Origin of the sequence: Acinetobacter sp. ANC 4648 (assembly GCF_002135345.1) — a bacterium.
Lineage (GTDB): Bacteria > Pseudomonadota > Gammaproteobacteria > Pseudomonadales > Moraxellaceae > Acinetobacter.
The window spans coordinates 57,672-115,342 of sequence record NZ_NEGI01000005.1 but is presented as its reverse complement, the minus strand read 5'-3'; the positions used below and the strand labels follow the sequence as shown (position 1 = coordinate 115,342).

At 37.4% G+C, this 57,671-nt stretch carries 60 protein-coding genes and 1 tRNA gene (2 of these 61 cut by a window edge); 33 read left to right on the top strand and 28 right to left on the bottom strand.

Annotated features, from left to right (window positions below; translation table 11 throughout):
* A protein-coding gene (locus B9T27_RS10090; protein ID WP_086206703.1) for a M16 family metallopeptidase crosses the window boundary here: on the top strand, window positions 1-1,699 show its 3' portion. 1,067 nt of this gene lie to the left of the window's left edge; 1,699 of the gene's 2,766 nt are visible here — the last part of the coding sequence; the start codon falls outside the window, past its left edge; its stop codon occupies window positions 1,697-1,699.
* A gap of 158 nt (window positions 1,700-1,857) precedes the next feature.
* Here B9T27_RS10090 and B9T27_RS10085 read toward each other — a convergent pair whose 3' ends face one another.
* The gene (locus B9T27_RS10085) at window positions 1,858-2,259 is read right to left on the bottom strand and encodes a DUF3144 domain-containing protein (protein ID WP_086206702.1); all 402 of its coding nucleotides are present in this window, start codon (window positions 2,257-2,259) and stop codon (window positions 1,858-1,860) included.
* A 108-nt stretch (window positions 2,260-2,367) separates the two neighbouring features.
* Between B9T27_RS10085 and B9T27_RS10080 the strand changes: the two genes are divergently transcribed.
* A complete protein-coding gene (locus tag B9T27_RS10080; RefSeq protein ID WP_086206701.1) occupies window positions 2,368-3,000 on the top strand; it encodes a hypothetical protein in 633 nt (210 codons plus the stop codon).
* Window positions 3,001-3,027: 27 nt separating this feature from the next.
* On the opposite strand, the gene B9T27_RS10075 is transcribed toward B9T27_RS10080, so the two are convergent.
* Together B9T27_RS10075 and B9T27_RS10070 are read right to left on the bottom strand one after the other, a co-directional pair.
* Window positions 3,028-4,485: a CHAD domain-containing protein gene (locus B9T27_RS10075; protein WP_086206700.1), complete on the bottom strand. Its 1,458-nt coding sequence runs from the start codon at window positions 4,483-4,485 to the stop codon at window positions 3,028-3,030.
* Window positions 4,486-4,658: 173 nt separating this feature from the next.
* Window positions 4,659-6,152 carry an inorganic triphosphatase gene (locus B9T27_RS10070; RefSeq protein WP_086206699.1) on the bottom strand — a complete coding sequence of 498 codons (1,494 nt, stop codon included), beginning with the start codon at window positions 6,150-6,152 and terminating at the stop codon, window positions 4,659-4,661.
* Window positions 6,153-6,416: 264 nt separating this feature from the next.
* On the opposite strand from B9T27_RS10070, the gene B9T27_RS10065 reads away from it, so the two are divergent.
* The 3 genes from B9T27_RS10065 to B9T27_RS15140 all read left to right on the top strand — a co-directional run bounded on the left by B9T27_RS10065 (window position 6,417) and on the right by B9T27_RS15140 (window position 11,344).
* Window positions 6,417-6,800 (top strand): DUF962 domain-containing protein, encoded by a 384-nt coding sequence (locus tag B9T27_RS10065; protein WP_086206698.1) that lies wholly within the window; start codon window positions 6,417-6,419, stop codon window positions 6,798-6,800.
* 405 nt (window positions 6,801-7,205) lie between these two features.
* The gene (purL, locus tag B9T27_RS10060; RefSeq protein ID WP_086206697.1) at window positions 7,206-11,039 is read left to right on the top strand and encodes a phosphoribosylformylglycinamidine synthase; all 3,834 of its coding nucleotides are present in this window, start codon (window positions 7,206-7,208) and stop codon (window positions 11,037-11,039) included.
* A 176-nt stretch (window positions 11,040-11,215) separates the two neighbouring features.
* On the top strand, window positions 11,216-11,344 hold the full coding sequence (locus tag B9T27_RS15140) for a KGW motif small protein (RefSeq protein WP_265733422.1): 129 nt from the start codon (window positions 11,216-11,218) through the stop codon (window positions 11,342-11,344).
* A 30-nt stretch (window positions 11,345-11,374) separates the two neighbouring features.
* Here B9T27_RS15140 and B9T27_RS10055 read toward each other — a convergent pair whose 3' ends face one another.
* Entirely contained in the window at window positions 11,375-11,968 is a 594-nt protein-coding gene (locus B9T27_RS10055; protein WP_086206696.1) for a hypothetical protein, read from the bottom strand.
* Between the two features lie 74 nt (window positions 11,969-12,042).
* Here B9T27_RS10055 and B9T27_RS10050 point away from each other — a divergent pair, with 74 nt between their 5' ends.
* Entirely contained in the window at window positions 12,043-12,357 is a 315-nt protein-coding gene (locus tag B9T27_RS10050; protein ID WP_086206695.1) for an NGG1p interacting factor NIF3, read from the top strand.
* A gap of 16 nt (window positions 12,358-12,373) precedes the next feature.
* On the opposite strand, the gene B9T27_RS10045 is transcribed toward B9T27_RS10050, so the two are convergent.
* Both B9T27_RS10045 and B9T27_RS10040 read right to left on the bottom strand, forming a co-directional pair.
* Window positions 12,374-13,135: a nitroreductase family protein gene (locus B9T27_RS10045; protein WP_086206694.1), complete on the bottom strand. Its 762-nt coding sequence runs from the start codon at window positions 13,133-13,135 to the stop codon at window positions 12,374-12,376.
* 107 nt (window positions 13,136-13,242) lie between these two features.
* On the bottom strand, window positions 13,243-14,043 hold the full coding sequence (locus tag B9T27_RS10040; protein ID WP_086206693.1) for an enoyl-CoA hydratase-related protein: 801 nt from the start codon (window positions 14,041-14,043) through the stop codon (window positions 13,243-13,245).
* Window positions 14,044-14,142: 99 nt separating this feature from the next.
* Here B9T27_RS10040 and B9T27_RS10035 point away from each other — a divergent pair, with 99 nt between their 5' ends.
* Window positions 14,143-14,709 (top strand): nicotinate-nicotinamide nucleotide adenylyltransferase, encoded by a 567-nt coding sequence (locus tag B9T27_RS10035; RefSeq protein WP_086206872.1) that lies wholly within the window; start codon window positions 14,143-14,145, stop codon window positions 14,707-14,709.
* Here B9T27_RS10035 and B9T27_RS10030 read toward each other — a convergent pair.
* Window positions 14,706-15,596, bottom strand: coding sequence for a LysR family transcriptional regulator ArgP (locus B9T27_RS10030; RefSeq protein ID WP_086206692.1), 891 nt, complete (start codon window positions 15,594-15,596; stop codon window positions 14,706-14,708). The two genes, B9T27_RS10035 and B9T27_RS10030, sit on opposite strands and share 4 nt — an antisense overlap.
* Window positions 15,597-15,734: 138 nt before the next feature.
* On the opposite strand from B9T27_RS10030, the gene B9T27_RS10025 reads away from it, so the two are divergent.
* Window positions 15,735-16,334, top strand: coding sequence for a LysE/ArgO family amino acid transporter (locus B9T27_RS10025; protein WP_086206691.1), 600 nt, complete (start codon window positions 15,735-15,737; stop codon window positions 16,332-16,334).
* Between the two features lie 62 nt (window positions 16,335-16,396).
* Here B9T27_RS10025 and B9T27_RS10020 read toward each other — a convergent pair whose 3' ends face one another.
* The 6 genes from B9T27_RS10020 to dapD all read right to left on the bottom strand — a co-directional run bounded on the left by B9T27_RS10020 (window position 16,397) and on the right by dapD (window position 20,365).
* The gene (locus B9T27_RS10020; RefSeq protein WP_086206690.1) at window positions 16,397-16,858 is read right to left on the bottom strand and encodes a peroxiredoxin; all 462 of its coding nucleotides are present in this window, start codon (window positions 16,856-16,858) and stop codon (window positions 16,397-16,399) included.
* 14 nt (window positions 16,859-16,872) lie between these two features.
* The gene (locus tag B9T27_RS10015) at window positions 16,873-17,565 is read right to left on the bottom strand and encodes a diphthine--ammonia ligase (RefSeq protein WP_086206689.1); all 693 of its coding nucleotides are present in this window, start codon (window positions 17,563-17,565) and stop codon (window positions 16,873-16,875) included.
* 63 nt (window positions 17,566-17,628) lie between these two features.
* Window positions 17,629-18,039 (bottom strand): hypothetical protein, encoded by a 411-nt coding sequence (locus B9T27_RS10010; RefSeq protein WP_086206688.1) that lies wholly within the window; start codon window positions 18,037-18,039, stop codon window positions 17,629-17,631.
* A 12-nt stretch (window positions 18,040-18,051) separates the two neighbouring features.
* Complete coding sequence (gene queC, locus B9T27_RS10005; RefSeq protein WP_086206687.1) at window positions 18,052-18,723, bottom strand: 7-cyano-7-deazaguanine synthase QueC; 672 nt, start codon at window positions 18,721-18,723, stop codon at window positions 18,052-18,054.
* Between the two features lie 32 nt (window positions 18,724-18,755).
* Window positions 18,756-19,466: a 7-carboxy-7-deazaguanine synthase QueE gene (queE, locus tag B9T27_RS10000; protein ID WP_086206686.1), complete on the bottom strand. Its 711-nt coding sequence runs from the start codon at window positions 19,464-19,466 to the stop codon at window positions 18,756-18,758.
* A gap of 77 nt (window positions 19,467-19,543) precedes the next feature.
* Entirely contained in the window at window positions 19,544-20,365 is an 822-nt protein-coding gene (gene dapD / locus B9T27_RS09995; protein WP_086206685.1) for a 2,3,4,5-tetrahydropyridine-2,6-dicarboxylate N-succinyltransferase, read from the bottom strand.
* Window positions 20,366-20,668: 303 nt separating this feature from the next.
* Between dapD and carO the strand changes: the two genes are divergently transcribed.
* Window positions 20,669-21,418, top strand: coding sequence for an ornithine uptake porin CarO (carO, locus tag B9T27_RS09990; RefSeq protein WP_086206684.1), 750 nt, complete (start codon window positions 20,669-20,671; stop codon window positions 21,416-21,418).
* Window positions 21,419-21,472: 54 nt separating this feature from the next.
* Here the strand turns inward: carO and B9T27_RS09985 are convergent, their stop codons facing one another.
* From B9T27_RS09985 to B9T27_RS09955, 7 genes are all read right to left on the bottom strand, one after another.
* Complete coding sequence (locus B9T27_RS09985; RefSeq protein ID WP_086206683.1) at window positions 21,473-22,690, bottom strand: outer membrane protein transport protein; 1,218 nt, start codon at window positions 22,688-22,690, stop codon at window positions 21,473-21,475.
* Window positions 22,691-22,876: 186 nt separating this feature from the next.
* Window positions 22,877-23,806 (bottom strand): CysB family HTH-type transcriptional regulator, encoded by a 930-nt coding sequence (locus B9T27_RS09980; RefSeq protein ID WP_086206682.1) that lies wholly within the window; start codon window positions 23,804-23,806, stop codon window positions 22,877-22,879.
* A 54-nt stretch (window positions 23,807-23,860) separates the two neighbouring features.
* A complete protein-coding gene (locus B9T27_RS09975; RefSeq protein ID WP_086206681.1) occupies window positions 23,861-24,922 on the bottom strand; it encodes a sulfate/molybdate ABC transporter ATP-binding protein in 1,062 nt (353 codons plus the stop codon).
* Window positions 24,923-24,933: 11 nt separating this feature from the next.
* On the bottom strand, window positions 24,934-25,824 hold the full coding sequence (gene cysW, locus B9T27_RS09970) for a sulfate ABC transporter permease subunit CysW (RefSeq protein ID WP_086206680.1): 891 nt from the start codon (window positions 25,822-25,824) through the stop codon (window positions 24,934-24,936).
* Entirely contained in the window at window positions 25,821-26,654 is an 834-nt protein-coding gene (gene cysT, locus B9T27_RS09965) for a sulfate ABC transporter permease subunit CysT (protein WP_086206679.1), read from the bottom strand. Before cysT ends, cysW begins: the two co-directional genes overlap by 4 nt.
* A gap of 81 nt (window positions 26,655-26,735) precedes the next feature.
* The gene (locus B9T27_RS09960) at window positions 26,736-27,341 is read right to left on the bottom strand and encodes an alpha/beta hydrolase (RefSeq protein ID WP_086206678.1); all 606 of its coding nucleotides are present in this window, start codon (window positions 27,339-27,341) and stop codon (window positions 26,736-26,738) included.
* A 23-nt stretch (window positions 27,342-27,364) separates the two neighbouring features.
* Complete coding sequence (locus B9T27_RS09955) at window positions 27,365-28,372, bottom strand: sulfate ABC transporter substrate-binding protein (protein WP_086206677.1); 1,008 nt, start codon at window positions 28,370-28,372, stop codon at window positions 27,365-27,367.
* Window positions 28,373-28,537: 165 nt separating this feature from the next.
* Between B9T27_RS09955 and pabC the strand changes: the two genes are divergently transcribed.
* The 4 genes from pabC (at window position 28,538) to B9T27_RS09935 (ending at window position 31,524) form a co-directional block, all read left to right on the top strand.
* Entirely contained in the window at window positions 28,538-29,359 is an 822-nt protein-coding gene (gene pabC, locus B9T27_RS09950) for an aminodeoxychorismate lyase (RefSeq protein ID WP_086206676.1), read from the top strand.
* Complete coding sequence (mltG, locus tag B9T27_RS09945) at window positions 29,352-30,407, top strand: endolytic transglycosylase MltG (protein WP_086206675.1); 1,056 nt, start codon at window positions 29,352-29,354, stop codon at window positions 30,405-30,407. Before pabC ends, mltG begins: the two co-directional genes overlap by 8 nt.
* Before the next feature lie 9 nt (window positions 30,408-30,416).
* Window positions 30,417-31,016 carry a dTMP kinase gene (gene tmk, locus B9T27_RS09940; protein WP_086206674.1) on the top strand — a complete coding sequence of 200 codons (600 nt, stop codon included), beginning with the start codon at window positions 30,417-30,419 and terminating at the stop codon, window positions 31,014-31,016.
* An 88-nt stretch (window positions 31,017-31,104) separates the two neighbouring features.
* On the top strand, window positions 31,105-31,524 hold the full coding sequence (locus B9T27_RS09935) for a PaaI family thioesterase (protein WP_086206673.1): 420 nt from the start codon (window positions 31,105-31,107) through the stop codon (window positions 31,522-31,524).
* Window positions 31,525-31,590: 66 nt separating this feature from the next.
* Here B9T27_RS09935 and nadB read toward each other — a convergent pair whose 3' ends face one another.
* Entirely contained in the window at window positions 31,591-33,234 is a 1,644-nt protein-coding gene (gene nadB / locus B9T27_RS09930) for an L-aspartate oxidase (protein WP_086206672.1), read from the bottom strand.
* A gap of 226 nt (window positions 33,235-33,460) precedes the next feature.
* Between nadB and B9T27_RS09925 the strand changes: the two genes are divergently transcribed.
* The 11 genes from B9T27_RS09925 to B9T27_RS09875 all read left to right on the top strand — a co-directional run bounded on the left by B9T27_RS09925 (window position 33,461) and on the right by B9T27_RS09875 (window position 42,896).
* Complete coding sequence (locus tag B9T27_RS09925; RefSeq protein WP_086206671.1) at window positions 33,461-34,852, top strand: Do family serine endopeptidase; 1,392 nt, start codon at window positions 33,461-33,463, stop codon at window positions 34,850-34,852.
* 136 nt (window positions 34,853-34,988) lie between these two features.
* The gene (locus tag B9T27_RS09920) at window positions 34,989-35,444 is read left to right on the top strand and encodes an acyl-CoA thioesterase (protein ID WP_086206670.1); all 456 of its coding nucleotides are present in this window, start codon (window positions 34,989-34,991) and stop codon (window positions 35,442-35,444) included.
* A gap of 257 nt (window positions 35,445-35,701) precedes the next feature.
* On the top strand, window positions 35,702-37,519 hold the full coding sequence (lepA, locus tag B9T27_RS09915) for a translation elongation factor 4 (protein WP_086206669.1): 1,818 nt from the start codon (window positions 35,702-35,704) through the stop codon (window positions 37,517-37,519).
* 22 nt (window positions 37,520-37,541) lie between these two features.
* Window positions 37,542-38,396 carry a signal peptidase I gene (gene lepB, locus B9T27_RS09910; protein WP_086206668.1) on the top strand — a complete coding sequence of 285 codons (855 nt, stop codon included), beginning with the start codon at window positions 37,542-37,544 and terminating at the stop codon, window positions 38,394-38,396.
* Window positions 38,397-38,420: 24 nt separating this feature from the next.
* Complete coding sequence (locus B9T27_RS09905) at window positions 38,421-38,795, top strand: DUF4845 domain-containing protein (protein WP_086206667.1); 375 nt, start codon at window positions 38,421-38,423, stop codon at window positions 38,793-38,795.
* Window positions 38,767-39,459 (top strand): ribonuclease III, encoded by a 693-nt coding sequence (gene rnc / locus B9T27_RS09900; RefSeq protein ID WP_086206666.1) that lies wholly within the window; start codon window positions 38,767-38,769, stop codon window positions 39,457-39,459. Before B9T27_RS09905 ends, rnc begins: the two co-directional genes overlap by 29 nt.
* A 5-nt stretch (window positions 39,460-39,464) precedes the next feature.
* Window positions 39,465-40,493 (top strand): GTPase Era, encoded by a 1,029-nt coding sequence (gene era / locus B9T27_RS09895; protein WP_086206665.1) that lies wholly within the window; start codon window positions 39,465-39,467, stop codon window positions 40,491-40,493.
* A 28-nt stretch (window positions 40,494-40,521) separates the two neighbouring features.
* The gene (locus tag B9T27_RS09890; RefSeq protein WP_086206664.1) at window positions 40,522-40,719 is read left to right on the top strand and encodes an NF038104 family lipoprotein; all 198 of its coding nucleotides are present in this window, start codon (window positions 40,522-40,524) and stop codon (window positions 40,717-40,719) included.
* A gap of 11 nt (window positions 40,720-40,730) precedes the next feature.
* Window positions 40,731-41,450, top strand: a complete 720-nt coding sequence (recO, locus tag B9T27_RS09885; protein ID WP_086206663.1) for a DNA repair protein RecO — start codon at window positions 40,731-40,733, stop codon at window positions 41,448-41,450.
* A 32-nt stretch (window positions 41,451-41,482) separates the two neighbouring features.
* Window positions 41,483-42,208 carry a pyridoxine 5'-phosphate synthase gene (pdxJ, locus tag B9T27_RS09880; RefSeq protein WP_086206662.1) on the top strand — a complete coding sequence of 242 codons (726 nt, stop codon included), beginning with the start codon at window positions 41,483-41,485 and terminating at the stop codon, window positions 42,206-42,208.
* Window positions 42,209-42,251: 43 nt separating this feature from the next.
* Complete coding sequence (locus B9T27_RS09875) at window positions 42,252-42,896, top strand: tRNA-(ms[2]io[6]A)-hydroxylase (protein ID WP_086206661.1); 645 nt, start codon at window positions 42,252-42,254, stop codon at window positions 42,894-42,896.
* A 137-nt stretch (window positions 42,897-43,033) separates the two neighbouring features.
* On the opposite strand, the gene B9T27_RS09870 is transcribed toward B9T27_RS09875, so the two are convergent.
* Window positions 43,034-43,109: transfer RNA gene (locus B9T27_RS09870), tRNA-Asn, on the bottom strand.
* Window positions 43,110-43,356: 247 nt separating this feature from the next.
* On the opposite strand from B9T27_RS09870, the gene B9T27_RS09865 reads away from it, so the two are divergent.
* On the top strand, window positions 43,357-43,815 hold the full coding sequence (locus B9T27_RS09865) for a hypothetical protein (protein WP_086206660.1): 459 nt from the start codon (window positions 43,357-43,359) through the stop codon (window positions 43,813-43,815).
* Between the two features lie 78 nt (window positions 43,816-43,893).
* On the opposite strand, the gene B9T27_RS09860 is transcribed toward B9T27_RS09865, so the two are convergent.
* Both B9T27_RS09860 and B9T27_RS09855 read right to left on the bottom strand, forming a co-directional pair.
* The gene (locus tag B9T27_RS09860; protein WP_086206659.1) at window positions 43,894-44,331 is read right to left on the bottom strand and encodes a PaaI family thioesterase; all 438 of its coding nucleotides are present in this window, start codon (window positions 44,329-44,331) and stop codon (window positions 43,894-43,896) included.
* A gap of 82 nt (window positions 44,332-44,413) precedes the next feature.
* Window positions 44,414-44,659, bottom strand: a complete 246-nt coding sequence (locus tag B9T27_RS09855) for a hypothetical protein (RefSeq protein WP_086206658.1) — start codon at window positions 44,657-44,659, stop codon at window positions 44,414-44,416.
* Between the two features lie 216 nt (window positions 44,660-44,875).
* Here B9T27_RS09855 and B9T27_RS09850 point away from each other — a divergent pair, with 216 nt between their 5' ends.
* On the top strand, window positions 44,876-45,289 hold the full coding sequence (locus B9T27_RS09850; protein WP_086206657.1) for a GFA family protein: 414 nt from the start codon (window positions 44,876-44,878) through the stop codon (window positions 45,287-45,289).
* Window positions 45,290-45,381: 92 nt separating this feature from the next.
* A complete protein-coding gene (locus B9T27_RS09845; RefSeq protein ID WP_086206656.1) occupies window positions 45,382-46,248 on the top strand; it encodes a DMT family transporter in 867 nt (288 codons plus the stop codon).
* Between the two features lie 69 nt (window positions 46,249-46,317).
* On the opposite strand, the gene B9T27_RS09840 is transcribed toward B9T27_RS09845, so the two are convergent.
* A complete protein-coding gene (locus B9T27_RS09840) occupies window positions 46,318-47,544 on the bottom strand; it encodes a pyridoxal phosphate-dependent aminotransferase (RefSeq protein WP_086206655.1) in 1,227 nt (408 codons plus the stop codon).
* Between the two features lie 225 nt (window positions 47,545-47,769).
* Between B9T27_RS09840 and B9T27_RS09835 the strand changes: the two genes are divergently transcribed.
* A complete protein-coding gene (locus B9T27_RS09835) occupies window positions 47,770-47,952 on the top strand; it encodes a hypothetical protein (protein WP_086206654.1) in 183 nt (60 codons plus the stop codon).
* 62 nt (window positions 47,953-48,014) lie between these two features.
* On the opposite strand, the gene B9T27_RS09830 is transcribed toward B9T27_RS09835, so the two are convergent.
* The gene (locus B9T27_RS09830; protein ID WP_086206653.1) at window positions 48,015-49,454 is read right to left on the bottom strand and encodes a sensor domain-containing diguanylate cyclase; all 1,440 of its coding nucleotides are present in this window, start codon (window positions 49,452-49,454) and stop codon (window positions 48,015-48,017) included.
* Between the two features lie 259 nt (window positions 49,455-49,713).
* A complete protein-coding gene (locus B9T27_RS09825; protein WP_086206652.1) occupies window positions 49,714-50,493 on the bottom strand; it encodes a hypothetical protein in 780 nt (259 codons plus the stop codon).
* A gap of 264 nt (window positions 50,494-50,757) precedes the next feature.
* Here B9T27_RS09825 and uvrB point away from each other — a divergent pair, with 264 nt between their 5' ends.
* From uvrB to B9T27_RS09805, 4 genes are all read left to right on the top strand, one after another.
* Window positions 50,758-52,779, top strand: coding sequence for an excinuclease ABC subunit UvrB (uvrB, locus tag B9T27_RS09820; protein ID WP_086206651.1), 2,022 nt, complete (start codon window positions 50,758-50,760; stop codon window positions 52,777-52,779).
* 156 nt (window positions 52,780-52,935) lie between these two features.
* Window positions 52,936-53,475: a lipocalin family protein gene (locus B9T27_RS09815; RefSeq protein ID WP_228146202.1), complete on the top strand. Its 540-nt coding sequence runs from the start codon at window positions 52,936-52,938 to the stop codon at window positions 53,473-53,475.
* A 282-nt stretch (window positions 53,476-53,757) separates the two neighbouring features.
* On the top strand, window positions 53,758-54,681 hold the full coding sequence (gene rarD / locus B9T27_RS09810) for an EamA family transporter RarD (RefSeq protein ID WP_086206649.1): 924 nt from the start codon (window positions 53,758-53,760) through the stop codon (window positions 54,679-54,681).
* A 231-nt stretch (window positions 54,682-54,912) separates the two neighbouring features.
* Window positions 54,913-56,370, top strand: coding sequence for a glyceraldehyde-3-phosphate dehydrogenase (locus tag B9T27_RS09805; protein ID WP_086206648.1), 1,458 nt, complete (start codon window positions 54,913-54,915; stop codon window positions 56,368-56,370).
* 138 nt (window positions 56,371-56,508) lie between these two features.
* On the opposite strand, the gene B9T27_RS09800 is transcribed toward B9T27_RS09805, so the two are convergent.
* Complete coding sequence (locus tag B9T27_RS09800; RefSeq protein WP_086206647.1) at window positions 56,509-57,366, bottom strand: SDR family oxidoreductase; 858 nt, start codon at window positions 57,364-57,366, stop codon at window positions 56,509-56,511.
* A gap of 116 nt (window positions 57,367-57,482) precedes the next feature.
* Between B9T27_RS09800 and B9T27_RS09795 the strand changes: the two genes are divergently transcribed.
* Window positions 57,483-57,671, top strand: partial view of a winged helix-turn-helix transcriptional regulator gene (locus tag B9T27_RS09795; RefSeq protein WP_086206646.1) — the 5' portion only. 186 nt of this gene lie beyond the right edge of the window; 189 of the gene's 375 nt are visible here — the first part of the coding sequence; the start codon lies at window positions 57,483-57,485; its stop codon lies off the right edge, out of view.

Genomic DNA, 57,671 nt, shown 5'->3' with positions numbered 1-57,671 from the left:
CGAAAAAGATCAAAATTTCGATGCAACTGAACTTAAACGCGTTAAAAATTTAGTTAAAAATGGTCAGGAAACATTATTAGCAAATGCTGTTTCTGTCGGCTCGATGTTAAGTGATTATGTGGTGTCTTCGCATGGTGATTGGTCGCAGTATTTTAAAGACCAACAAGCGATTCAAAATTTAAGCGTTGCACAAACCAATTCTACTTTAAATGCCTTTTTAATCCCACAGCATCGTATTTCAGGGGATATTCAACCGACACCAGAAGATCAGAAAAAAGCGTTAGTACAGAAAAATTCAGATAAATCAAAAATTTTGGATCAGCAAATACCGAAATCTGAACCTTTAAAGGATGCCAGCGTTTATAAAATAGAGGTTGCTGAATATCTGAAAAAATCAGAACAATATATTGCTAAGACAGAAAAGAAAATACAACGAGGGAAACTTAAAAATGGCATGCAATATGCCTTGTTCCCAACATCAACTCGTGATGATAAAACCTATGTCACCATTAATATTGACTTTGGAACAGCGGAATCATTATTTAATCAAGCTGAGATTTTAGATTTTACGGCTTATTTGTTATTACGTGCATCTGATCAATATAGTTTGCAAGACATTGCAGATAAATCGATTGAGTCAGGTGGTATGGCAATAGCATCAGCCGCTGGCAATGGTATGAGTATTCAAATTTCGGCAAAAAAAGAAAAATTTGATGAATTCTTTAAATATATTTTAGCGGTGATGAAAAACCCTAAATTTGAACAGTCACAGTTTGATTTAATTAAGTTGCAAAGTCTTGCTAGTTTGGATCGTCCTTATACTGAACCAGAAACAGTTGCGGCTTTGACCATTGCACGACTTATCGAAATTTATTCGCCTGGTGATTTGCGTTATCACTTTGAGCCTGAATTGGCGAAGAAGCAAATTCAAGCGGCAACGAATACACAAGTTAAAGATTTATATAAAAAATTCTTTGCAATGAATCATGCACAAATTGCCATTACTGGTCAGTATGATGCTAAGGCTATGCAAAAATTATTAAATGCTGAGTTTGCTCAGTGGAGCGGTCAGGAAAAATTCCAACGATTATCTTCAGAGTATGAACAGTATAAAGCCCAAAAAGTACATGCTTTATCTGAACAGCGAGAATTTGGAAGTTACCAAAGTATACTGACCATTCCTGTTGGTGCTTATCATGCAGATGCACCCGCTTTAATTGTACTTGATAATATACTGGGAAATTCACAGCTGTCTTCGCGTTTAGGTCAAGAACTACGTGAAAAAAATGCTTTAGTGTATGGATTTGGCAGCCAAGTACAGTTAGATGATTGGAGTGAATCTGGTGCGATTAGTATTGAAGCAAATTATACTGCGGGAAAATCCACTCAGGTCTCACAGGCTGTACATAAAGTCTTAATGGATTTATTGCAAAATGGTGTCACTGAGCAAGAATTGGAAGCTGCCAAAGCTGATATTATGAAAAAACGCGTCACGGCACTAGAAGATGAACGAGCTATTCATCGAATGTTGGTTCCTCAGTTAGAGCGCAATCGAGATTTTTCGACATGGAAAAAACGTAGTCAAGATTTTGCACAATTAACAAAAGCGGATGTAGATGCTGTGATTAAAAAATATATTAAGCTTGATCAATTGGTTGAAGTTATGGCAGATCAATATGGTCAATCAGTTAAGTCATAGAGTGATGTTATTCATTTGAATAATAATTTGACTGTAAAACCACACATTTATGTTTTTACAGTCGTTAGCGAGTAGACATAAATGTACGCTACGCAGTTTTTTAAACTCTTTTGATAATAAAAAAAGCCCTACGGGGCTTTTCTTATTGGTACATCAAATTAATGCTTGTGACTATCTTTTTTGTCATGCTTATGCGCATGAAAATCTTCGTTTTTGCGAAAACGTAGATAATTTTCAAACTGTTCACAATATTCGTCGTAATTATCTTCCAACATCATTTGGAATTGCTGCAAAACATAAGATGTCACTTGCTGCTTAGCTTCACGCATTTCTTCAGCTGTTTGAAAGGTATTTGCTGCAACCCAAGTATTGAAGCGAGCTGTCCCAAATAACATTGCAGCACTCACTTGCCCACGTAACTCGGCAGGATCTGTTTTTTTACCTTTGGGTGGGCGACAAAAATCATTTGCTTGTTTAATAAATTCATCGGCACGCTCAAAAAAAACAGCATTTAAAGCTTCTTCTTCGGTGACATCAGTTGCATCAATTTTTTGAGACATGACATTTTCCACTAATAAAATACCCCTACATTATAGGCAAAGCCTTGCAGAAACTGAACCATTGTCTTAATCTAAAATAGCCTAAGTACAATTAAATATGGAAATAGCATGCAAGATGCAATTGCAGTTCAAAGTTTAAAAAGTGATATTGCTTTGCTTCGTCAAAATATTTGGCCCGCTGTAGATTTACAGAATGTCGAAGGCTTACCTATTTATTATGGTTCGACACAACAAGTTGCTGAATATCATCAACAGTGGAGTAGTTTAATTGAGCGGGCACAAGAGTTATTCCAACCCTTTATGCAAGATGAGGCTTTAGATGCCATTCATTTACCGAGTCATCTAAATTTACCGCTATTTTTCTTTCATGTTGATCGTATTCGTATTAATAAAACCCGTGCCAAAGAATCTAAAACCTTCCGTGGAATTGCAAGTTTACTGGATAAGTGCGGTCAGTTTGAGCCAGATCAGATTGCAAAAATGGCAGTATGGTTAGAGAGTGATGATACGGCTGCATTAGTTGCCCACCGTGAGTTTATTGATTTGCGGACTTATGTTTTTCAGCATGGACAAAGCGAATATACTCGAACTCGGTTCTATGTAAATGGCATTGTTTTAAGTACCGAGCAGCATTTTGAACTGATTGATGCGCGTGATAAGCCACGTAAACAACGTAATGATAGTTATAGTGATGCATTGGCGGATAACGGCACTTGGAAAGTGTATGGAAAGAATCGCTAAAATTGCGTAATTTTGAGTGTGAGAGCGTTAATGCTGAATCCAAAAGGGGGGTGCTTTTGTAAAAGCTTGTAGATCATGTGCAGATTGTTGCAAGAGTTGCTGCTGATTTGCTGCAAGCCATCCCAATGCAAACCAAATTTTGGGATCAGAATGAACACGATTTTTTAAAATTGATTCTGCAACAATCAAATCATTATATTGCCCAAGCACGTCTTGTGTAGGCTTTAAAATTTTGAGATAGCATTTAACCTCGGTACTTTTATACAATGAGGCAATGAAATCAATACCATAGTACAGGCGTTTAAGGCGTTTTCGCGTACGATGCCGTGCATCGATATCGGACTCTAAAAATTTTTGTGCATCTATTTGAATGTGTCGATGCAGTTGATTTAACTTTTTAATACATGCTTTTTGAATATTTTTTTGTGATGTCTTTATAGTCGGCTGATGTATAAATTGGAATAAAGAGAGAATCAGGTTGCTAAAGTCCAATGACTGAAAACTTTGATCCAGAGCCACTGGATTTTCCAATCTAGATTGCGGTTGCTTAAATTCAGGTGCACCTGCCGCTAAAATTTTTGGCAATATTTGTTCTGAAAGAATATCCAAATCACGTGTAGCACCTAATTGTCTAAAAAAAATAGCCAATTGTTTTACCCAAGAGGGATCGATGTGTTCAGACCAAGCACTGAAAATACTGAATGCACTGCGTAAACGTCGGATAGCGACACGAGCTTGGTGCACATGTTGACTATTAAAGTGCCCTGATGCAATTGCTGTACTATTGGGTAAAAGATGGTCTAAACAATTCTGGATAATCTTCTTGAAAGTAACTGCTTTTGAATCGTTTTGATTTAATATTAATGGAGACTGCTTTTGTATTGGATATTCAGTTACACCTTGCGCGAGTAAGTATCCTTGTTGTGTTTTGCACTGTGCATCTACGCATAAATGATAACGTTTGATCCGTGGCAAAATGAAAGAAATGAAGTCTTGAACCGTACCTTGTTGGAGCTTAAATTTTATTTCAAAAATTGCTTTAAATTGAGATTTATATAAAATTTTGCCCCAATCTAAGCAGACTTGAATTTTACTATTTTGAAAGTTAAAGATGCTGACCCATCGTTGTGTCTGTATCTCAAATTGAAGTTTTAAGTCATTTTGCAGTGAATTAAGTAATTTTTTTATATTTTTATCTATATGTTTATCGTGTTTATAAACTTGCATATTTAACGTTGGATTATCTTGTTGCTCCGAATGGGTATTGAACTCGGAATGTTTATTCTGATTTTGTAGGCTTTGCAGCCAATTTTGATTTTGAAGCCGTTGTTTTAAAACAATGGCGCGCTGAAATAATTTAAAATCATCGCTATCATAATGTTTTGTGTGTAGCAGTATTTTTTGAGCATTTTTTCTTTGTAATGCTGTAGTCAGTAATTCGATTTGATCTTCAGGAATTTGAAATTTTAATTCTATTTTTGACATCGTGACATGTCCTAATTTTTTTATAGCTCGACTTCTATTGTTATTCTGTCGATATTAAATACAAGTCTTTTTTAAGAATGTTTTTGAGTTGTTTTTGTTCAGCATTTAATATGAAATCATTAGATCATTTCCAATTAATTAAAACGAAAGGAAATGATCTAATGAGATTATATTTACTTCAAAAACTTACGGCTGATTAAAAACTGTTCGGTTGCTTCTAGTAGTTTTTCTGCATAGGCTTCCTGCTTTGCTGTGAGCCAGCCTAAAGCAAACCAATCACTTGCTTCTAGATCAGTTTGCTGTAAGTAAGAAGAGGACGAGGTTAAAACTTGATATTGTTCAGAAGCTTGTTGAGCATCATTTAACGACTTACTATATTTTTGCAGATTTTTAACATCGTAAATACTGGTGAGAATAGGGAAGCTAAACTTTAATTCATTTAAGTGTGTAGCAAGCTCATCTAAACTTTCAAAATCGGTAAGATCTGCTTTAGTTAAACTATCTTGTAGCTGTTTATATTGTGTTTGTAAGGTGTTTTGCGCAAACCATTTTAAATCATGCGGTTGAGTTTTTTCTGAAGTACCTAAACTGAACATCAATAACTCTAAATAATGTTGGACATTTTGCGTCGATTTCACCAAATTGTTCAGTTTTTCTTGCGCATACAAAATATCTTTATCTAGACTTTCGGCAGTTTTGGGATTCTGTAATAAAGCACCTAAAGTACGTTGCATATGTTCAAAATGTTGTAAGTTTTCAAAATGGCTTTTAAATGCTGAAAGTTGATGTGCCCATTTATCGGTTTTGGTATCAGTCCAATCTTTAAATAAAGACAAGCTTAAATGTAAATGATGTAAAGCGGTCTGTGCTTGTTGAATATGTTCTGGCGTTGCAACTTGAGCAGATATGGCTGCAATGTTCGGTAATAGATGTTGCAGTTGGTTAGCGAGGAGTAGTCTGAGATTTTGATCCGCAGAGTCTTTTTTATTCAGTTGAATCTCTTTCGCTCGTTTTGCTGGACTCACTTTTTGATGAGTTACCAGTAAATTACCAAATTCAGCTTTACTGCGTACATCTAACCAGAGTTGATATTTTTTAACCCATTCAAAACTAAATGCCAATAGAGACTGCACGGAACCTGTTTTAAGTTCAAATTCAACTTCATGAATTTCTTGGCGCGCTGAATCTGTACGAACCTCCCCAATATCGAGACTAATTTCAATTTCAGCATCTTCAAATTGTATTACACGACAGATACGTTGGATGTCAGTTTCAAATTGTTGTTGAAGAGGGTGCTGAGTTTCACCTAAAGCATTTTTGAGAATAGTTTGTGCTTCGGAATTATGCCTATAAATTTCAAGATCAAGTATGGGCGACCATATTATTATATCTTCATCTATATCACTCTCATGAGGTGTGGGAGTGAGTACATGGTTGTCTTCAAAACGATGTAAATGACTTTTACCCGCAGCTTTTAGCGTTTGAACCCATTGTGTGCCTTCTAAGCGTTGACGTAAAGCGACGCCGTGCTGTGCCAGTTGGCGATCTTCGGTATCATAATATTTGGCTTGTAATTGAATAATTTCAGATTTTTTCGGGTCTATGGCTTTAAGTATTGCATTACGTCGCGCTTCGGGAATCTGAAATTTTAATTCAACTTCAACCATGATTAAGTCCTAAAAATTATATGCAGCTTATAAAAAATTATAATAAATAATAACAAAGGGATAAATGTTTTCTCTATCTCAGTCTTATCTGTGAGCTTTTGTATTGTAACGCAATTCACGCGATCAACTGCACATGAGCGATATGGAATTTGCTTGAACTTTGTTAACTTTCTAAGATGAGTATTATTAAATTGGCTTTTATTTAGCCGAAAACTGCATTATTGTGATCTTAATAAGTAATACAAACGAATCAGGAAGATCAAGATGAATGCACAAGTCGAACCAAAACAAGCTTTAGTTCCAGAGCGACAATTTCAGCTGCCTATTAAAAATTATTCAGAATTTTACCGTTTTTACCTCACCGAACATCGCAATATTATGAGCCGACGTTTGCATGCGGTTGGAAGTAGTGTTGGCATTTATTTTTTTAGCAAAGCTATTCGCCAGCGTCAGCCTAAGTATTTTATTTATGGATTAGTTTCAGGCTACGCTTGCGCATGGGTTGGACATTTTGTATTTGAAAAGAATAAGCCAGCAAGCTTTAAACAGCCTTTATATAGTTTTATTTCAGATTGGCGAATGCTCTCCGATATTGTGCGAGGTAATCTGAGTTTAAAAGATCGTCAATTCGATAAAATTGAAAGTTAATTAAACCGTTGTTTAAAGTCATTTGCATCATAGCGAGTGAATGATTTGGTGAACAATAGAGTTAAGTGGATTAAGTTGTATTCGTACCAACATCGATATTGAAAATAGTATATTGATGTTGATACTGTATTGCTTGTTGGTGAGAATTTATACTGATAAGTGATGTTTAGATTACAGAAAATCATCGTATAGATGAGTCGATTTTTTCATTTAAATAAAATATTTGTTAAAAATTACTTAAAAAATATGATATTTGATGTAAATAAAAAGGCTTCAAGCAATAAAAGTCATTTTTTTAAAGTGGATATGACTAGCTGAAAATATGCTTTCACAGTAGAATATGCGCTCTCTTCAAGTCACTTGCGGTATGGTTGTCCTAGACCTGCCCGTGGAGCTAAAATCAGCATGTTTATCGTGGCCGGTGCATCAGCACATTCTACCTTTAAGAAAACTCAACTATTATCACGTTTATCGTCAATTAGTTCGGTTCAATCTTGCGATAGCCAATGGGTTTATCTGTTTGACCAAGCGCTCAACGAGCAACAACAGCAATCAGCATTACAGCTTTTAAATGATGGTGAATCGTTTGAATTACGCCAAGTAGCAAGTGATGAAGTCCAGATTTTAGTGACACCACGTTTGGGAACTATTTCTCCGTGGTCATCAAAAGCGACTGATATTTTTGCCAACTGTAATACGCCGATACACCGCCTAGAACGCGGTGTTTTGTTTACTTTAAAAGGTGTTTCTGAAATCACCCATGAAGTAAAACAAGTCTTACATGATCGTATGACAGAAAGCGTTTTCAATCATATTGATGATGCTGCGGCATTGTTTTTAGAAACAGCACCCAAGCCTTTGAACTCAATTGATATTTTAGGTCAAGGTAAAGAGGCTTTAGTTAAGGCCAATAATGAATTCGGTTTTGCGTTATCAATGGAAGAAATTGATTACCTGACTGAAGCTTTTATAAAAATGGGTCGTAACCCAAATGACATCGAGTTGATGATGTTTGCGCAAGCAAACTCTGAGCATTGCCGTCATAAAATTTTTGGTTCAGAGTGGACCATTGATGGTAAAAAACAACCTTTATCATTGTTCCAAATGATTAAAAATACCTATAAAGAATCACCAACAGATGTATTGTCTGCTTATAAAGACAATGCTTCAGTCATTGTAGGTTTTGATACACAACGTTTTTATCCAAAAGCAGATGAAAATGGTCGTCACGTTTATAAATATAAGAGTCAAGCTGCTCATATCTTAATGAAAGTGGAAACACATAACCATCCAACCGCAATTGCACCATTTGCTGGTGCTGCTACGGGTTCCGGTGGTGAAATTCGTGATGAGGGTGCAACAGGTCGTGGTGGTAAACCTAAAGCAGGTTTAACGGCTTTTACCGTTTCAAACTTAAATATTCCTGGTTTTGAACAACCTTGGGAAGATAATTACGGTAAACCATCGCGTATGGCATCTCCACTTCAGATCATGATTGATGGTCCTTTAGGTGGTGCTGCATTTAATAACGAATTTGGTCGCCCTGCTTTAAATGGTTACTTCCGTACATTCGAACAAAACGTAAATGGTGATGTAAAAGGTTTCCATAAACCAATTATGATTGCTGGCGGTTACGGTAATATTCGTCCTGATCATGTCGAAAAAGATGCGATTCAACCAGGTGATTTACTCATTGTTTTGGGTGGCCCTGCAATGCTCATCGGTTTAGGCGGTGGGGCTGCATCTTCTGTAGACAGTGGCAAACTCGGTGAAAACCTCGATTTTGCTTCGGTACAACGTGAAAATCCAGAAATGGAACGCCGCTGCCAAGAAGTGATTGATACCTGCTGGCGTATGGAAGACTTTAACCCAATCGTGTCTGTACATGACGTGGGTGCGGGTGGTGTTTCCAATGCTATGCCTGAGCTGGTAAATGACCATGAACTCGGTGCAGTACTTGATCTTCGTAAGATTCCGTCATTAGAGCCAGGCATGTCTCCAATGGAAATCTGGTCGAATGAAGCTCAGGAACGTTATGTATTGGCGATTCGTCCAAGTTCTTTAGAATTATTTGAATCAATCTGTGCACGTGAACGCTGTCCGTTTGCAGTATTGGGTGAAGCAACTGAAGCACGTCATTTAACAGTTGAAGACCCATTATTTGGCAACAAAGCTGTTGATATGCCAATGCAAGTCATGTTGGGTGGTACACCTCGCATGCAACGTTCGTACGAAACAATTGATCGTCAAGGTGATGATTTTAATGCAGCTAAAGTTGTCGATTTAAAAGAGGCGATTTACCGTGTCTTGAAAAATCCAACAGTTGCATCTAAATCGTTCTTGATTACCATTGGTGACCGTTCGATTACGGGTATGGTTGCACGTGACCAAATGGTTGGCCCTTGGCAGGTTCCTGTTGCAGATGCAGCAGTAACGACCACAAGTTTACAAGGCTTCACCGGTGAAGCGATGGCAATGGGTGAACGTCCACCTGTGGCATTGTTAAATCCTGCAGCTTCTGCACGTTTAGCAGTGGCTGAGTCAATTTCAAACATTATGTGTTCTCGTATTGACCAGATTAGTGATATTAAATTATCGGCAAACTGGATGGCAGCAGCGGGGCAACAAGGTGAAGATCAAGCTTTATTTGAAGGTGTGAAAGCCATCGGTATGGAAATGTGTCCTGCGTTGGGTATTGCGATTCCCGTCGGTAAAGATTCACTTTCTATGCGTACCACTTGGAATGATGAAGGTGAAGATAAATCTGTAACTTCACCAATGACAGGGGTAATTACTGCATTTGCACCAGTACTTGATGTTCGTCAGACAATGACGCCTGAATTAAAAAATCTTGATTCAGTCCTTGTTCGTATCGATTTATCTAAAGGGCAATTCCGTTTAGGTGGTTCGATCCTTGCACAAGTCTATAAAGCAATTGGTTCAATCACGCCAGATGTTGATAGTTTTGATGACTTCAAAGCATTCTTTGCTTTAGTGCAAGATTGGAACAACCGTGGCTTAATCAAAGCTTACCATGACATTGGTGATGGCGGTTTGTTGGCAACAATTACTGAAATGATGTTTGCTTCACGCTTGGGTGTGGCACTTGAAGATCAAACAATTGAAAGCTTATTTGCTGAAGAAATTGGTGCAGTATTACAAATCACTGTAGCTGATTGGGTTGAACTTCAAGCTGAAGTTGCAGCTTCTACATTGAAAGATGCAATCACGGTTGTGGGCACAGTGAATACAACTGATGCTTTAACTGTAAATGGTTTGAATTTAGGCCGTACTGAATTGCAACAAGCGTGGACTGAAGTGTCGTATCAAATTCAGCGCTTACGTGACAATGTAGAGACTGCAGATCAAGAATATAGTTTGATTGCTAACAAAGAACATAAAGGTTTAATCGCACAACCGACATTTGATTTAAACGAAGAAATTGAAGCGCCATATATCAATTCACGTCGCCCGAACATGGTGATTTTACGTGAACAGGGTGTAAATGGTCATGTTGAAATGGCAGCGGCATTTGATAAAGTGGGTTTCACTACAGTTGATGTTCACATGAGTGATTTACTTGCAGGTCGTATCGATTTAGACGATTTTGAAGGTCTAGTGGCTTGTGGCGGTTTCTCTTACGGTGATGTCATGGGTGCTGGTGGTGGTTGGGCAAAATCAGTTCTGTTCAATCCGAAGCTTCGTGATCAATTTGAAAAATTCTTTAACCGTGATGAAACCTTCTCTTTAGGTATTTGTAACGGTTGTCAAATGTTGTCACAACTTGCACCGCTCATTCCGGGTGCGGATGCTTGGCCACGTTTCCACCGTAATACTTCGGAAATGTTTGAAGCACGTGCAGTGAATGTACGTGTTGAAAAATCGAATTCAGTCTTGTTGCAAGACATGGAAGGTTCGATTTTACCAATCGCAGTTGCGCATGGCGAAGGCCGTGTGGTTGCACCAGAAGCGAACATTGCTGCATTGAATGCAGGTAACCAAGTGATTTTACGTTATGTCGATAGCTTTGGTAATGCAACACAACAATACCCAATGAATCCGAATGGTTCACCAGATGCAATTTCAGGTGTGACGTCTAAAGATGGTCGTGCAACGATTATGATGCCGCACCCTGAACGTAACTTCCGCGCTCTTCAACATTCTTGGAAACCTGAAGAATGGACTGAAGATGGTGCATGGTTGCGTATGTTCCGTAATGCACGTAAATTTATTGGTTAATTGAAAGATTGCTTTGAAAAAGCTCCGTAAGGGGCTTTTTTTTGGTCTATATGTTGAGAATAAATAGTTACAGTTGAAAATTTGGTTTATTTTTTGCATCAGTTAAATTAGGGATATAAGGATAAATGTTTTGCTCCAAATATATTCAATGCTAAGTCAAAGAATGAGGTGACAAAATGATAAAAACAGTTAATTATTCAAGTATTGATAAAGTGGCACTTCGCCAAAAAGGTTGGATGTTGTTTAGTATGGTTGTTGGATTACAAGTGTTATTTGTGATCTTGGGGTATATGTTGAATATTTAATAGAAAAGCCACTGTGATGCGGTTTTTTTACTAATCGTTATCTTGTGGAGGTAACCAGTCCTTATACTTTTCTTTTAAATGCTGTTTTAAATATTTATCTTGGATAATAAAATCTATACCGCCATCATATGGTGCAACAATGATATTTTTCTCAAAGGAAATAAATAAAGCCGAAGTTTTGTCATCTGCTATTTTTGTGAGTAAATCGTTATGAATATTGGGTTGCCAAATAGTTTTAACATAGAAAGGCATTATAAATAGATCTTTATCTGATGCATCGTTGTAATAATCGGGTACGGCTAAGTGTAAATTGATTGCAAGAGTTGGGATTAGATTGTATTGAAGAGACTTTTGAATATTAAATAGAGGGTGTCCATTTATATGATAAAAATGTTTAGTAGTCACTATAAAAATGGATGTATCCATTCCAAAGCAATCAGTAATGATTTGATTTTGTCTTGTTAATAACAAATTATATTCTTTTACTGACTCAGCATATCTTTTCGATTGTGGCAGGCTATGGAAACGAATGAAAGATTTTTTAAAATAATGATAAATTAAATTTCTTGCAGGCACTTTATTTGGGAAATAAAAATGCCATAGTTGTTCAAATGTTTTAGCCATTGCTAATTTTTAGTTTATTTGTAATTGATTTAGTATAAATTAGTATTAGATGAATTTTACATATATTAAATCCAATGCTTAAACTTATCTATTACGTTCCCGAATCTCACATTGAATCCACCAAATTTGCTATCTTTGAAGCAGGGGCAGGCGGTATTGGCAATTATGAACATTGTGCATGGCAAGTGTTAGGAACAGGACAATTTAAACCTGTAAAAAGTGCAAATCCATTCATTGGTGAATTAGATACATTGGAACAAATTCCTGAATGGCGTGTCGAAACCATTGTGGCGGAAGATAAAGCTTCACAAGTTGCAGAAGCTTTAAAAGCAAGCCATCCTTATGAAGAGCCTGCTTTTGAGTTTATTCAAATTATTAAAATTGAATAACTATTTTCATGCAGTTTTATACTTTCTGAATAAATAAATCACGGTCAAAACGATATTGTGGAAAGAACACGCCATCTTTAGCTCGTTCACCCGCAGCAATCACCATCACCGGATATTCTTGATTACCCAAGTTTAAGATTTTACCGACCAAAGGTTCGTCAAAACCTTCCATCATGCAACTATCAAATCCATAAGCACGTAAAGCAAGTACAAAATTTTCACATGCTAATGCGGTGGTCTTGCTTGCCCAAAGCTTTGCATCTGCTGGATTAAAAGCAGTCACAGGTAATTGTTGATTAAATTGGCGTACTACTTTAAAAGCAACTTTCTTAAAGTTACCGAGTGCGTTTAAATATCCTGTTTTATAATTATATGGAATAAAACGATAATATTTTTGTACGGTTGCAGGTGCTTCTGGGAAAGGAAACTCACTAATATTCTTTTTCGCCATTTCATCAATCCGGTCTGTACGGGCTACGCATACAATTAACTCAGATGCTGTTTTTGCAGCCAACTGACTCAAACAAGCTTTAATCAGTTGTTTTTTCTTCCCTGCTGATTGCACGACATAAAAAGTCCAAGGTTGTAAATTAGAGGAGTTGGGTGCTAATAAAGCAAGATCTAAACAAGCATCTAAAATGTCAGCAGGAATGGCTTTGTTGGTAAATTTACGCACCGAACGACGGCTTTCAAGCACTTTTTTAAAGTTATCAACATCAATATCCTGCGGAGCAGGTTCGTAATAACGTTTTTTATCAGTTTGAGTTGGATTAGTCATATTTATTACTCAGATTTTAAACATTGCTTGTTTAAGCGTACTATAAAATATAAAACCACTCAGTAATTTTCATCACTCAGTGGTTTTTTATGCATAAGCAGAATAAATTAATTGAATTGTGCAAAATCAGGTTTACGTTTTTGCATAAAGGCTGAAAGTGCTTCAGCCATTTCTGGTGATTTCACTCGTTGCATAAAAATTTCAGCTTCATGATCAATACAATCTACAATTTCCTGAAGATTATGTTTCATGAGTGCTTTCGTTTGTTTTAATGATGCCAATGGTAAAGCTGCCATCGTTTGTGCTTGTTTTAAAGCATGCGCATAAACATCAGCTTCAATGCTATTAACTAAACCTGCATTCAAAGCTTTTTCACTGTTAAATTTCTGTGCGGTTAAGAGAAGTTCCGCAGCTTTATGATAGCCAGCTTGTTGGATCAGTAACTTGCTTGCAGCACCTTCAGGAGAAAGACCTAGGCTGACAAAAGGAATCTGGAATAGGGCAGTATTATCACTATAGACTAAATCTGCATGTAACAATACCGTCACGCCAATACCAATCGCCACACCGCGGACAGCACAAATTAACGGTTTAGAAAAACGCGCTGCCGATTTTAATAACACGAATGGAGGTGCATCACCGGCTTTACCTTGTTGTGGAGTTTGAATAAAAGCCATAAAGTCTTTCATGTCATTGCCTGCAGTGAAATCTGCATCAGCACCCCGTAAAATGGTGACACGCACGTCTTTATCCTGATCAGCTTCATCTAAGGCTTGAGCAATCCATAAATAAAGTTCACCATACAATGCATTCTTTGCTTCAGCACGCTGAATAGCTAAAGTCAGTACGCCATCTTCTAATTTTGCATCTAAATGTTGATGTGGTTGTTGAATACAACTGAGTGTCATCGTACTATCCTTTCTTTAAACCGAATACTATTTATGACCTTATTATGTCGCATATTTAATTTTCTGTTGCAACTGATGAGTTCATAAAAAATGGATTTTATGAAATATAACTTCGATTATCTTATCTATATTGGTCGTTTTCAGCCTTTTCATTTGGCCCACATGCAAACGATAAAAATCGCATTAGAACAAAGCTATAAGATTATTTTGGCTTTGGGTTCAGCTCAGGATGAGCGTAATACTAAAAATCCATTTACTGCTTTAGAGCGTGAACAGATGATTTTATCTAATTTTTCGGAAAGCGATCAAAAGCGAATTCAGTTTGTTCATCTTATTGATGTCTACAATGATGTGAAATGGATCAAACTGGTGAAAAATCAGGTTGCAGCGCGGGTGGAATTGGAAGATAAAATTGGTCTCATTGGACACTTTAAGGATGAGTCTTCTTATTATCTGCAATTATTTCCTGAGTGGGAAATGTTGAAATTAGAGAGTTTAAAGGGGTCTATTTCTGCAACACCATTACGCGAGGCGTATTACCGTGGCGAAATTGTTGAGTCAGCTTTTCCGTTAGGAACCAGTGATTTTTTACATCAATTTCAAACTACAGAGATATTTAAACAATTACAGCATAAATATCAAACCCAAGATAAATCTAATCTTTAATTTAGGATATGCTGAGCTTTTTGCAGAATATTAAAAGTTAACTGTTCTAATTGAGCGGATTGGCGTTTCCAATGATGCCAATATAAGATTATTTCGGTGGACGCTTCAGGAATAATTTCGATTAAAGCTCCTGTGATTAAGTGATTTCCAATTTGGAATTCTGGCAACATCCCAAAACCTAAACTGAGTTGAATAGCTTCAACAAAAGCTGTAGATGAGGGAATGTAATGGCATGGATAAGTATTTGGCTTTAGGCCATAGTGTTTTAACAGCATATCAGTATGAATATGATCTTTATGATTAAAAATAACCGCAGGTGCAGTTTTTAAACTTGCTCTATTGATCCCTTGCTGAAACCAAGTCTGGCAAAACGCGGGTGTTGCGACCATGCGATAAATCATCTTTCCTAAAGGTTGAGCTAAACAACCTTTCATTGGTTGATTTTCTGTTGAAATACAAGCATTAACCAAACCAGTTTCAAGTAGAGTATAAGTTTGAGTCTGATCTTCAATTTTTAATTCAAGCGCGATGCATTCTTGTAATAGGGTTTCTTGTAATGCAGGTAACAGCCATGTGGCAAGAGAATCAGCATTGCTGGCGATAGTCACTTTATAGAAATCTGAAGTGGCTGTTTTTCCCATTAATTGTTGCATTAAACTTTGTTGCATTAATCGGGTGTGTTGAAGGTATTGCAGTAAGTCTTGTCCTGCATGGGTCACACGGCAGGGGCGCTCGCGAATAATTAAAATATGGCCCAATGATTTTTCTAAGCTTTGGACACGTAAAGTTACTGCTGATGCGGTGATACAGAGTTTATCGGCTGCGAGCTCAAAACTTCCCATTTCGGCTACAGCTAAAAAAGCTTCACTTTGTTTACTATGTAGCATTGTAGAGCTATCCTTGGGAAATCTATGAAAGATATTAAAGCTAAAAATAACTTAGTTATACTGATATTTCTTTAATTATACTCATCTTAGGCTGAGAGCATAGATAATTGCAGCATCAATTTTATTCGACTTGCTGTTATGTTTAATCCGTATTTACAAGGGCTTCTGGTTGGATTTAGTCTTATTCTGGCAATAGGAGCACAAAATGCTTTTGTGCTTAAGCAAGGGCTGAATCGGCAGCATGTATTTTGGGTTTGTTTGGTGTGTGCATTTTCTGATTCAGTTCTTATTTTATTAGGCGTGTTTGGATTTTCTAAAATTATTCAGAGTTACCCTGTGATTGTGAGTATTGCCCAATATTTTGGGGCAGCTTTTTTATTCATTTATGGGGCTCAGCATTTTTATCACGCTTTTACAGTACAGCAAGGACTTATTCCTCGTAATTTAGAGGAGTCCAATCTTTGGAAAATGCTTTCAATTTGTCTGGTTTTGACATGGTTAAATCCGCATGTATATTTAGATACCGTGATTTTGCTGGGTTCCATTTCAACTCAATTTATTGGCTATGAAATTTATTTTGCACTCGGTGCAATTACATCTTCTTGGATATTTTTTTATAGTTTAGGTTATGGTGCACGCTTACTTTTACCATTATTTAATCAAGCAAAATCTTGGAAAATATTAGATTTTATTATTGGTATAATTATGTGGGTAATAGCTCTGTCTTTAATGAAATAAAAAAATAGCGACTTTGTAATATACTAAAAGTCGCTATAAATATGAGCGTGAAGTTTAGAAACTTAGCTTGCCTGTAAAGCTTTTAAATCTTCAAGTACTTGTTCAGCATGACCTGCTGCTTTTATCTTACGGTATTCTTTCACCAGTTGACCTTTGTAGAAGATAAAAGTAGATCGCTCAATGCCCATCACTTGTTTGCCGTACATATTTTTTTCTTTAATGACATCAAAGTGTTTACACAAAATCTCTTCTTTATCACTAATTAAATTAATAGTGAGTGATTGTTTTTCAGTGAAATTTTGATGAGCTTTCACCGAGTCGCGTGATACACCTATAATTGTTGTATCTAGGGCATCAAATTGATCTTTCAAGCATGAAAAACCCACGGCTTGAGTTGTACAGCCCGGAGTAGAGTCTTTAGGGTAAAAATAAAGAATTAACCAATCAGTGGATACTTCTGATAGATTTATTTCACCTGTAGTAGCTGGAAAAACTTGCTGTGGAAGTATGATGTGTTCAGTCATGCTCTCGTCCTTAATTAAAATGATTGCTGTTCTAATTCGAGTGGTAAAAAGGCATAATTTTCGTGATACAGAATATCACCTCTATTCACTGTAATTGCAGTTTTAAAAATTGGACCATCGATTACCGTGGTATGGAATTCACCACCTTCACCACACGGATCTATGCCACGCAGTTCTAATTCTTGAATGTATTCGTGGGTTAAGATTCTACCTAAATCTTCAATCTTCATGCCGAGGTTTAGATTTACAGTGACGATAATGGTCATGAAGCCCAATTGAATAAATTCATTAATGACATCAAGGTGTGGGCGTTGCCAAAGTGGCATACTGAGTTTAAGTCCAGCTTGTGTTGTGACTTTATCATGCCAACATCCATGTTCAGGTATGTCTAAATCTCCAGTGACGAGAACTTCAGCGCCTTGATTTTTTGCTTGAGCCAATAAATCTAAGAATTGGGTTTCGTAATTACTCCAATTCGAAGGTGCCATTAAGATTGGCAAGCCTATAGCATTTGCTTGAGCATGAATAATTTCAAGTGACATAGCATGGGAGCGTGAGCGTTCCCCTTGTTCTTCAAGCATGACCAATAAGCCGAGCACTTCACCAGCTTGTAGGGCATGGTATAAAGCAAGGGTACTGTCTTTTCCACCACTATATGAAACAAAAAGTTTACGATGGTTGGCGTTAGTTTTCCATTGGTGTTGCATTGCTTTTCAACTTATAGATAGACAAAAAGCCTGCGAAAGCAGGCTTTTTGTAATACAGAAAAATTATTTCTTCGCTTGAGCAGCTTTAATTGCAGCTTCAGTTAAAGTCTGTAATTTGCTGGTTAACTGTGGGCCAAAACATGCTTGCAACGCTTTGTTTTGCTGTTGTACAAAAGTTAAGCTTGCAGGGCTTTTCTTTTGATTTATCGCGCTTTGAATTTCCCATTTTTGTGCATTGGTGAGTTTGCCATCAGACTCAACTGCACAAGTACAATACTTGCTGACTTCAGCAGCAGTTAATTTGCCACCTTTTGCTGTTTCTGTTTTACAGACATTAATTAAAGCAGCTTTAACATTGGTGCTTTTATAGGCATCTTGAATCGGGTTGGATTCAGCAGCTTGTGTCGCTGTTCCAAATAAAGCAGCCACAGAAAATATTGTAGAGAGAATAACACCTGATTTGAAATTTTTCATAACTTTACCTGATTATTGAGGTATATAGCGTGTTGGATCTGCAACACCTGCATCTAAGAAACCTTGTTTACGAAGACGACAGCTATCACATTTACCACATGCACGTCCTTGGTTATCTGCTTGATAGCATGAAACTGTTTGGCTATAGTCTACGCCATGTTCTATGCCTAAGCGTATTATATTCGCTTTGGATAAATGTAACAGAGGTGTTTCAAATTTTAGCGGTTTGCCTTCAACCCCAACTTTTGTGGCTAAGCGTGCCATCGTGGCAAAGGCATCAATAAACTCAGGGCGACAATCTGGATATCCTGAATAATCAACAGCATTAATGCCAATAACAATTGCTTCAGCACCAAAAACCTCAGCCGCTGCAAGGGCATAAGATAAGAAAATTGTGTTACGTGCAGGAACATAAGTGACAGGAATACCTTCCTGTTCTTGTTCTGGTATATCTATGTTGAGATCTGTAAGTGCTGATCCACCTAAATTCCCCAAGTCAATATTAATGACGCGATGTTCGACACCAGCTCGTTGGGTGAGCGCTCTGGCTGCATCAAGTTCAGTTGTAGAACGTTGACCATACATAAAGCTAATTGCGATACATTCATAACGTGCTTGAGCCCATGCTAAGCAAGTTGTTGAATCTAATCCACCTGACAATAAAACTATGGCGCGAGTGCGCATATCAATATCTCCAAATTAATTTGATTATAGGATTAACGACCTGTTTCATCATTCCAAAGCAATTTATGTAATTGTAATTGAAAGCGGACAGGGAGTTGGTCGTCTAAAATCCATTGCGCTAAATCACGCGCTAAAGCGGGAAGACGTGCCATATTTTTTTCGACTGCAAAAGCAGGAGAGAACCATACGGTACTAACTTTGTGGTGTAACTGATAAGTTTCAAGTTGACGTTTTGACCATTCATAATCTTCACGATTACAAATCACGAATTTAATCTGATCATGTGCTGTTAAGTAATCTAAGTTACTTAAAAGATTGCGTTTTTCTTCACCAGAAGTAGGCGTTTTTAAATCTAAAATTTTAGAAACACGTGGATCTACTTTAGAGACATCTAAAGCACCACTGGTTTCTAAGGAGACATCACAGCCTAAATCGCACAGTTGTTGTAATAATGGGATGCAATTTGGTTGTGCAAGGGGTTCACCACCAGTCACACAAATATATGGGGTGTTAAAATGTTGTGCCGTCTGAATAATCTGTTCTAAAGATTGACGTTCACCACCTTCAAAAGAATAGGTCGTATCACAATAGGTACAGCGTAAAGGGCAACCTGTTAAACGAATGAAAACGGTAGGTAAACCTGCTGCATTTGCTTCTCCTTGCAAAGAATAAAATATTTCCGTGATACGTAAGCCAGCAGATGGATCGGAAACAGGGATTGCACTTGAGCGCAGAGAATTCATAACAAAATACCACAGATTATAAAAACAAAATCTCCACGATCATGACTGACCGTAGAGACCTATGAATATACGAGAAATTAGTCTTCGCGTAATAGATCGTTCAAGCTTGTTTTAGAACGAGTTTGAGCATCTACTTTTTTTACAATAATAGCAGCATATAGGCTGTATGTACCGCATTTAGAAGGAAGGCTACCAGCAACAACAACTGAACCTGCGGGTACACGTCCGTAATGGATTTCACCTGTTGCACGGTCAAAGATTTTGGTTGATTGGCCAATGAATACGCCCATTGAAATCACAGAGCCTTCTTCAACAATCACGCCTTCAACAATTTCAGAACGTGCACCAATGAAGCAGTTATCTTCAATAATGGTTGGATTTGCTTGTAAAGGCTCTAAAACACCACCGATACCGACACCGCCGGAAAGATGAACATTTTTACCAATTTGTGCACATGAGCCTACAGTTGCCCATGTATCAACCATTGTGCCTTCATCAACATAAGCACCAATGTTCACATAAGACGGCATCAATACAACATTTTTGGCTTGGAAACTGCCTTTACGTGCAACAGCGGGTGGTACTACACGTACACCAGCTGCTTTAAATTGTGCTTCAGTCCAACCAGCAAATTTAGTATCTACTTTGTCATAGAAACGAAGATCGCCTGACTCAATCGGTTTATTGTCATTGAGTTTAAAAGACAACAATACGGCTTTCTTTAACCATTGATGAACAATCCATTCACCATCAATTTTTTCTGCTACACGAAGTGTGCCATTATCTAGGCCTGCAATAGCTTCTTGTACTGCTTGACGAACTTCTGCAGGGCAATCCATTGCAGTAAAATTAGCACGGTTTTCGAACGCTTGTTCAATAGTCGTTGAAAGCTGAGACATGATCTTCCTTCCAAAAAAATTTTAAAGATTCTACACCAAAACGTGAGTAAATTAGATAAAAAAACCATTTTTTATAGTAAATTGTAATGAATGAATTACTGAAGGAGGTTATTAAAATATAAAAGCTAAATAATATTAAATGTAAAGATAAATAGAGCAATAAATAAATTGTATTTGTATCAAAAAATAACAAAAAGTAATCAATTTTACTATTCTTTCTAAAGGTGATTTTAATTAATATTCATTTGAGAGCAATAAACACACTAATGATTAAAGAATAAATTCTTTTTTGAGGAGATATAAATGAAAGTGTTAAAAGTACTTGCAATGACTGCAGCTCTATCTGCTTCTGGCTTAGTTATGGCAGATAGTCGAGTGATTAATAGCTGGAATTCATTTGAAACAAATCAATTAATTCCAACTGGCGTGCGTGCTGAAGTAGGTACAACTGGTTATGGTGGTGCTTTACTTTGGACAGCAAACCCATATGTCGGTTTGGCATTAGGTTATAACGGGGGTGATATTTCTTGGCGTGATGACGTATCTGTAAACGGTACGAAATACGACATGGATATGAAAAACAATAATACCTATTTAAATGCAGAAATTCGTCCTTGGGGCGCAAGTCAAAATATGTGGACACAGGGTCTATATATGGCTGCTGGTGTAGCTTATTTAGACAATGATTATGATCTAGCAAAACGTATTGGTAATGGTAATACTCTATCTATTGATGGTAAAAACTATCAATTGACGACTGCTGGCCGAGAAGGTGGTGTCCGTGGTCAAATGAATTACGATAACAAAATTGCACCTTATGTCGGTTTAGGCTTTGCACCTAAATTTACAAAAAATTGGGGCGCATTTACCGAAATAGGTGCTTATTATACGGGTAACCCGGATGTTAACCTTACTCAGTATAATTTATCTCCTGTAGTTGGTAATCCTACAAGCGCACAAGATGCAGTAGATCGTGAAGCTCATAAAATTGAAAATCAGAATAAATATGCTTGGATGCCAGTTGCTAAGGTTGGTGTAAGCTATCACTGGTAAGTTGTTAATTTAATATAAAAAACGGGCTTCGGCTCGTTTTTTATATATTCGACTTTAGAAATGATGTGCAATGCGTAAGCCATAGGCGATGGCATTGTTTTGCTGAACGTGAGTCAGCGGTGAGATTTGATTTCCCGTAATAGGTTGTGCGGAATTACTGACTTTAGCTTGATTAAGCCTGAAATACTTTAGACCAAATGCAATATAGCTATCTGTTTTTAAATTATATAATACACCTAGTCCAAATCCCCAAAAGCCATTTGAAGGGTTCAATGTAGTTGCAGGATTACCACTCCCAGAATCCCAAGAGATGTCACTGGTCGAGATCCATCGCTCTGAAATACGATGTGCTAGTCCTAATTTTCCAGAAATTTGATTGTCTTGATAGTCAATTAAGTTAAATTGTTGAATTAAATCTGGGTATTGTCTTGCTGCTTCATTAATAATCGCAGCAAATTGAGTGGGTTGGATTTGATAAGCTTTCCAATTGACCCATCTGATTGAGCTATAGGCTAAATTATTCTGATTTAAAGCTATATTAAAATCAAGATTTAGAGATTGTGGTGCTTGAATGGTCGTGCTTGCATTCGGAGTGAATGTTAAGGCTTGATTAGATAGCGTTTCATTGATTTGAGTGTGATGCTGTATTGCAGAACGATAAGTTAAAGATGTTTTTAAGGCAATTTCTGGAATTTGGTAACTGACTCCAGCTAACCAACCTAAAGCGGAGTCCTCTTCAATCTCTGCATCATATCCACTAAGGAATGAATACGATAAACCATAGAGTTTAATTCTGCCTTTGAGCGTTTGGTGGCTGAGTCCAGTATAGATATTCCAATTTTGGTTAGGCTGAAAACCTGTCAGCATGGTTAAATTTTGACTTTCAAATTTCAATTTTGCTGATTCTATAGTTTTTCGACCCTGTAGTGAATTAGGGCTATAGTCATAAGCGAGATCTATACCTAAAGGTTGATCGTATATTAGACCAATGGAGTATTTGGGGTGTGGTTGCAGTTTAATAGCAATATTACTAAACAAATAGTCATTAACCAAATTACCCGTTGAAAAGTCATGCACTTGAAGTTGTGTGAGTTGTTCATGCTTAGGGACTTGCCCAGATACTTGAGCCTCTAATTTAGCTACAGATAGTTCAAAATAATTATTTTTTTCTAAAAATGCAGCAATAGATTGATCGGATCTTTCCATTGCAGCAGCAAAAACATAAGTCGGGCATAATACAAGAACGGTCATTCCGATTGAAGAAACTTGCATGGAATTCCCTGAGGGTTGTGTAATGATTAGTTTATTTTTTATACTGCCATGATATTTAAAGATACAGTGTTTTTCAATAAAAATTTAAAAAATAATGAGTTAGATTGAGTTGGTCAGTTTCTGTAAGGTTTTAAATGAAAAGTCTAAGAAAGAGGATGAGTATCCTCTTTCTATAACAGATTAAAATTAATCTTCAGGGTAGGCGATTTTTTTTAATGCCTTAATGTCTGCTTGTGGGGAGCAGAGCGCAATAAATTCATAGCCATAGCCACGAAGTAAATGGCCTTTGCGTACAGCAATCCATGTTGTATTTAAACCAAAAATATCGGTCGCAATTTGTTTTAAGCGATGGTCGCGTTCAGCATCATATGCTACATCATTGACAATACCGACCCCCATGCCAAGTTCCACATAGGTTTTAATGACATCGGCATCTAAAGCAGACATGACAATATCAACATCTAAATGAGCATCCTCAAAGGCTTTATCAATTTTAGAACGTCCAGTAAAACCACCATGATAGGTGATAATTGGATATTCAGCCATTTTCTCAAGGCTAATATCTTTCGGGTCTAATTGGGTTAACGGATGACCTTGTGGGGTAATAATACTGTGTTTCCAGCTATAGAATGGAACACTAGCTAAATTATCTTGCGTGGTGAGTGATTCGGTTGCAATACCAATATCAGCAACCCCAAGCAATAACATTTCGGCAATTTCAACAGGGCTTGCTTGTTGTAAAATTAAGTGAACTTTCGGAAAAGCTTTTTTAAATAAATTGACAATAGGCGGTAACACATAACGTGCTTGAGTATGTGTTGTTGCAATCGTTAAGGTGCCTTCATCTACTTTATTAAAGTCATCTGCTAGACGTTTAATATTATCGGCATCAATGAGCATACGTTCCACGATACTCAACAACGATTGTCCTGGTTCAGTTAAACCCAATAGACGTTTACCTTTGCGGACAAACAGTTGAACACCAAGTTCATCTTCAAGATCTTTAATATGTTTACTGACACCAGATTGTGAGGTGTAAAGTGCAGCAGAAGCTTCGGTTAAATTATAATTTTGACGAACTGTTTCTCGGATAATCCGTAGTTGTTGGAAATTCATTTTGATGCATACCTCAAAAGGGGATGAGTGCTCGGACACTCATCCTATTGTCACTTAAGCAACTTGATTTGCAAAGAGATGCAATGCTGAAGCACTGATCCAAACGGTTTGATTTGGTCTAAATTGATGCAATTTTGCTTCTTCAGGGTTTAATGAAATTTCAATTAAATGACCTTCACGATCTTGTAATTCCGCCATTACTTTTCCAGCAATCCAAATTTCGCGTAAAAAAGTAGCCTGAATAGCATTATTCGTCGGTTGTGCATGTATTGTTAATTCATTTGGACGAGCAAATGCAATGACTTTTCCATCTGGAGTGTGCTGTAAATTGGGTAGTTGGATGCGATCCTGACCAATTTGAATAATGCCTTGATGACTTTCACCTTCAAAACGATTGGCTTGACCTAAAAAGTCAAAGACAAAAGGTGTTGCTGGTTTTTCATAGACTTCACGCGGTGAGCCAATTTGTTCAATATTACCTTTATTCATGACGACAATTTGATCGGCGACTTCCAATGCTTCTTCTTGGTCATGTGTTACAAAAATAGAGGTGATATGTAGTTCATCATGTAATGTTCTTAACCAACGACGTAACTCTTTACGAACTTTAGCATCAAGTGCACCAAAGGGTTCATCTAATAACAAGACTCGTGGTTCAACGGCTAATGCGCGAGCCAATGCAATACGTTGACGTTGACCGCCAGATAACTGTGCAGGATAACGATCTGCTAAAAATCCGAGTTGGACTAAATCGAGTAAACGAGTAACTCGCTTTTTAATTTCAGCTTCATTTGGACGTGTTGCACGTGGGCGTACACGTAATCCAAAGGCAATATTTTCAAATACGGTCATGTGGCGAAATAAAGCATAATGTTGGAATACAAAACCGACCTGACGTTCGCGTACATGAGTTTTGGTTGCATCATTGCCTTCAAGTAAAACTTGCCCTTGATCGGCAGATTCTAGACCTGCAATAATACGTAGCAGTGTGGTTTTGCCACAGCCAGAAGGACCTAATAGCGCGACCAATTGACCTTCAGGAAAGTCTAGAGAGATGTTATTTAGTGCATGGAAAGCACCAAAGTGTTTTTCAATGTTTTTAACTTGAATACTCATGAACTTATTCCTTAAATTACTGAATCTTCATTGCGGCGATCTTGCTTTTCTTGGCGTATTTCCACCCATGTTTTAAGAATGAGCGTGACAATCGCCAGTAAAGCCAACAGTGAAGACACTGCAAATGCGGCACTAAAGGTATATTCGTTATATAAAATTTCGACATGTAAAGGCAGAGTATTGGTTTCACCACGAATGTGCCCAGATACCACCGACACTGCACCAAACTCACCCATTGCCCGAGCATTACATAGAATAATGCCGTAAATTAAACCCCATTTAATATTAGGAAGTGTCACCTTACAAAAAGTCTGCCATCCCGAAGCACCCAGTACAATTGCAGCTTCCTCTTCTTCTGTACCTTGTGCTTCCATTAATGGAATCAGCTCACGTGCCACAAAGGGAACAGTAATAAAAATAGTGGCCAAGACAATCGCAGGAGTTGCATACAAAATTTTGATGTCATGATCCATGAGCCAACCACCAAACCAACCCTGAGAACCAAAAATTAGCACTAACATTAAACCCGCGATGACAGGTGAAACTGAAAAGGGGGTATCAATAATCGTGGTGAGAATGGCTTTGCCACGGAAGTTGAATTTGGCCACACACCATGCTGCAGCGACCCCAAAGACCACATTGAGTGGAACAGCTATTGCAGCAGTTAGTAAGGTCAGCTTTACTGCTGATAATGTATCAGGATTTACCAGTGCTTGAAAATAAACCTGTACACCTTGTTTGAAGGCTTCAACAAAAACCAAAATTAGCGGTAAGATTAAGCAGCTAATAAAGAAAATTAATGCAATGATAATGAGCGTATTACGTACCCAAGTTGGTTCACGTGTGGCATCGCGTGATTGTAATTTTGCAGCAAGTGCATTGCTATTGGTGGTTAAGCTCATCGAGCAGTTCTCCCAGTACGGCGACTTGCCCATGCTTGTACAAGGTTAATCAAAAACAAAATAAAGAATGAAAGAACCAACATCACCACAGCAATTGTTGTTGCACCAGCATAATCATATTCTTCTAAACGAGAAATAATCATCAGTGGTGCAATTTCAGTTTTAAAGGGCTGATTACCTGCAATAAAAATCACTGAACCATATTCACCGACACCACGCGCAAATGCTAAAGCAAAACCAGTAAGTAAGGCTGGGAATAAAATAGGTAAAATTATTTTAGCTACGATTTGCAAACGATTTGCCCCTAATGCGGAGGCAGCTTCTTCAAGTTCTGTTTCTAAATCACTCAGTACTGGTTGTACAGTACGTACTACAAATGGAAGGCCAATAAAGATTAAAGCTAAAGTAATCCCGATAGGGGTATAGGCCACTTTAATTCCAAGTGGTTCTAAATATTGACCAATCCAGCCCGTCGGTGCATAAAGTGAAGTAAGGGCAATACCTGCAACAGCGGTTGGTAATGCGAAAGGAAGATCAACCAACGCATCAACAATACGCTTACCTGGGAAGGTATAGCGCACTAAGCACCATGCTAACAATAATCCAAACACGACATTGATAAGCGCTGCAATAATAGCTGAGCTAAAACTGAGTTGTAATGATTTTTGGATACGTTCAGAACTAACAATTTCCCAGAAGCCATCCCAACCAATACCTAAAGATTTAATGAAAACTGCAGATAATGGAATAAGTACAATAAAAGACAAATACGCTAGGGTGAAGCCTAGAGAAAGACCAAATCCTGGCAGCACTCGGGATCGCTGCGACATGACAACTCCTCAAAATGAGAATACTTACTGAAATCAGTAAGTAAATAAATTACAGATTGCGCCAAGCATAAAATGCATCAGTTAAATAGCAAATTTAAAAAACAACTTGGTGTCATCAATTTTATTGATATAGGCGATATTTTTTTCTGAAACTAAATAATCATAAATTTCAGGGAAAGCACCAAAACCTGAATCAACATTAATATGTCCGACACGACCTAAGTTGCTGGGTTTAATTTTCCAAGATTTTGCCAAAGTTTGTGCATCTTCAAAGTTTAACCAAGGGTCATTTTCAGAAATAAGCAATTCTGTAGGCACATTAATTTTTAACTGATGGAAGTATTGGGCATAATTTCCAATGCTGTCGCGCGCAAAACCATTTTCACCAAATCGACTAGGATTTGCAGGAGCAACTAAAATCAGTTTTTTGATCTTTGACGCTATTTCTGGATATTGATTTAATGCAGCAACACTGGTTAGACAACCAAAGCTATGTGCAACAATTTGAATCGGCGCTTCTACTTTTGAGATTGTGCTAACAAAATTTGCAATCCAATGGCTCAAAATGGGCAGGTTCCAATCCTGTTGTTGTACACGAGAGCAAGACATGAGTTGACGTTGTAACCAAGACTGCCAATGATCATAATCACTGCCACCTACGCCCGGAACAATTATGGTATGTGTCATGTCTATGCTCCTATCGATAGAATTTACTTCACATTATTTGCTTTAACGATTTGATCGAAAATGCCATTATTTTCAAAGTGCTGCTTTTGAACCTTAGACCATCCACCAAATTCTTTATCAATGGTTACTAATTTTAGCGGTTTAAATACAGTGCTGTATTTTTTCAATACTGTAACGTTACGCGGACGATAGTAATTTTTTGCTGCAATATCCTGACCCAAAGGTGAGTAGAGGAAGTTTAGGTAAGCTTTGGCGAGATGAGCATTCCCATCTTTTTGAACATTTTTTTCAACAATCGCCACAGGCGGTTCAGCTAAAATTGAAAGCGATGGAGTAATAATTTCAAATTTACCTGGTTGTTCTCGGACTGCTAGATAAGCTTCATTTTCCCAAGCCAGTAGGACATCTCCAATACCACGCTCTGCAAATGTGGTGGTTGCGCCACGTGCGCCTGAATCTAATACTTTGGTTTGCTTATAAATTTGACGAACAAAATCTTGAGCTTTTGCATCTGTACCATATTTATGTTTTGCCCAAGCCCATGCGGCTAGGTAGTTCCAACGTGCACCACCTGATGTTTTTGGATTGGGTGTGACAATTTCAACGCCTGACTTGACTAAATCGCCCCAATCTTTAATTTGTTTTGGATTACCTTTGCGGACGAGAAATACAATGGTTGAAGTATAAGGAGTAGAGTTTTGTGGAAATTTCTTTTGCCAATCTTTAGGAATGAGATCTGTTTTCTCAGCAATCGCATCAATATCAGCTGCTAAAGCGAGGGTCACTACATCAGCACCTAAACCATCAATAACAGCACGTGCTTGTTTACCTGAACCACCATGAGATTGTTTAAAGTTAACTTCTTGTCCAGTGCTTTTTTTCCAATATGCACCGAACTGCTTGTTAAAATCTTCATAGAGCTCTCGTGTTGGGTCATAAGAGACGTTAAGAAAATCCTTTGCAGCAAATGAAATGCTTGAAACGGAAAGAAGTGCTGCAACAACACTCAGTTTTATTTTTGAAAAGTGCATGGTTATTATCCCCAAATATTTTAAATTTCGTTAATATGGATGCAGCATAACGCCAGTATCTATCCAAAAAAAATAATAAAAAATGAATTTTATATGAATAAAAACGAAATAGTTTTTAAAGATTTGTTTAGACGTTTTTATGAAGCTGGAAGGTTGAAAATCAACATGATATGTTTTAAAAATGCTCAGATAGTTGAGTCGATCCCTATTTTAGATCGGGCGTTTCATTATGGAGATGGTTGTTTTACCACAGCACGTTTCCATCAGAATATGATGGAATTAGAAAGTAGACATCGTGAAAGGTTACGTCTTTCAGCTGAGCGACTCAGTTTAAGTATTAATTTTGATTTATTGGATGCAACGCTTGAGCAATTAAAACAGCAGATGGCACCTTTAAATGGAACATTAAAAATTATTTTAAGTCGGGGTGAGGGTAATCGAGGTTATAGCTTGCCAGATCATCCTGCAGATCTGTATGTATTGTTCTATCCACAACAAACTCAAACATTTCAGTTGGAATTGATTGATAGCAATGTGCTTGAGCAAGTCATTGGCTTAACGATGCCTAGTTTGGTGGGAATTAAGTCGCTCAATCGCTTGGAACAGGTGCTATTAAAAAAAGAAGCGCAGCAGCATGGCTGGCTTGAAGCATTGGTCATTGATGTGCAGGAAGGGATTGTTGAAGGAATAAGCAGTAATTGTTTTATTCGAATAAATGATACATGGATTACGCCTGAACTTCGCTATAATGGCGTACATGGTGTGATGCGCGCTGAGATTTTAAATCGAATGCAACAACAGCAAATTCCTTGTGTACTACGTTTTGTTGGGCGTGATGAGATTCCAGAGATTCAAAGTTTATTCTTTTGTAATGCGCTGAACCCGATGAAAGTTGTACAAAATTTTCAAACCCGTCTGTTAGAGGTTCAACCTTGCGTTGAGCTATTTGATACTTTGCAATTGAATCAGTTTAATCATTATGCCTAAGACTCCAGCTCAGCTTAAAAAGAAAACGCACATTGTTGCGCCAAATAAAATCTATAAAGGTGTAGTGATCGTATTGATTGCTCTTTTATTGCTGATCGCGATGATTTTAAAAATGAGTATTTTTAAGACTTATCCTGTGGAGGGTAAAAAGCAAAAGCTTTCTATTACTAATGGTGAAACTTATACTGGTTTTATTGATCAATTGGCTGAAGATAAAAAAGTTGGTTTTCCGCTGGTACTGAAGCTCTACCGTAAGATTTTTATTCATGACACCATGAAAGCAGGTATTTATGAAGTAACACAAGGTATGAGTGTACGTCAGGTTTTGGATATGGTTTCCAATGCGGATAATGCACAAATGAGTCGATTGTTGGTGATTGAGGGGACAACTGCGAAACAACTCATTCAAGCGCTCCGTAACGATAGCTTGATCCATAAAACGGTGGTGAATTTACCCACTGCAGAATTGTTAAAAGAACTGAATATTCCGTACGATCATCCAGAAGGACTATTTGCTCCAGATACTTATTTCTTTGATAAAGGGGAGTCAGACAAAAAAATTCTGACGGAATTATATCAACGTCAAATGAAAATTCTGAATGATGCTTGGGAAAAGCGTGCCCCTGAGCTGCCTTATCAAAATAAATATGAAGCCTTAATTATGGCTTCTATTATTGAAAAAGAAACCAGTGTCGATCGTGAGTTACGTCAAGTTTCAGGTGTTTTTGTTCGCCGTCTAAAATTAGGGATGCGTTTACAAACAGATCCAACCGTGATTTATGGGATGGGTGATCGATATCAAGGTAAAATTTCTAAGCAGGATTTGCGCACCCCGACAGCTTATAATACCTATACTAACAATGGTTTACCACCAACACCAATTGCTTTACCGAGTAAGAAAGCAATTGAAGCGGCAATGCATCCTGATGATTCAGACAGTATTTATTTTGTGGCAACAGGGAATGGTGGGCATAAATTTACCAGCAACCTGCAAGAACACAATCGTGCGGTGCAAGATTATATTTCAGTTATGCGATCTAAAGATTAAGGAATGAGAATGTTTATCAGTTTTGAAGGCACGGAAGGTGTAGGAAAAACCACACTCATTCGAACATTGTATGAATATTTTCAACAGCAAGGTCAAGAGGTTGTTTTAACTCGTGAACCGGGTGGAACGCCCTTGGCTGAGCAAATTCGAAGTTTATTGTTATCTGTGAATCATGATGAGCAAATGAGTAATGAGACTGAATTGCTATTGATGTATGCAGCACGTGCACAACATCTTGAGCAAGTCATTTTACCTGCTTTAGCACAAGGTAAAATTGTTCTCTGTGATCGATTCACGGACTCAAGTTTTGCTTATCAATGTGCTGGACGTGGTTTGAGCCGAGAAAAGTTAGCATTATTAAATGAAAATTTTGTCGCCAAAATGCCAGATGTAACATTCTGGTTAGACGCACCAATTGAAACAGGAATGTCACGTGCACGTGAACGTGGTGCTTTGGATCGTTTTGAGCAAGAGAAAGTCAGTTTTTTTGAAAAGGTTCGTTCTGGTTTTGTTGAAATTCAGCAACGTGAACCGCACAGAATGAAGCGTCTTGATGCAACACAAGCACCTGAAAAGGTATTTACAGATGCATTAATGTATTTAAGATAGTCCTAAATAGTGAACGCTCGGGTTACTGGTAAAACTCATAAAAGTCTTTATATTATTTATGAATATAGGGACATAAGGGCTTCATTGAATGAAAAACACCAGACTAGAAATTATTGATTTTTTAGAAAAGCATTTTCCACCAAGTTTAGAAAAGTGTGAAATTGAAGAGGTTGTCGAAAAAGGGGCAATCTTATTGTGGCATGTTAGTGGTACTGATATTCGTCCAGGTGGGACAATTTCAGGCCCAACCATGATGACTCTTGCTGACTTTGCATTGTATGTCGCCATTTTAGGGGAAATTGGAATTGTTGGTTTAGCCGTGACAACCAATATGCATATCAACTTTTTACGTAAGCCTACAGGTGGAACAGATCTTCGGGGTGTGTGCAAACTCATGAAAGTAGGTAGGGCTTTAATCGTTGGTGAGGTTTGGATTTATTCGGTTGATTCGGATCAACCCGTAGCGCATGTGACTGGAACGTATTCGATTCCTCCACAGAAAATCTAATCTTTTTTGAATTTAATAAAAGCACCAGTGGATGGTGCTTTTATATTGAAGTGTTGAATTGCCTAATTAAACCTCAGTATTTACCAAGGGTGTTTCGACCTGAAAGGTTGGTGGTGTTAATACGGTTTTACGTAATTCAGAAGATAGTTCTGGATAATCCAGTGTGTAATGTAAACCACGTGACTCTTTACGTTGCATCGCACAACGTACAATCATTTCAGAGACTAATAATAAATTTCGTAGTTCAATTAAATTTTTACTTACATGATAATCCTGATAATATTCAGTAATTTCACCTTTTAGCATTTCAATGCGATGTAATGCACGTTCCAAGCGTTTCGTGGTTCTGACAATACCCACGTAATTCCACATAGTGGCTCGAAGCTCATCCCAGTTTTGTAGGATTACTACCTCTTCGTCGGGATGAACTGCTTGTGTTGCATCCCATTCAGATACGTGTGGGGCGTTAAAAGATGGATTGAATTTGCTTTCAATATCTTTCGCGGCACTCATGCCATACACGAAACATTCTAATAGTGAATTGCTTGCCATACGGTTAGCACCATGCAAACCAGTATATGACGTTTCACCAATCGCATATAAACCCGCAATATCGGTTTGGCTATGCTCATTAACCACCACACCACCACAAGTATAGTGCGCAGCGGGTACGACTGGAATCATATCTTTAGTAATGTCGATACCGAGTTCCAATAAGCGTGCATATAGGGTTGGAAAGTGTTCTTTTACAAACTCGGGTGATTTATGGCTAATGTCGAGCCATACATGACGAATCCCCAAGCGCTTAATTTCATAGTCGATGGCGCGGGCGACGATGTCACGAGGTGCGAGTTCTGCGCGTTCATCAAAGCGGAGCATGAAACGTTCACCATCGGGCAGACGTAAATAAGCACCTTCACCGCGCATGGCTTCAGTGATTAAAAAAGAGCGCGCTTGAGGATGATACAAACAGGTCGGATGGAATTGGTTAAACTCCATGTTTGCGACCCGACAGCCAGCACGGTAGGCCATGGCAATCCCATCACCAGTCGCAATATCTGGGTTTGAGGTATACAAATAAGCTTTCATAGCACCACCACAGGCGAGTGCAGTAAATGGAGCTAGAAAGGTGTGTACATGTTCATTTTTTTCATCCAGCGCATATAAACCGATAGCACGATTGCTGAGATCTTTTTGTCCCAGTTTTTGTGTAGTAATAAGGTCAATTGCAATAAAGTTTTCAAAAATACGAATATTTTTTTTAGCTTGAGCACGTTCAACTAGTGTGGTTGAAATGGCACGACCTGTTGCATCTGCTGCATGAATAATACGACGTTGTGAGTGACCACCTTCTCGGGTGAGGTGAAGTTGTTCATCTTCATCTAAAGTGAACTGAACTCCATGCTTAAGCAGAAAGTCTACGGAAGGACGACCACCTTCTACAGTTTGTGTAACAGCATCGATTTCACATAAATGTGCACCAGCAATCATGGTGTCATCTATATGCTGTTGAATAGAATCAGTCTCATCTAAAACTGCGGCGACACCACCTTGTGCATAAAAGGTGCTGGCATCGGTTAAATGGGATTTGGCTAAAACAGCAATATTGAAATGATCGGGTAACGATAAGGCTAAACTTAAACCTGCACCGCCACTTCCCACAATAATCACATCGAATTGATGTGTTGTGTTTAAATTAGACATGTCCATCAGCTAATTTGAAAAAAAGTTTGTTAATAACACTCTTTTTTGTCATAAATTACAAGCGTTTTAAATTTCATAATTTGGTCAAAATGACGAATTAATATTTTTTAAGATAAAATTAAGTAAAGTATTGTTTTATAAAACTATAGAAACATAATTTAACGTAAAAATCAGATTTTGTATGTTACAAACATGGTTTTCGGCACAATAATCATTAGTGGGTGCATGTCTCATGAAGAATCGCGGTATACAAAAAGGAATCTACGCTGCAGTATTTACTGTGGCCGCGGTGCAAACACAGGCAGCAGCACCAGTAGATTTTTCAAATTTAGTGGAACAGGTGAGTCCTGCGGTTGTGAGTGTTAGTGTTGTCAAAAAAATGACGCAGGATGAGTTGTTGCAGCAACAAGTTCCAGAAATTTTAAAACGATTCTTCGGTAATCAAATTATTATTCCAAAGCAACAGTTACCACAAGAAAAAACTGCCTATGGGAGTGCATTCTTTATTAGTAAGGATGGCTACCTATTGACGAACCATCATGTGGTTGAAGATGCCTCTAAAGTTACGATTATGCTGAATGATCGCCGTGAAATTGATGCCACAGTGGTCGGGAGTGATGAGCGGACCGATGTGGCATTATTAAAAGTAGATGGTAAGAATTTCCCTGCATTAGCAACAGGCAATGTGGATCAACTCAAAGTGGGGCAACCGGTGTTGGCGATTGGTTCACCATTCGGTTTCGATTATTCTGCATCAGCAGGGATTGTGAGTGCTAAATCACGCAATATGATGGGTGAAACCTCTGTCCCATTTATTCAAACAGATGTAGCTTTAAATCCTGGGAACTCGGGTGGTCCTTTATTTAACCAGCAAGGTCAAGTTGTAGGAGTTAATTCTCGTATTTTTAGTGGTACGGGCGGTTATATGGGGTTGTCGTTCTCAATTCCAATTGATGTTGCTATGGATGTTGTTGATCAGTTAAAGAAGAATGGTAAAGTCACCCGCTCCTATTTAGGGATTATGCTGCAAGATATTGACCGTAATCTTGCAGAAGCTTATAAGTTACCAAAGCCTGAAGGCTCTTTAATTACACAGGTTACACCGGACTCACCTGCGGCGAAAGCAGGCTTTAAATCGGGTGATGTCATTATGAAATATAATGGTTCACCAATTTCGAGAACCTCAGAATTACTTAATTATTTAAATCGTACGACACCGAATCAGACTGTACAACTTGAAGTATTACGAGATGATAAAGCGAAAGTGATTGCTGCGGTGTTAACCACTGCGCCAGATGATACTCCAGCTAAAGTTGAAACTAGTGCTGCGACTAAGATACAAAAAGGGCCAGTTTTAGGTGTGTCAATTCGTGGATTAACTGAAGCAGAGAAATCTAAATTAGAATTAAAGGGTGGTGTGCTAATTCAAGATGTTGCGCGTGGTGGTTTGGCAGCTCAATCTCGAATTATTACAGGGGATATCATTACCCAAGTGAATGGTAAAAAAATTCATGATCCGAATGATTTTGTTGAAGTTGTTTCTGATTTGCAAAAAAATACAGTTGCACGGGTTGCACTAGTACGAGATGGTCAACACGCAATGCTTGGATTAAGAATTCAATAAAGCAGTCATAAATACATTGAACTGTAAAAAGCCACTCATTATTGAGTGGTTTTTTACAGTGGTGATTTTATGTTTAAGATGATTTTGTTAGATTACAAAGTTTAAATACAATAGCTTAGATAAAAGGTTAGATTTTGTGAGCACGTTTTTTGATTTAAAAATTATGGTTCAAGCTGAACATATTGATATTTTAGAACATGTTAATAATGTGGTGTATGTGCAATGGATGCAAGATATTGCTTCTGCACATATTGAAGAGTTAGGGCTTGGGTTAGCGCAATACTTAGAACTGAAACATGCCATGGTTGCAGTGGAACATCATGTTCAGTATCGCAAAGCAGCCATACTGGGTGATGAAATTATTTTGCGGACATGGTTAAGTGATATCAATGCTTTATATTCTTTCCGTCAATATGCATTTTATCGTGCTAAAGATCAGAGTTTACTGTTTACGGGAAGTACCAAGTGGGCCTGTATAGAAATTGCTACTGGACGTCCTAAGCGTATGTCGCCGACATTTATACAGGCTTATCAAGTGCTGAATGAAGAAATTAATCCTCTTGATTTTAGTAATACGACTCTAGCGGAATGATTTTAGTAGATTGTTGAGTTGAATATTTTATCTTATGCAGATAGATATGAAAAATTGAGGTGAATAGAGTGATTATTAATAAATAGCATCTATATAAGTTAATAAATTTCAATTTTAAATAAACTTGCTCAAACTCTGCTGATTAATATGAATACTTTGAAAACACCATCTGTTATAATCTTTCGCAATTTCTTAAACAGCTTTTGCTATGTAGTTTGAATTTCATACATAGCGCATTTTATCGTTCAAGGTAGCCCATGGCGCAAGCTAAAAAATCTGTTGATATCAAAAATATACGTAATTTTTCGATTATCGCTCACATCGATCACGGCAAGTCGACTCTAGCTGACCGTTTTATTCAGACTTGTGGTGGTTTACAAGACCGAGAAATGCAGGCTCAAGTTTTAGACTCAATGGAGTTGGAGCGCGAGCGTGGGATTACGATTAAAGCCACTTCTGTGACTTTGTATTACACTCATCCTAATGGTCAAGAGTATCAGCTTAACTTTATTGATACCCCGGGACATGTCGATTTCTCTTATGAAGTGTCGCGTTCTTTGGCTGCTTGCGAAGGTGCATTACTGGTTGTTGATGCTGCACAAGGTGTAGAAGCTCAGTCTGTTGCAAATTGCTATACCGCAATTGAGCAAGGGCTTGAAGTTCTCCCAGTTCTCAATAAAATTGATTTACCTCAGGCTGAGCCTGAGCGTGTTATTCATGAAATTGAAGAAATTATTGGGATTGAAGCAAGCGATGCACCTACATGTTCTGCAAAAACAGGGCTGGGTGTTGCCGGTGTGCTTGAAACTTTGGTAGAAGTTATTCCAGCACCTGAAGGTGATCGAGATGCACCATTACAAGCTTTAATTGTTGACTCTTGGTTTGACAACTATTTAGGTGTGGTATCTTTGGTTCGGATCAAGCATGGTCGTGTGCGTAAAGGCGATAAAATGTTGATTAAATCAACAGGTCAAACGCATATCATTACTTCAGTGGGTATTTTTAACCCAAAACATACTGAAACAGGTATGTTGGAAGCGGGTGAAGTTGGCTTTATTATTGCTGGGATTAAAGATATTTTTGGTGCGCCAGTGGGTGATACTATTACTTTATCGGCGACACCAGATGTTAAAACGTTACCAGGTTTTAAAAAGGTTAAGCCGCAGGTTTATGCGGGCTTATTCCCAATTGATGCTAGTGACTTTGAACCTTTCCGTGAAGCATTGCATAAATTACAAATTAACGACTCATCCTTGTTTTTTGAACCTGAAAGTTCAGATGCACTTGGTTTTGGTTTCCGTTGTGGCTTCTTGGGAATGCTACATATGGAGATCGTACAAGAACGTTTAGAACGTGAATATGATTTAGATATCATCACCTCTGCACCAACAGTGATTTACGAATCATTGATGAAAACAGGTGAAACAATCTATATCGACAGTCCATCAAAAATGCCTGATGGTTCAACTGTTGAAGACTTACGTGAACCTATTGCAGAGTGTCATATTTTAGTGCCTCAAGAATACTTAGGTAATGTGATGACCTTGTGTATTGAGCGCCGTGGCGTACAAAAAGATATGAAGTTCTTGGGTAACCAAGTCTCTGTTACTTTTGAAATCCCTATGGCAGAAGTAGTGATGGATTTCTTTGATCGCTTGAAGTCATGTTCGCGTGGTTTTGCATCGCTTGACTATAGCTTTGTACGTTTTGAAAGTTCATCTTTAGTGAAGGTTGATGTCTTAATTAATGGTGAAAAAGTTGATGCTTTGGCGATGATTTGTCATCGTAATGATGCACGACATCGTGGTATTGCCTTAGTTGATAAGATGAAAGATTTGATTCCACGTCAAATGTTTGATGTAGCGATTCAAGCGGCGATTGGTGCGCAAATTATTGCCAGATCAACGGTTAAAGCAATGCGTAAAAACGTATTGGCAAAATGTTATGGTGGTGACGTTTCTCGTAAGAAGAAACTGTTATCTAAACAAAAAGAAGGTAAGAAGCGCATGAAACAAGTGGGTAGTGTTGAAATCCCACAAGAAGCATTCTTAGCTGTATTGAAAGTAGAACGATAAAAAGACAGAGGTCATATAGCTCATGGATTTTGATTTTAATTTAATTCTTGTACCTGCAACCTTGATCTTTTTTGGATTGTGGTTGCTTGATAAGTTCGTATTGAAACAACGTGCGACGAAAGGTAAAGGGAATGAAAATTTTATTATTACCTGGGCATATGACTTTTGGCCAGTACTGGCTGTGGTTTTAGTATTACGTTCTTTTTTCTTTGAACCCTTTAATATTCCATCAGATTCTATGGTACCAACTTTAGAAACGGGTGATTATATTTTGGTAAATAAATTTCAGTACGGGGTACGCCTACCGATTGTTAACACCAAGGTGATTGATGTTGGTGAGCCACAACGTGGTGATGTTACGGTGTTTAAGTATCCTGAAAATCCAAAAATTAGCTATATTAAACGTATTATTGGTTTGCCTGGTGATCATATCGAGTTTGATCGTGGTCAATTGATCATTAATGGTCAAAAGGTGAAGCAAGTTCCAACGGAATTTAGCCGTGAAAAAGATATTTTGGACACACCAAAATCGATTTATTATACTGAAACAATGGGGACACATCAGCATTTAGTCCGGTTGCTTGAAGGGCAAAATACTTTGGTCTCTGCATTTAATTATGCTCAAGCAAAGAAAGATTTGCCATATGTTGCAACGGCCAATGATCGTTTTGTAAAATCAAATGGTCAAAGCTGGGAAGTAACTGTACCGAAAGGTCATTATTTTGCAATGGGCGATAATCGTGATCAAAGTGCAGATAGTCGTTTTTGGGGTTTTGTACCAGAAGAGAATTTAACGGGGCATGCAATTTATATCTGGATGCATAAAGAACCAGGATTGCATTTACCTTCGTTTAGTCGTAATGGTCCAATTAATTAAAAATGAAGTTGTTGGATAATAACAATGCGTAAAAATCAACAAGGTACATCGTATATTGGGATTCTATTTGGGGTAGTGGCATTTGCATTTATTGTGAAAATCATAATTGCAGTATGGCCAAGCTACTGGGATGATCGTGTGATAGATAAGCAAATTGAGGAGGAGATTGTAGCAAGTCCTTCAACTATCACACCTTCTGCATTTGCAAGTAAGATGAGCCAGCGTTTGGATATGAATAATATTCGTGATATTAAGTTTAATGATATTGCGACCGTTTCAACAAAAGATGGTTTAGCAGTGATTAAAAAATATGAAGTAAGAAAGCCTTTCGTACTGAATATTGATTTAGTCCTAACATTCGAGAAGAGTTTTGATCAAAGGTCAGTTCAAAGTAAGTGATCCACGCTTACCTAGTCGTATTGGTTATCAGTTTCAAAAAATTGAGTTATTGCAACTTGCATTAACACATCGGTCGGTTAGTCATAGACATAATTATGAACGCCTAGAATTTCTAGGTGATGCATTGTTGGGAATGATTATTGCAAATTATCTATATCGTACATACCCTCATGAAAATGAAGGGCGATTAACACGTATGAGAGCAACTTTGGTTCGCCAAGAAGCTTTAGGTAAAATTGCCAATGATCTTAAATTGAGTCATAGTTTAATATTAAGCACTGGTGAATTAAAATCAGGCGGTCATCATCGTGAATCGATTCTCGCGGATACGGTAGAGTCGATTATCGGCGCGATTTATATGGACTGTTCAGATTTAACTATTTTAGAACCTATTGTTTTAAAGTGGTATGAACCATATTTAGAACATATTGAACCCACAGATCAATTGAAAGATCCCAAGTCGCGCTTACAGGAATATCTACAAGCACGTAAAAAACCTCTCCCAGTTTACGAGGTTGTAGATATTCAGGGTGATGCACCCAACCAGCATTTTAAAGTAGAATGTGTGGTCGCGGGCTTATCCAATTTGGTCGGTGAGGGGTCTAGTCGTCGTTTTGCTGAACAAGCAGTTGCGGCAGAATTTTTAAAGCTATTGGAGCAATAACCTTCATGTCGATTCAAAATGATCAGAATGAAACAGATCAGCCTGCGAAAACAGAAAGTAATGATTTGTTAGATCAGTTCTTTAGTTCACAAGGTGCCGTAATTCCTGCAGATTATAAAAGTGGGTTTGTTGCAATTGTTGGACGTCCAAATGTAGGTAAATCTACATTGATGAACCACTTGTTGGGTCAAAAACTTTCAATTACTTCGCGTAAACCACAAACGACACGTCATAAAATCATCGGTATTGATAGCCGTGAAAAGTCACAAGCAGTATTTGTGGATACACCGGGGATGCATAAAAAAGAAGTTCGTGCCATCAATAAGATGATGAATCGTGCGGCATCTTCTGCTTTACGTGATGTTAACTTGGTTTTATTTGTAGTAGATGCACAAAAGTGGACTCAAAACGATGAATTGGTTTTGGAAAAACTTCAAAATGCTGAAATGCCAGTTATTTTAGTTATTAATAAGTTGGATACACTTGAAAATAAAAATGCAGCGCTGCCTTTGATTCAAGAACGTGCCAAATTAATGAATTTTGCTGAAATTGTCCCTGTGTCTGCATTGCAAGGTTCAAATTTAGATCATTTGCGTAATGTGATTGAGCAATATTTACCATTCCAGCCACCACTGTATTCAATGGATCAAGTCACAGATCGTTCAGAGCGTTTTCTGGCGAGTGAGATTATTCGTGAGAAAATCATGCGTCAGTTGGGTGAGGAATTACCGTACGATTTAACCGTGCAAATTGAGTCATTTAAGACTGAAGAAGCGACGGTGCATGAAAAAACGGGTCGTCCTAAACCAGCGTGTACTTATATTGATGCAACGATTTTTGTCGATCGCCAAGGCCAAAAAGCTATCGTGATTGGTGATAAAGGCTCGAAGCTGAAAAAAATTGGAATGGATGCGCGTGCGGATATGGAAAAAATGTTCGAACAAAAAATCATGCTTACACTTTGGGTGAAAGTTAAAGGTGGTTGGTCGGATGATGAGCGTGCACTTAAAAGTTTAGGTTATAGCGATATCTAATTTAATAATTTCTTAAGAGTGAATCGTAATGATTAAAGTACTGACAATTCTTACCTGCATATTTATGCTACAAGGCTGTATTACTAAGATTGTTACGGTTCCTGTTAAGGTCGCGTATAAAACCACGAAAGGTGTGGTAAAGGGCACTGCCGCTGTTGTGGGTGCGATCATCCCAGATGGAGAGGATGAAGAAGATCAAACTAAGAAGAAAAACAAGGATGATTAAGCGATTGTACGATGCGTAATGAAGTCCTGCATGGCTATTTAATTCATCATCGAAAATATCGTGAACGCAGCCATATTGTACATTTATTTACTCAGGAACATGGCCGAGTTGATGGGATTTTAAGGCATATCCCCCCCCCACAGTATCAGCCGATTACTGTGCAAGCATCAGGCAAAGGTGAGCTTAAAAACTTTTCTAAAATTGAGATATTAAATCAGCCTATTTTTTTTTATGGTGATGCTTTTTTTTCAGGTTTTTATTTAAATGAGCTTTTATTGAGACTTTGTCCTCTGGAAGTTGCTATGCCTGACACTTTTGTGCAATATCACCTGACTTTAGATCATTTGCAAAAAATATCGACTCATCCAACAGCAGATTTATTCTTAAGACAAATTTTACGTCAATTTGAACATGCTTTACTTGAAGAGCTGGGTTATCCTTTAGATTATACACATGCTGCTCAACAGCAGATGATAGATCCTCATTTGCGTTATCAATTTCAGTTGTCTGAGGGTTTTATTCCTGTTTCACATACTTCTTCTGCGACTCTCATTGGTGAGCAAATATTGAGTATGCAAAGTTATCAAAAGGGTGGGGATTTTACGCCGGAACAGTTACAATTGTTGACTAAGCTTTACCGGCAGATGATTACTTCTTTGCTGGGAGATCGACCACTAAAAAGTCGTCAATTGTGGATTCAAAATACGCAATCGAAAAATTCTATTCAATAAATTTTAAATTAAAAGCTAGTAAGGAAAAAGTTATGGCTGCATTGCTTGGTGTAAACATTGATCATGTTGCGACTTTACGACAAGCGCGTGGTACGACTTATCCTGATCCTGTGGAAGCAGCACTAATTTGTGAGCAAGCAGGAGCTGAGGGGATTACCCTGCATCTTCGTGAAGATCGTCGTCACATTCAAGATGATGATGTGCGTCGTATGCGCCCAGTGTTAACCACTCGAATGAATTTAGAACTCGCAGTTACCGATGAAATGGTGGCATTTGCGCAAGAGATTAAACCGCATTTTGTGTGTTTTGTTCCTGAAAAGCGCGAAGAAGTAACCACTGAAGGTGGGCTTGATGTGGTGGGGCATTTTGAGGATGTCAAAGCAGCAACCCAAGCCTTAATATCGGTAGGTAGTGAAGTTTCTTTATTTATTGATGCTGATTTTGCACAAATTGATGCTGCGCTTGCCTGCGGTGCTTCAACAATTGAATTACATACTGGTGCATATGCCAATGCTGAAACAGAACAGGCTCAGCAATTAGAATTGCAACGTATTATCAAAGGTACTGAGTATGCCGCAGCGAAAGGCTTGGTGGTGAATGCTGGACATGGTTTGAATTTAGAAAATGTTACTGCTATTGCGGCTATTCCACAAATTAATGAGTTGAATATTGGGCACTCGATTATTGCTGAAAGTGTTTTTGTGGGGTTAGTACAAGCTGTACAAGATATGAGTGCTGCTATTCATGCTGCACGTTAATTTTCCTGTTTATTTTTAATTCGGCTGTTATTGAATATTAATCATGTCAAATATTAAATATGATGAACTGATGCAACCTGTAATTGCTTTTTTAGGTTGTGAAACACCTAAGGCTTGGTTGGATGAAGCAATTAATAATCTCCCATTGTTAATGCAAGACCATGCTAATTGTGAAAAAAAAGCAGCAGGAACAGCGATGAACCTGATGTTTCGCTATAGCTTTTTTACAGATTTACAGGTCAAACTGGCTCAATTGGTTCGTGAGGAAATGTTACATTACGAGCAAGTTTTAGAGTTAATGGCGAAGCGTGGCCAAGAATGGAAAGCAGTAAGTGCGGGGCGTTATGCTGGTGTATTACGTAAAGAAATTCGTACTTATGAACCAGAAGCATTGATTGATATATTGGTTATCGGTGCTTTTGTAGAAGCACGTTCATGTGAGCGGTTTTATGCACTTGCGCCATTGGTAGATGATGAGTTGGGGCGTTATTATCGTTATTTGCTTAAGTCTGAGTCACGTCATTTTGAAGATTATTTAGCATTAGCAATGGATATTGCGAAGTCGTCAAAAATGAAAGATCCTGAAGAGGATATTCAACAGCGAATTGATTGGATTCGTGAAGTGGAGAAGAATCTAATTTTATCGGAAGATAAGACTTTTCGCTTCCATAGTGGTGTGCCTATTTAGGTTGTTTAATTCGTAATATAAAATCCTCTACTTATTAGAGGATTTTTTGATTTATTGTCATCACATTGTTATTTAAAAAAGTTATATTATTTTTAATATAAAAAATCCCACTATGATGATAGTGGGATTTTAGAATCTGGCTCTCCAACCTGGGCTCGAACCAGGGACCTGCGGATTAACAGTCCGTCGCTCTACCGACTGAGCTATTGGAGAATCTGGGTGTGATTATAAGGAGATTTATAGAATGGTCAAGTAATAGCTGTCATATTTTCTTTGTTTTTAGTGTGTATGCTTTTTATTTAGGCAAAAAGAAGAAGCTGCTTAAAAATAATGATTCGTGTGTTGCATAAATGAAAATGGCTTGTTAGATTGAATGCATAACAGAGCGTTTAAGCAAAAGCTTAAACAGTGTGGATTTCCCAACTTGCCAGCACTAAAATGGCTAAACAGGAGATAGCGAATGAATACGCTGACCATTCCCGAAATTTTTTCAAATATTGATTTTTATAAAGAAAATTATTTATCCATTCTTGCAAATACTGAAAAATATTACACCCATGTTGCGGATGCATTTATTCAAGTCTGGCCTGTTGGTACAATCGAATTGTATCTTGGTGATTTATTGCAGCTTTGGTTTAGTGAAAAATGGTTAATTAATTCACCGTGCCAATTATTACTAGAGAATTATACTCAAGGTCGTAAACAAGCTATTCAACGTGATCATGATTTATATCTTTATCAATTGAGTGGCAGTGCATTATCGGGAATTAATAATTCAAAAGTATGGTCTGTTTCTGAAAGTAAGCCATTATCATTATTGTTGGATAGTGTATTTAAATATTACTGTATTTATAGAGGGACTGAACGTCCTGAATTGAATCAACAACAACTGATTGAAGTATTAAAAACGGCAATTTAGTGGATAGATATAGTTTCTTATGACTGGTTAAGCATAATGATTTTCCAGTCATAAAATTTATAATTTGTATATTTTTGATTAAGGCCGAATAATCATACATGTTGCTGTTGCATGTGCATAGAGTTTGCCATCTTCATCGATAATTTTACCTTCTGAAATACCCAGATTCTTGCTCATATTAATGACTTGTCCAATCGCTAATAGTTCTTTATCTAATGGAATTGGACGACACATTTTAATATTGAGATCTATGGTGCCATAACCTACACCCGGTTCCAGCATGCTATGGATGGCACAACCAGTCACAGAATCTAATACCGTGGCAGCAAAGCCACCATGCACACCACCCAATGGATTTAAATGACGTTTATCAGCTTTGACATGGAAGCTTGCAGTCCCTTCTGAAATGGCATGCAAATCCATTGGGATCGTTTCACTGATACTAGCTCGAGGAATATCTCCATTGACCATAGCTTGTAGAAATTCGAGACCAGTCATTTCTTTGGGGTGCTTCATATTTTATCCTTAAAATTATTAAGTTCTAAAAAGGAACTTAATAATAAGTTAGTGATAAATGGATGAAATTGCAATGAGTTAATTAAGCATCTAATGTGTAAATTTTATCAAAACTATCAGAGCTTGCTAAAATACAAAGGGCAATTTTTTCACCTGTTGCCCATGTCGCTTGTGCGGACTGATGATCAACATCAATAATGTCTAGCTCTTTACATAAAGTCCGTGAACTTTCTATCACAATGAATTGAGGCGATTGTGGTTTTAAGCATTTCGCAATATATCGTTTTACATTCTGCTGTAGATAGACATCAATAATTTTATAGCGCATAAATATCAGAATACTTAATGTATTGTCTAAACAAAGTTTAAAATTATTTAGTTGATTTTACTATTTTATTTTTGTTTCAAATTCTTTTTTTATGACATAAATATGTATATAGAATTCTGTAAAAATGCAGAGCTATAGTAAGATTGATTAAATTATTAGTTTCTAGTAAGTCATTAAGCTTTTTAGTAAAAATTAGAAAAATAATGGAGAATTTGAATGGATGGTCAATGTGTATGTGGTCAGACTACTTTTAACGTTCAGCTAAAAAATCACAATGTGCACGCCTGCCATTGTGCTATTTGTCGTAGGCAAACCAGTGGTGTGATTATGACCATTGATATTAAGCAGGGCAGTTTAGAATTTATTAAGCAGGATCATCTATCTATATATGAATCTTCTGAATGGGGTGAACGTGGGTTTTGTAATCAATGCGCTACAATCTTATTTTGGCGTATGAAAGATCAAAGTTATTGTAATTTAAATGTCTTTGCATTAAATGAACCACCTAAAGATCTTACTTTTGATATGGAAATTTATATTGATCATAAACCTGAATTTTATAGTTTTACAAATGAAACTAAAAAACTGACAGAGTCAGATGTTGTTGCGTTATTTGGTGAAGAAAATTAAATATAATCAATTGATTTAAAAGTGATTAATATTTAAAAATGTTTTTTCTTTAAAGGTTAAATTGGTATGTCGTTGAATATGGATGCTCAACAGTGCTATTTAAAATAATTGTAGCAATGCTGGCTTTTGCAGCAAACTCAGTACTATGTCGTTTAGCTTTGGCTGATCAACAAATTGATCCAATGAGTTTTAGCATCATTCGAGTCAGCAGTGGAGCTATAGTACTTCTGATCATCTGGTTATTAACTACGGCACGCTTAAAAATTGAATGGAATATTAAAAATGCGATATTTCTTGCGATCTATATTTTAGCATTCTCATATGCTTATATTAAAATTGATGCTGGCGTAGGTGCACTTTTGCTGTTTGGTACAGTGCAATTGACTATGGTGTTTTATGGTATTTTTCATGGAGAGAAATTAAGCCTAAGGCGAGGGCTGGGTTTGGTGCTGGCTTTGTTCGGGATCATTGTTTTATTGTTGCCAGGCGCAGATGCCCCCAGTTTGTTTTATAGCTTAATTATGGGTATATCGGGGCTGGCTTGGGCTGCTTATAGTATATCGGGTAAGCGTATGTTGAATCCTTTATCTAGTACTTTGGCCAATTTCATTGTAGCTATGCCTATTATCCTGATTGCCAGTTTTATCTTTAGGTCAGATATTTTTATGAATACTAAGGGTATTGTGCTAGCAATGATTTCTGGTGGATTAACGTCAAGTGGCGCCTATGTATTGTGGTATTCTATTGTTAAAAAACTTGATCGCATCGCAGCGAGTACGGTTCAGTTGAGTGTGCCATGCTTGGCAATTTTAGGTGGTTCTTTATTTATTGGAGAGTCTGTGAGTTTAAGAGTGATATTATCGACTATCATGGTTTTATTTGGCATCGTCTTGGTTATATTCGCAACAACCAAAAAAACTGCATCAACAATAAATACTACATCTATCAATAAGACCTGAAGTGGTAATAAAAACCATGGGCAATAAAAAACCCGCAATCAATGCAGGTTTTTTAAATTTACGGATCGATTATTTTTCAGCAGCAATTGAAGCGATTGCAGCATCAACACCTTCAATCGAATCAGCAGCTTTTTTGATACGCGCTAGTGCATCCACTAACACTTCATCAGCAGTTGCATACGAAATACGCATGAAACCACCTAAACCGAATGCATCACCTGGAACTACAGCAACACCAGTTTCTTCCAATAACCATTCAGAGAATTCTGTGCAAGATTTTAAACCTTTAGCACGAATTAACGGTTTGATATTCGCGTAAGCATAGAATGCACCATCAGCAGGTAAGCAAGAGATACCGTTAATGTCATTTAAGCCATTCATCACCAAATCATGGCGACGTTTGAACGCTTCAATCATTGGTTTAAGAACATCTTGAGAGCCATTCAATGCAGCTTCAGCAGCAACTTGCGAAATTGAAGTTGGATTTGAAGTTGACTGAGATTGGATTTTTTTCATTGCGCCAATCAGTTTAGCAGGACCTGCCGCATAACCAATGCGCCATCCAGTCATTGCATAAGCTTTAGATACGCCATTAAGTACAATTACGCGATCATAAAGATCAGGTGCAACAGTAGCAATGTTGTAGAATTCATCATCCCAACGGATTGGTTCATACATGTCATCAGAAGCAATATATACTTCAGGATATTTACGAAGAACGTCAGCTAAAGCTTCGAGCTCAGCTTTTGTATAAATCATACCTGTAGGGTTCGAAGGGCTGTTTAAAACAACCAAACGCGTTTTATTGGTAATCGCAGCTTCTAATTGATCTGGTGTGATTTTGAAGCGTTGTTCTTCACCACATTTCACAATTACTGGAACACCTTCAGCAATAATCACCATGTCTGGATAGCTTACCCAATATGGTGCAGGGATGATTACTTCATCACCTTTGTTTAACAAAGCTAATGCTAGGTTAAAGAATGATTGCTTACCACCACAAGAAACCAAAATTTGGTTTGCTGCATAGTCTAAGTTGTTATCACGTTTTAATTTCGCAATAATTGCTTTTTTAAGGCCTGGCGTACCATCAACAGCAGTATATTTAGTGAAACCATTATTAATCGCTGCAATTGCGGCATCTTTGATGTGTTGCGGGGTGTCAAAATCAGGTTCACCAGCGCCCAAACCAATCACGTTTTTACCGGCAGCTTTAAGCTCGGCTGCTTTGTTGGTAACAGCGAGTGTTGGGGACGGTTTGATGGCATTTACACGATCAGAGAGACGTACGTCCACGGCAATATTCCTTCTTACTGGATAGGGATAAAAAATAAAAAGCAGACTATCTTAGCTTAAAAATAACAGATGCGTTGCCCAATATCTGTGCAAATTAATAAAAAGTACTTAAAAGTCTTAAATTATAGGGTATCAAAAAATTGAATTACGAAAATGGAAGGATCTTTGCTCGCACAGCATCTATTTTTTTCGTACAATATGTGCAGATTAAATTGAGTGAATCACATGAGCACCCAAAATTCTCCCAAGAAAAAACCTTTGGTTAATTTACCTTTTCCAATTAAGCAAGCAAATGATGCAAAAAGTGCGGATGAAGAAGTTGAAGATCTACGTCCAAAACCAAAGCCATATGCTGATCGCACATGGATGGCACCGCGTGGTACGCGTCGTTCATTCGGTAAACGTTAAATTTAGCGTTCATAAAAAATAGGTGCATTTGCACCTATTTTTTTTGTTTAATAAAAAGTGATTTAGGCTTTTGCAGATAAGGCATTGTAATAATCTTTTTTCTTTTGATACATGACTTGGTCGGCGCGTTTTAACATGCTTTCCACATTTTCATTTCCTAGAGTGGAAGCATGTCCTATTGCAATACTAATGGGGAGTGTCGAATAATATTGATTATCAATATTTAAGAGCTCTGTAATCGTTATAATTGTAGATTCCACTATTTTTTCATCCGCAGCAGACATTAAAATTACAAATTCATCTCCACCAATCCGAGAGGCGGTATAGCCAGTATTGCTCACGGTACGACTTAAGATATTTCCCATTCTTCGCAGCATATCATCCCCAATATCATGGCCTAAAGTATCATTAATTTCTTTTAAGCCATTCATGTCGATAAAAATTGCAGAAATAGGTCGAACCAAGCCACGTTCTAAGCGGTTTAATTCTTCAGTATAAAATAAGCGATTAAATAACTTGGTTAAGACATCATGTTTACCTAAATATTCTAAGTAGCTTTCAGCTTTTTTTCGTGCAGTAATATCCGTGAGTGCAACTTGAACTAAGCCCCAGTCCTCTTCATAACCTGGAAAAACAGTAAACTGTAACAGTACATTTCGTACCGAGCCATCAAGTGCGTAATTAATGGCTTCGCGTTGATGGTGAATTTTTCCATTCCATAGCTCTATTAATTGTTCTCTAAACGTTTGTTGCATTTCTTTAGCAAATATTTTATTTAAATTTTTAAATAAAATATTTTTATCAGTTGCTTTAAATAAGTCCAATGTCGCTTGATTAACATCTAAAATCAAAATTTCTTCAATGCATTGCTGGACAAAGTCTGCATGTACATCTAAAAAAGTACGAAAATCTTCAATGCCAATTTGACGTAATTGATTGATACGCATCTTTATGCGACTAAAATCTTCAACCCACAATGAGGTTGGAGAATAGACAAAACGAGCTTCAGCGAGAAGCCTATTTTTTTCTTCTAAACGACAGGCATTTTGATAATCAGTAACATCTTCTGTGGTAAGTAAGACTTGATCTAAATTTTGTTCGAAACCAGGTAGTACGATACCTCTTAATTTAATATCAAGTTTTTTCCCAGAAATCGTATAGTTAACTGTTGTGCTTGAAAACTCAGTGCTACCTGACCACAATGATACAAGTTCAATGATGTGGGATTTAAACATATCTCTCTGAAAGATAATGTTTAAATTTTCACAGAGATGGTTTAAGCTTTTTGCTTCAAAAAGTTGGAGTGTTTTACTATTTACTTTTAAAATTTTAATTTTATGAGCGCATAAAATAACACGTTCTAAATCTTCTTCTAGGTAAGATTTTAAGTCGGTAACGCCTTGTGATTTCCATAAATCAAATTGAATTTTTACATCACTATAATCTTCTAACCACATTGGTATAGGTGATATTTCAAAAATCGATGACTCTAATATAGCCATATAAAAGTTTCTATCTCTTTAATATATAATAATTAAAAATATACCCTAATATAGGTTTTATGGCAAAAATAAGAGTTATATGCTTTGCATCTCATAGTTACAAAATATTTTATACGGGTATTCCACTGTGATCAAAACGTAAAAAGACTTAATGTTAGTGAGCTGTACTAAAAATTATAGAAAGAATATGAAATATAAAGCTTAATGAATTATTGATCTTTAAGTATTTCTAAATAGACCATATCTTTCTAAAACAAACCTATTTTTTAGCTTTATTTGCTGCTCGTGGTGGTGCTATTTCTCGTTCACCATTCCATACATCGATAAAATCCTTTTCATTGATATTATATAGCTCTAATAAAGCTAAGATAACACCACCAAAAATTTCAGAATTTCGAGCATTATTTTCAAACTGAGAGATTTTATTTCGTAAGGTATTTAAAATATCGTTAATTTCAAAACTGCGATCCCGACCATTACTATCAATTGGATACATTGGAGTGTTAATGACAATAGTCGCTAAACTTTTTTCTGCATCGGTTAAGTTTAGCTTGGCAATTGCTTGGTCTAAATCATCACTAAAAATAACGTCATCATGAATAAAACTTTGGACTAAATGTTGGTTTAATTTAGGCAATGTTTTTTCGACAAAAGGTCTAAATGAACTCGGGAAAATCACATTATGTGAGATACCTTTAAACATTGGTGCAATTTCTTCGACTTTGTAGCCTGCAACACCACATCCGACCGCAGTAATGAAATATTTTGTTTTAGGATGGTTTTTAGTATAGATTTTAAAATCATCGATATAGTGTTGAATTTGGGAAAGGGGCATTTGTTGTAAATGCTCATTCATAGTAGGAATGGCATAACTTTGTCCTGACCAGCCACGACCGACACCTTTCATTGCACCAAAATTGAGTAGTGCTGTTTTTGCTGCTCCGCCTTGATGTGTGCCAGCCATATTGCTCCCAAATACAAAAACAGTATCTTCGGGTAAGTGCTTAATAATACTTTCATCATGATATTGGTAGGTCATGGTATTTCACATTTTTATCAGCGTATTTCCATGGTGCAATTGAATATCAAGCAGGTCAAGTGAAATTACTTGAATATAAAGAATATATCCCCATTATTAAAAGTTCGAATACTTATCAACTTGCTTAAAATTGTCGTTTTAGATCACGCTTCTCTGATTTTAATTTTATTAAGTAAAATTTAAAGTACATTGGATGGTTTATATAAGTCCGCGAAGCTGCATCTGATAAACTATACCTGTCCCTAAAACGTAGAGAGTCTATCTGTGAATGATCATCAGCCTTTTGAACTCGTCACCAATTACCAACCTGCGGGAGATCAACCACAGGCGATTGAAAAACTTGTCCAAGGGGTGAATAAAGGTTACCACGATCAATTATTACTTGGCGTAACTGGTTCAGGTAAAACTTACACCATGGCCAATGTAATTTCACAGTTACAACGACCGACGATTGTTATGGCGCATAACAAGACTTTGGCTGCACAATTGTATGGTGAATTTAAGTCATTTTTCCCGAACAATGCAGTGGAATATTTCGTTAGTTATTACGATTATTATCAGCCAGAAGCTTATGTACCCTCATCAGATACATTTATAGAAAAAGATTCTGCGATTAATGATCATATCGATCAGATGCGTCTTTCAGCAACGCGTTCATTATTAGAGCGTCGAGATGCGATTATTGTGGCATCAGTATCGGCTATTTATGGTTTGGGCGATCCAAATGCTTATATGAGCATGTTATTGCATATTGTGCAGGGTGATCGTATTAGCCGCGATGACATCATTCGTCGTTTGGTTGAAATGCAATATACGCGAAATGAACTGGAGTTCTTACGAGGTACCTATCGAATTCGCGGCGAAATTATTGATATTTTTCCTGCGGAATCGGATCAACATGCTATTCGGATTGAATTATTTGATGATGAAGTGGATTCCATTCGTTGGTTTGATCCAATTAATGGGAAATTGGTGCGTAAAGCGCCACGTGTCACTATTTATCCTAAAAGTCATTATGTTACGCCAAAAGATAATTTAACCCGAGCGATTGGTACTATTCGTGACGAATTAGCAGAGCGCTTAATTTTCTTTAAAGAACACGATAAATTACTTGAAGCACAGCGGATTGAACAACGCACGCGTTATGATTTAGAAATGATGCAGCAGTTGGGTTATACCAATGGTATCGAAAACTATTCACGACATTTATCTGGTCGACCATCTGGTGAAGCACCACCGACCTTATTTGATTATTTACCAGATGATGCATTACTCATTATTGATGAATCACATGTGACCGTGCCACAAATTGGTGCCATGTATAAAGGGGACCGCTCTCGTAAAGAAAATTTAGTGAATTATGGGTTCCGCTTACCCAGTGCCTTAGATAATCGCCCAATGCAATTTGAAGAGTGGGAGCGCATTGTTCCAATGACTATCTATGTCAGTGCTACACCAGCGAAGTACGAATTAGAAAAATCTGAACAAATTGCAGAACAGGTAGTACGTCCAACGGGATTACTCGATCCTGAGATTGAAGTACGCCCAGTGCTTACCCAAGTAGATGATGTTTTATCTGAAATTAACATTCGTGCAGCATTGAATGAGCGAGTTTTGATTACCACTTTGACTAAGCGGATGGCGGAAGATTTAACCTCTTACCTAAAAGAGTACGGGGTAAAAGTCGCGTATTTACACTCCGATATTGATACGGTGGAGCGAGTCAAAATTATTCATGAACTGCGTACTGGTATACATGATGTGTTAATTGGGATTAACTTATTGCGTGAAGGTTTGGATATGCCAGAAGTATCTTTGGTCGCCATCCTAGATGCAGATAAAGAGGGATTCTTGCGTTCAGAGCGTGCGTTGATTCAAACCATTGGTCGAGCGGCACGTAATGTGAAGGGTAAAGCGATTCTTTATGCTGATCGTATTACTGAATCTATGCGTAAAGCGATTGAGGAAACCGAACGTCGTCGTGAAAAGCAGATGGAGTTTAATAAAGAGCATGGTATTACTCCGCGCAGTACCGTACGTCAGGCGATTCGTGAAATTGATACAGGTGAAATACTTGAAGATGATCAATTTGACGATCCAATCATTGGTCAAGTAAAAGCTTTAACTGCAGATGAACGTCATATTTTATCTGATATGAAATTATTCACAAAGCACATGAGTAAGTTGGAAAAAGAGATGCTAAAGGCATCAAAAGAATTGCAGTTTGAGCAAGCAGCCCGTTTGCGTGATGAAATTGTAAGATTGAAAACGCATATGTTGAAATAATGTAATAGCTTTTAGCTCTAAAGCTACATTTCAATACAATGCAAGCTCAAAAATATCTCTATCTTTTATAAAGCAATAAATAAAAGATAGAGGTGTGAATAACATATTATGAATAATAATTTAATCACTTATAGCACTGCTATAGGCATAAAAATAATGTGCAGCACAGTATTGCTGTCGTGTCTTATCGGTACGCAATCCGTCTATGCGGACAAGCAACCATTACATACTGTAGAAAGGGTTGAGCTGGATAAGTATTTGGGTGTTTGGTATGAAATTGCACGAAAACCGATGTATTTTCAAAATCAATGTGCCCGTGATGTCACTGCGCGATATACCGTTAATGAGAATGGGAATATTGCAGTTGATAATCGTTGTTATAATGAGAATGGCGTATTACAGCAAGCTTTAGGCGAGGCTTTTGTCATCAACCCGCCTTTTAATAGTAAATTGAAAGTGGGGTTTTTACCCGAGGCGATTCGTTGGGTGCCTATTGTAAGAGGGGATTATTGGATTCTAAAATTAGATGAAAATTATCAGATGGCTTTAGTGGGGGAACCTAGCCGGAAATACTTGTGGTTGCTCTCGCGTGAACAACATCCTGATACTGAATTGGTCAATGAATATCTGAACTATGCAAAATCAATTGGTTATAATCTAAAAGATATTATCCGAACTGAGCAGACTGAGCCTTGATTAATTGTGAGTCCAACATTGAATCAATAGAGGATTTTTAGAATCCGGACAGATTAAATAATAAAGATAATGACTCGATAAAGTTGAAATTTAAGAATATATAACGGTCCTGCGTTGCTAAAGTCATGGTTGAAAATGCTGTTTTTATCGGGCTAAATAAAAAATATGATTGCTCATTTGAATATAATTTTTATTTTTTACCAAAGGGTATTGGTTGATTTTTACTGTTAAAACAGTGTGTTTCTGTATAATGATTTTTTTAGATGATAGATGATGTCGGCTATGTATAAAGGGATCACATTGTCCGTACTGGCATCTGTCACTTTCGGTATTTTATATTTTTATACACAATTATTAGGTGATTTTGATAGTCAGCAAACTTTTGGTTGGCGAATTATTGCCACCTTACCATTCCTGACTTTATTTATGTTTTGGAGTGGGGATATGCTCCACGTAAAAACAATTTTCTATAGAGTTATTCAAAAACCAGTGTTGTTATTGGCTTTAATAACCACTTCACTTCTCAGTTGCTTTCAATTATGGCTTTTTTTGTGGGGGCCAATGAATGGCCGAGGCTTACAGGTTTCTTTAGGGTATTTTCTACTACCTTTAGTGTTGGTTTTGGTTGGAAGTTTAGTTTATAAAGAAAAATTATCTAAATTCCAAATGCTTGCTGTTGTATTTGCTTGTCTGGGGGTAGCACATGAGTTTTGGCGATTAGGGAGCATTGCATGGGAAACGCTGTCTGTTGCAGTCGGGTATGCACTATATTTTCTGATCCGTAAAAAAATTCAGACAGATAATCTGGGTGGCTTTTGGTGGGATATCGTCATTTGTATGCCTGTTGCAATATATTTTACCCAAACGGGACTTTTGCCGAGTTTGAAATTTGTTGAAGCACCGAGTTTAATTTTAATTGTATTGGGTTTAGGCGTGTTAAGTGCAATTGGACTTGGCAGTTATATTCTCGCAAGTCGTTTTTTACCGCTGATAGTGTTTGGATTGCTCAGTTACTTGGAGCCTGTATTACTGGCTTTAGTCTCATTGGCTTTAGGGGAAAGCATTACAGCTGATGAGTGGTTGACTTATATTCCAATTTGGTTGGCTGTGTCCGTACTTGTGCTCGAAGGCGTTTTACATTTATATCGGCAAAAAATGAAAGCGCAAGATTTAACTAAAAATATTGCCCAATTGGATAAAAACTAAGCTTAATATCCGCTTAAAGTGATTTATCTTTTTTGGTGATGTTTTCGATTAGAATATTTTTCACTATAAAACGACTCATCATGCAAAGAATTATGACTATTTTGTCAGTTTATAGTGAATATATAGCAATAATTACGCTGCGCTGTCAGCTTTTGATTCATTCTTTTTGATAATTCCTTTACAATTGTCAAGTTTTGAAATTAAGTTTAGATATAAATAGAGGACGTATCTGTGAGCAAAGAGACTATCATCGCCCTACATGCAGAGCACCAAGGTCGCTGGAAAAACCGTGAAGAAATTGCGGAACGTATGATTGCAGTCATCGGTCAATTATACCGTGAGAAAAATATTGTCACTTCTGTTTACGGTCGTTCTTTAGTTAACCGTTCAGTTATCCAAATTTTGAAAGCACATCGTCGTACTCGTATGATGGATGTTGAACTTTCAGTTGTGCATACTTTCCCGATTTTAGAAGCTTTAGCTAAATTAGAAAATATTGGTTCAGCTGAGGTTGATCTTGGTAAACTTGCAGTTGCATATAAAGAAAAAGGTGGCGATATTGATGCATTCGTTGCCGATGCTGTTCAAGCTCTAGAAGGTAATCCTGCTGTAGTAGAACCGAAAGATGTGGTTCTCTATGGTTTTGGTCGTATCGGTCGTATCCTTGCTCGTTTGATCATTGGTCAATCAGGTTTAGGTCGTGGCTTAAACTTAAAAGCAATCGTTGTTCGTAAATCATCTGATGGTGATTTAGAAAAACGTGCATCTTTACTTCGTCGTGACTCTATTCATGGTCCATTTGCAGGCACAATTTCTGTAGATGAAGCAAACGAAGCGATTATTGCTAATGGTAACTTTATTAAAGTTATTTATGCATCTAGCCCTGCAGAAGTAGATTACACAGCGTATGGTATTAACAATGCACTTGTGATTGATAATACGGGTAAATGGCGTGATGCTGTTGGCCTTGCTGAACATTTGAAATGTCCAGGTGTTGCTCGTGTGGTATTGACTGCGCCAAGTAAAGGCGAAATGAAAAATGTCGTTTATGGCGTAAACCATACTGATATTTTAGATGAAGACAAAATCATCTCTGCTGCAAGCTGTACTACTAATGCAATTACACCTGTACTTAAAGTATTGCATGACAAATATAAAGTGCTTAATGGTCACGTTGAAACAGTTCATTCATTTACCAATGACCAGAATTTGATTGATAACTACCATAAAGCGGATCGTCGTGGTCGTGCTGCGACTTTGAACATGGTTATTACTGAAACTGGTGCTGCTAAAGCTGTTGCTAAAGCTTTGCCAGAGTTACAAGGTAAATTAACCGGTAACTCAGTACGTGTTCCTACACCAAACGTATCACTTGCAATTCTGAACTTAACACTTGAGAAAGAAGTCGATCGTGAAGAAGTAAATGAATACATTCGTCAAATTTCAATCAACTCTAGCCTACAAGGTCAGATTGGTTATACTAATTCGACTGAAGTTGTATCTTCTGACTTTATCGGTTCACGTACAGCAGGCGTATTTGATGCTCAAGCAACCATTACTTCGGGTACTCGTTTAACTGCTTATGTTTGGTATGACAATGAAGTCGGTTATAGTTGCCAAGTTTTACGTATTGCTGAACAAATGTGTGGCGTAAGCTATCCAAAAGTTCCTGCTGAAACAAATGCATAATTTGTAGCAGCATAAAAAACCCGACTTTATGTCGGGTTTTTTATGGCTTAAAATTTTTAGACTAAATTTGTATTGAATGTTTTAAATAACTTCACATTAAGTTTGTTAGAGTAAAAAACCCGAAGCAAGAGTAATCTATTAGGATTCAAACAAAGTTTTGACTTGATCTTGAATGAAAGTGGTTTTACGACCAAGTAAATTCTCTAGGTCTTTACTGTCACTAAACATTGCACCTTTTGCTGCTTGTACATCTGCATCTACAATCACTTCTACTAGTTTTTCTGGCAAACCAGCTTGAGTCAGTGCTGTAGTGTAATCTTCAGGGCTGATATTTTCATATTTCACGAATTTTCCTGATGCGTCAGCAATATAATTTGCCAAATTAGAGAGGGTGAAACTGGTAGAGCCAGCCAATTCATAAGTTTTATTGTTATGGCCTTCAGATGTTAAAACTTTGGCCGCGGCTTCTGCATAATCTTGACGTGACGCGGAACTAATTTTTCCATCTTTAGCGCTACCATAAAGTATGCCTTGTTCAGCAGTGTGTTGAACATTTGCTAAATAATTTTCGTTATACCAATTATTACGTAACAATGTATATGTTAAACCACTATGTGTAATTAAAGTCTCTGTTTCACGGTGTTCTTGAGCTAAACCCAGTGGGCTTTTATCCGCATTAAGCAAACTTGTGTAAGCAATATAAGGCACTTTGGCACGTTGCGCGGCTTCAATCACAGCTTTATGTTGTGGTGTACGGCGCCCAATTTCATTGGCTGAAATGAGAAGTAGTTTGTCGATGCCGATTAGGGCTGGAACTAATGTTTCGGATTGATCATAGTCAAAATGTCGTAGTTCAATGCCGAGTGTTTTTAAGCTTTTAGCTTTGGCATGATTACGAACCAAAGCAACAATATTGTGTGCAGATACATGTTCTAACAGTGCTTCGATAATAAAATGACCGAGTTGACCTGTCGCACCAGTAATCGCAATTTTCATATTTTCACCATTTTGATTGTGTGTTTTTTAAACTTGATGGTATTATCTTAATCACAAAACTTACTAAATGTAAGTACATACCTGAAAGTAAGCTTATTTCTATTTGGAGAGCTTTAATGAGTGTCTATGTAACAAGTAAAATGATTGGCCATGTTTTGTCTAGTGAATGTCCATCACGTGAAATATTAGAGCATTTAACCAGTAAATGGTCAGTATTGGTTTTACGGTGTTTGAGTGAGGGGGTGCAACGTTTTAGTGAGTTAAGAAAACGTATAGAGGGAGTAAGTGAAAAAATGCTGTCACAA

Coding starts and splice junctions, on each gene's coding strand:
- B9T27_RS10085 (WP_086206702.1), bottom strand. CDS start 2,259: ATGTCTCAAAAAATTGATGCAACTGATGTCACCGAAGAAGAAGCTTTA.
- B9T27_RS10080 (WP_086206701.1), top strand. CDS start 2,368: ATGCAAGATGCAATTGCAGTTCAAAGTTTAAAAAGTGATATTGCTTTG.
- B9T27_RS10075 (WP_086206700.1), bottom strand. CDS start 4,485: ATGTCAAAAATAGAATTAAAATTTCAAATTCCTGAAGATCAAATCGAA.
- B9T27_RS10070 (WP_086206699.1), bottom strand. CDS start 6,152: ATGGTTGAAGTTGAATTAAAATTTCAGATTCCCGAAGCGCGACGTAAT.
- B9T27_RS10065 (WP_086206698.1), top strand. CDS start 6,417: ATGAATGCACAAGTCGAACCAAAACAAGCTTTAGTTCCAGAGCGACAA.
- purL (WP_086206697.1), top strand. CDS start 7,206: ATGTTTATCGTGGCCGGTGCATCAGCACATTCTACCTTTAAGAAAACT.
- B9T27_RS15140 (WP_265733422.1), top strand. CDS start 11,216: ATGATAAAAACAGTTAATTATTCAAGTATTGATAAAGTGGCACTTCGC.
- B9T27_RS10055 (WP_086206696.1), bottom strand. CDS start 11,968: ATGGCTAAAACATTTGAACAACTATGGCATTTTTATTTCCCAAATAAA.
- B9T27_RS10050 (WP_086206695.1), top strand. CDS start 12,043: ATGCTTAAACTTATCTATTACGTTCCCGAATCTCACATTGAATCCACC.
- B9T27_RS10045 (WP_086206694.1), bottom strand. CDS start 13,135: ATGACTAATCCAACTCAAACTGATAAAAAACGTTATTACGAACCTGCT.
- B9T27_RS10040 (WP_086206693.1), bottom strand. CDS start 14,043: ATGACACTCAGTTGTATTCAACAACCACATCAACATTTAGATGCAAAA.
- B9T27_RS10035 (WP_086206872.1), top strand. CDS start 14,143: ATGAAATATAACTTCGATTATCTTATCTATATTGGTCGTTTTCAGCCT.
- B9T27_RS10030 (WP_086206692.1), bottom strand. CDS start 15,596: ATGCTACATAGTAAACAAAGTGAAGCTTTTTTAGCTGTAGCCGAAATG.
- B9T27_RS10025 (WP_086206691.1), top strand. CDS start 15,735: ATGTTTAATCCGTATTTACAAGGGCTTCTGGTTGGATTTAGTCTTATT.
- B9T27_RS10020 (WP_086206690.1), bottom strand. CDS start 16,858: ATGACTGAACACATCATACTTCCACAGCAAGTTTTTCCAGCTACTACA.
- B9T27_RS10015 (WP_086206689.1), bottom strand. CDS start 17,565: ATGCAACACCAATGGAAAACTAACGCCAACCATCGTAAACTTTTTGTT.
- B9T27_RS10010 (WP_086206688.1), bottom strand. CDS start 18,039: ATGAAAAATTTCAAATCAGGTGTTATTCTCTCTACAATATTTTCTGTG.
- queC (WP_086206687.1), bottom strand. CDS start 18,723: ATGCGCACTCGCGCCATAGTTTTATTGTCAGGTGGATTAGATTCAACA.
- queE (WP_086206686.1), bottom strand. CDS start 19,466: ATGAATTCTCTGCGCTCAAGTGCAATCCCTGTTTCCGATCCATCTGCT.
- dapD (WP_086206685.1), bottom strand. CDS start 20,365: ATGTCTCAGCTTTCAACGACTATTGAACAAGCGTTCGAAAACCGTGCT.
- carO (WP_086206684.1), top strand. CDS start 20,669: ATGAAAGTGTTAAAAGTACTTGCAATGACTGCAGCTCTATCTGCTTCT.
- B9T27_RS09985 (WP_086206683.1), bottom strand. CDS start 22,690: ATGCAAGTTTCTTCAATCGGAATGACCGTTCTTGTATTATGCCCGACT.
- B9T27_RS09980 (WP_086206682.1), bottom strand. CDS start 23,806: ATGAATTTCCAACAACTACGGATTATCCGAGAAACAGTTCGTCAAAAT.
- B9T27_RS09975 (WP_086206681.1), bottom strand. CDS start 24,922: ATGAGTATTCAAGTTAAAAACATTGAAAAACACTTTGGTGCTTTCCAT.
- cysW (WP_086206680.1), bottom strand. CDS start 25,824: ATGAGCTTAACCACCAATAGCAATGCACTTGCTGCAAAATTACAATCA.
- cysT (WP_086206679.1), bottom strand. CDS start 26,654: ATGTCGCAGCGATCCCGAGTGCTGCCAGGATTTGGTCTTTCTCTAGGC.
- B9T27_RS09960 (WP_086206678.1), bottom strand. CDS start 27,341: ATGACACATACCATAATTGTTCCGGGCGTAGGTGGCAGTGATTATGAT.
- B9T27_RS09955 (WP_086206677.1), bottom strand. CDS start 28,372: ATGCACTTTTCAAAAATAAAACTGAGTGTTGTTGCAGCACTTCTTTCC.
- pabC (WP_086206676.1), top strand. CDS start 28,538: ATGATATGTTTTAAAAATGCTCAGATAGTTGAGTCGATCCCTATTTTA.
- mltG (WP_086206675.1), top strand. CDS start 29,352: ATGCCTAAGACTCCAGCTCAGCTTAAAAAGAAAACGCACATTGTTGCG.
- tmk (WP_086206674.1), top strand. CDS start 30,417: ATGTTTATCAGTTTTGAAGGCACGGAAGGTGTAGGAAAAACCACACTC.
- B9T27_RS09935 (WP_086206673.1), top strand. CDS start 31,105: ATGAAAAACACCAGACTAGAAATTATTGATTTTTTAGAAAAGCATTTT.
- nadB (WP_086206672.1), bottom strand. CDS start 33,234: ATGGACATGTCTAATTTAAACACAACACATCAATTCGATGTGATTATT.
- B9T27_RS09925 (WP_086206671.1), top strand. CDS start 33,461: ATGAAGAATCGCGGTATACAAAAAGGAATCTACGCTGCAGTATTTACT.
- lepA (WP_086206669.1), top strand. CDS start 35,702: ATGGCGCAAGCTAAAAAATCTGTTGATATCAAAAATATACGTAATTTT.
- lepB (WP_086206668.1), top strand. CDS start 37,542: ATGGATTTTGATTTTAATTTAATTCTTGTACCTGCAACCTTGATCTTT.
- B9T27_RS09905 (WP_086206667.1), top strand. CDS start 38,421: ATGCGTAAAAATCAACAAGGTACATCGTATATTGGGATTCTATTTGGG.
- era (WP_086206665.1), top strand. CDS start 39,465: ATGTCGATTCAAAATGATCAGAATGAAACAGATCAGCCTGCGAAAACA.
- B9T27_RS09890 (WP_086206664.1), top strand. CDS start 40,522: ATGATTAAAGTACTGACAATTCTTACCTGCATATTTATGCTACAAGGC.
- recO (WP_086206663.1), top strand. CDS start 40,731: ATGCGTAATGAAGTCCTGCATGGCTATTTAATTCATCATCGAAAATAT.
- pdxJ (WP_086206662.1), top strand. CDS start 41,483: ATGGCTGCATTGCTTGGTGTAAACATTGATCATGTTGCGACTTTACGA.
- B9T27_RS09875 (WP_086206661.1), top strand. CDS start 42,252: ATGTCAAATATTAAATATGATGAACTGATGCAACCTGTAATTGCTTTT.
- B9T27_RS09865 (WP_086206660.1), top strand. CDS start 43,357: ATGAATACGCTGACCATTCCCGAAATTTTTTCAAATATTGATTTTTAT.
- B9T27_RS09860 (WP_086206659.1), bottom strand. CDS start 44,331: ATGAAGCACCCCAAAGAAATGACTGGTCTCGAATTTCTACAAGCTATG.
- B9T27_RS09855 (WP_086206658.1), bottom strand. CDS start 44,659: ATGCGCTATAAAATTATTGATGTCTATCTACAGCAGAATGTAAAACGA.
- B9T27_RS09850 (WP_086206657.1), top strand. CDS start 44,876: ATGGATGGTCAATGTGTATGTGGTCAGACTACTTTTAACGTTCAGCTA.
- B9T27_RS09835 (WP_086206654.1), top strand. CDS start 47,770: ATGAGCACCCAAAATTCTCCCAAGAAAAAACCTTTGGTTAATTTACCT.
- B9T27_RS09830 (WP_086206653.1), bottom strand. CDS start 49,454: ATGGCTATATTAGAGTCATCGATTTTTGAAATATCACCTATACCAATG.
- B9T27_RS09825 (WP_086206652.1), bottom strand. CDS start 50,493: ATGACCTACCAATATCATGATGAAAGTATTATTAAGCACTTACCCGAA.
- B9T27_RS09815 (WP_228146202.1), top strand. CDS start 52,936: ATGTGCAGCACAGTATTGCTGTCGTGTCTTATCGGTACGCAATCCGTC.
- rarD (WP_086206649.1), top strand. CDS start 53,758: ATGTATAAAGGGATCACATTGTCCGTACTGGCATCTGTCACTTTCGGT.
- B9T27_RS09800 (WP_086206647.1), bottom strand. CDS start 57,366: ATGAAAATTGCGATTACTGGTGCGACAGGTCAACTCGGTCATTTTATT.